Origin of the sequence: Pseudonocardia nantongensis (assembly GCF_046546495.1) — a bacterium.
GTDB classification, from domain to species: domain Bacteria; phylum Actinomycetota; class Actinomycetes; order Mycobacteriales; family Pseudonocardiaceae; genus Pseudonocardia; species Pseudonocardia nantongensis.
In genome coordinates, this window is sequence record NZ_JBKGXT010000004.1 from 170973 (window position 1) to 228643 (window position 57671).

54 protein-coding genes and 2 tRNA genes (2 of these 56 cut by a window edge) are annotated in these 57671 nt (G+C 73.2%); 30 read left to right on the forward strand and 26 right to left on the reverse strand.

The features are described from left to right. Positions 1–880, reverse strand: the 5' end (the start) of a protein-coding gene (leuS, locus tag ACLFMI_RS06365; protein ID WP_410946788.1) for a leucine--tRNA ligase. 1988 nt of this gene lie to the left of the window's left edge; 880 of the gene's 2868 nt are visible here — the first part of the coding sequence; it begins with the start codon at positions 878–880; the stop codon falls past the left edge of the window. A gap of 262 nt (positions 881–1142) precedes the next feature. Here leuS and ACLFMI_RS06370 point away from each other — a divergent pair, with 262 nt between their 5' ends. Next, the gene (locus tag ACLFMI_RS06370; protein WP_410946789.1) at positions 1143–1646 is read left to right on the forward strand and encodes an SdpI family protein; all 504 of its coding nucleotides are present in this window, start codon (positions 1143–1145) and stop codon (positions 1644–1646) included. 58 nt (positions 1647–1704) lie between these two features. Here the strand turns inward: ACLFMI_RS06370 and ACLFMI_RS06375 are convergent, their stop codons facing one another. The 3 genes from ACLFMI_RS06375 to ACLFMI_RS06385 form a co-directional block, all read right to left on the reverse strand. Beyond that, positions 1705–2409 carry a nucleotide disphospho-sugar-binding domain-containing protein gene (locus tag ACLFMI_RS06375; RefSeq protein WP_410946790.1) on the reverse strand — a complete coding sequence of 235 codons (705 nt, stop codon included), beginning with the start codon at positions 2407–2409 and terminating at the stop codon, positions 1705–1707. A gap of 129 nt (positions 2410–2538) precedes the next feature. Continuing rightward, positions 2539–3540, reverse strand: a complete 1002-nt coding sequence (locus tag ACLFMI_RS06380) for an ABC transporter substrate-binding protein (RefSeq protein WP_410946791.1) — start codon at positions 3538–3540, stop codon at positions 2539–2541. Between the two features lie 47 nt (positions 3541–3587). Further along, positions 3588–4184 (reverse strand): YqgE/AlgH family protein, encoded by a 597-nt coding sequence (locus ACLFMI_RS06385; RefSeq protein WP_410946792.1) that lies wholly within the window; start codon positions 4182–4184, stop codon positions 3588–3590. Positions 4185–4228: 44 nt separating this feature from the next. On the opposite strand from ACLFMI_RS06385, the gene ACLFMI_RS06390 reads away from it, so the two are divergent. Then, entirely contained in the window at positions 4229–5650 is a 1422-nt protein-coding gene (locus ACLFMI_RS06390) for an MFS transporter (RefSeq protein WP_410946793.1), read from the forward strand. 38 nt (positions 5651–5688) lie between these two features. Here ACLFMI_RS06390 and ACLFMI_RS06395 read toward each other — a convergent pair whose 3' ends face one another. Further along, on the reverse strand, positions 5689–7212 hold the full coding sequence (locus tag ACLFMI_RS06395; protein ID WP_410946794.1) for a CCA tRNA nucleotidyltransferase: 1524 nt from the start codon (positions 7210–7212) through the stop codon (positions 5689–5691). Positions 7213–7371: 159 nt separating this feature from the next. Between ACLFMI_RS06395 and ACLFMI_RS06400 the strand changes: the two genes are divergently transcribed. The 8 genes from ACLFMI_RS06400 (at position 7372) to ACLFMI_RS06435 (ending at position 16289) form a co-directional block, all read left to right on the forward strand. Then, on the forward strand, positions 7372–7866 hold the full coding sequence (locus tag ACLFMI_RS06400; RefSeq protein ID WP_410946795.1) for an NUDIX hydrolase: 495 nt from the start codon (positions 7372–7374) through the stop codon (positions 7864–7866). Then, entirely contained in the window at positions 7863–10136 is a 2274-nt protein-coding gene (locus ACLFMI_RS06405) for a DUF6049 family protein (protein WP_410946796.1), read from the forward strand. The genes ACLFMI_RS06400 and ACLFMI_RS06405 overlap by 4 nt, the downstream gene beginning before the upstream one ends. 215 nt (positions 10137–10351) lie before the next feature. Continuing rightward, positions 10352–12109, forward strand: coding sequence for a protein kinase family protein (locus ACLFMI_RS06410; RefSeq protein ID WP_410946797.1), 1758 nt, complete (start codon positions 10352–10354; stop codon positions 12107–12109). A 75-nt stretch (positions 12110–12184) separates the two neighbouring features. Beyond that, positions 12185–12709, forward strand: coding sequence for a sigma-70 family RNA polymerase sigma factor (locus ACLFMI_RS06415; protein ID WP_410946798.1), 525 nt, complete (start codon positions 12185–12187; stop codon positions 12707–12709). Beyond that, complete coding sequence (locus ACLFMI_RS06420; RefSeq protein WP_410946799.1) at positions 12706–13314, forward strand: hypothetical protein; 609 nt, start codon at positions 12706–12708, stop codon at positions 13312–13314. The genes ACLFMI_RS06415 and ACLFMI_RS06420 overlap by 4 nt, the downstream gene beginning before the upstream one ends. A gap of 196 nt (positions 13315–13510) precedes the next feature. Continuing rightward, on the forward strand, positions 13511–14515 hold the full coding sequence (trxB, locus tag ACLFMI_RS06425; RefSeq protein WP_410946800.1) for a thioredoxin-disulfide reductase: 1005 nt from the start codon (positions 13511–13513) through the stop codon (positions 14513–14515). A gap of 74 nt (positions 14516–14589) precedes the next feature. After that, on the forward strand, positions 14590–14913 hold the full coding sequence (gene trxA / locus ACLFMI_RS06430; RefSeq protein ID WP_410946801.1) for a thioredoxin: 324 nt from the start codon (positions 14590–14592) through the stop codon (positions 14911–14913). 215 nt (positions 14914–15128) lie between these two features. Then, complete coding sequence (locus ACLFMI_RS06435; protein ID WP_410946802.1) at positions 15129–16289, forward strand: N-acetylmuramoyl-L-alanine amidase; 1161 nt, start codon at positions 15129–15131, stop codon at positions 16287–16289. A gap of 45 nt (positions 16290–16334) precedes the next feature. On the opposite strand, the gene ACLFMI_RS06440 is transcribed toward ACLFMI_RS06435, so the two are convergent. Beyond that, the gene (locus tag ACLFMI_RS06440) at positions 16335–17036 is read right to left on the reverse strand and encodes a GNAT family N-acetyltransferase (RefSeq protein ID WP_410946803.1); all 702 of its coding nucleotides are present in this window, start codon (positions 17034–17036) and stop codon (positions 16335–16337) included. 252 nt (positions 17037–17288) lie between these two features. On the opposite strand from ACLFMI_RS06440, the gene ACLFMI_RS06445 reads away from it, so the two are divergent. Next, positions 17289–18680, forward strand: coding sequence for an aminotransferase-like domain-containing protein (locus ACLFMI_RS06445; RefSeq protein WP_410946804.1), 1392 nt, complete (start codon positions 17289–17291; stop codon positions 18678–18680). A 79-nt stretch (positions 18681–18759) separates the two neighbouring features. Then, a complete protein-coding gene (locus ACLFMI_RS06450; protein ID WP_410946805.1) occupies positions 18760–19707 on the forward strand; it encodes a D-alanine--D-alanine ligase family protein in 948 nt (315 codons plus the stop codon). A gap of 914 nt (positions 19708–20621) precedes the next feature. Here the strand turns inward: ACLFMI_RS06450 and ACLFMI_RS06455 are convergent. The 9 genes from ACLFMI_RS06455 to rpmH all read right to left on the reverse strand — a co-directional run bounded on the left by ACLFMI_RS06455 (position 20622) and on the right by rpmH (position 27490). Continuing rightward, positions 20622–21047 (reverse strand): cupin domain-containing protein, encoded by a 426-nt coding sequence (locus ACLFMI_RS06455; RefSeq protein ID WP_410946806.1) that lies wholly within the window; start codon positions 21045–21047, stop codon positions 20622–20624. Between the two features lie 1029 nt (positions 21048–22076). Beyond that, positions 22077–23072 carry a ParB/RepB/Spo0J family partition protein gene (locus ACLFMI_RS06460; protein ID WP_410946807.1) on the reverse strand — a complete coding sequence of 332 codons (996 nt, stop codon included), beginning with the start codon at positions 23070–23072 and terminating at the stop codon, positions 22077–22079. A gap of 1 nt (position 23073) precedes the next feature. Further along, positions 23074–23976, reverse strand: a complete 903-nt coding sequence (locus ACLFMI_RS06465; RefSeq protein ID WP_410946808.1) for a ParA family protein — start codon at positions 23974–23976, stop codon at positions 23074–23076. An 80-nt stretch (positions 23977–24056) separates the two neighbouring features. Continuing rightward, positions 24057–24743: a 16S rRNA (guanine(527)-N(7))-methyltransferase RsmG gene (gene rsmG / locus ACLFMI_RS06470; RefSeq protein ID WP_410946809.1), complete on the reverse strand. Its 687-nt coding sequence runs from the start codon at positions 24741–24743 to the stop codon at positions 24057–24059. Further along, positions 24740–25270: a Jag family protein gene (locus ACLFMI_RS06475; protein WP_410946810.1), complete on the reverse strand. Its 531-nt coding sequence runs from the start codon at positions 25268–25270 to the stop codon at positions 24740–24742. Before ACLFMI_RS06475 ends, rsmG begins: the two co-directional genes overlap by 4 nt. Positions 25271–25366: 96 nt before the next feature. Further along, a complete protein-coding gene (gene yidC / locus ACLFMI_RS06480; protein WP_410946811.1) occupies positions 25367–26557 on the reverse strand; it encodes a membrane protein insertase YidC in 1191 nt (396 codons plus the stop codon). 50 nt (positions 26558–26607) lie between these two features. Further along, the gene (gene yidD, locus ACLFMI_RS06485) at positions 26608–26949 is read right to left on the reverse strand and encodes a membrane protein insertion efficiency factor YidD (RefSeq protein ID WP_410946812.1); all 342 of its coding nucleotides are present in this window, start codon (positions 26947–26949) and stop codon (positions 26608–26610) included. Next, positions 26946–27323 carry a ribonuclease P protein component gene (gene rnpA, locus ACLFMI_RS06490; protein ID WP_410946813.1) on the reverse strand — a complete coding sequence of 126 codons (378 nt, stop codon included), beginning with the start codon at positions 27321–27323 and terminating at the stop codon, positions 26946–26948. Before rnpA ends, yidD begins: the two co-directional genes overlap by 4 nt. A 29-nt stretch (positions 27324–27352) precedes the next feature. Next, on the reverse strand, positions 27353–27490 hold the full coding sequence (rpmH, locus tag ACLFMI_RS06495) for a 50S ribosomal protein L34 (RefSeq protein ID WP_410946814.1): 138 nt from the start codon (positions 27488–27490) through the stop codon (positions 27353–27355). 492 nt (positions 27491–27982) lie between these two features. Here rpmH and dnaA point away from each other — a divergent pair, with 492 nt between their 5' ends. From dnaA to ACLFMI_RS06550, 11 genes are all read left to right on the forward strand, one after another. Next, the gene (dnaA, locus tag ACLFMI_RS06500; RefSeq protein WP_410946815.1) at positions 27983–29743 is read left to right on the forward strand and encodes a chromosomal replication initiator protein DnaA; all 1761 of its coding nucleotides are present in this window, start codon (positions 27983–27985) and stop codon (positions 29741–29743) included. Positions 29744–30790: 1047 nt separating this feature from the next. Continuing rightward, positions 30791–31957, forward strand: coding sequence for a DNA polymerase III subunit beta (dnaN, locus tag ACLFMI_RS06505; RefSeq protein ID WP_410946816.1), 1167 nt, complete (start codon positions 30791–30793; stop codon positions 31955–31957). 61 nt (positions 31958–32018) lie between these two features. Beyond that, entirely contained in the window at positions 32019–33071 is a 1053-nt protein-coding gene (gnd, locus tag ACLFMI_RS06510) for a phosphogluconate dehydrogenase (NAD(+)-dependent, decarboxylating) (protein ID WP_410946817.1), read from the forward strand. 7 nt (positions 33072–33078) lie between these two features. Then, positions 33079–34293, forward strand: coding sequence for a DNA replication/repair protein RecF (gene recF, locus ACLFMI_RS06515; RefSeq protein ID WP_410946818.1), 1215 nt, complete (start codon positions 33079–33081; stop codon positions 34291–34293). A 66-nt stretch (positions 34294–34359) separates the two neighbouring features. After that, the gene (locus ACLFMI_RS06520; RefSeq protein ID WP_410946819.1) at positions 34360–35106 is read left to right on the forward strand and encodes a DciA family protein; all 747 of its coding nucleotides are present in this window, start codon (positions 34360–34362) and stop codon (positions 35104–35106) included. A gap of 399 nt (positions 35107–35505) precedes the next feature. Next, positions 35506–37566, forward strand: a complete 2061-nt coding sequence (gene gyrB / locus ACLFMI_RS06525) for a DNA topoisomerase (ATP-hydrolyzing) subunit B (RefSeq protein WP_410946820.1) — start codon at positions 35506–35508, stop codon at positions 37564–37566. Positions 37567–37621: 55 nt separating this feature from the next. Then, a complete protein-coding gene (gyrA, locus tag ACLFMI_RS06530) occupies positions 37622–40135 on the forward strand; it encodes a DNA gyrase subunit A (protein ID WP_410946821.1) in 2514 nt (837 codons plus the stop codon). Between the two features lie 94 nt (positions 40136–40229). Continuing rightward, positions 40230–41078, forward strand: a complete 849-nt coding sequence (locus ACLFMI_RS06535; protein WP_410946822.1) for a DUF3566 domain-containing protein — start codon at positions 40230–40232, stop codon at positions 41076–41078. Between the two features lie 68 nt (positions 41079–41146). Next, positions 41147–41220 (forward strand) — tRNA-Ile (locus ACLFMI_RS06540). A 38-nt stretch (positions 41221–41258) separates the two neighbouring features. Continuing rightward, the gene (locus ACLFMI_RS06545) at positions 41259–41369 is read left to right on the forward strand and encodes a DLW-39 family protein (RefSeq protein ID WP_410946823.1); all 111 of its coding nucleotides are present in this window, start codon (positions 41259–41261) and stop codon (positions 41367–41369) included. A gap of 35 nt (positions 41370–41404) precedes the next feature. Then, positions 41405–41480: transfer RNA gene (locus tag ACLFMI_RS06550), tRNA-Ala, on the forward strand. Between the two features lie 57 nt (positions 41481–41537). Here ACLFMI_RS06550 and ACLFMI_RS06555 read toward each other — a convergent pair. After that, a complete protein-coding gene (locus ACLFMI_RS06555; protein ID WP_410946824.1) occupies positions 41538–41969 on the reverse strand; it encodes an SgcJ/EcaC family oxidoreductase in 432 nt (143 codons plus the stop codon). 190 nt (positions 41970–42159) lie between these two features. Between ACLFMI_RS06555 and ACLFMI_RS06560 the strand changes: the two genes are divergently transcribed. Further along, complete coding sequence (locus ACLFMI_RS06560; RefSeq protein WP_410946825.1) at positions 42160–43392, forward strand: DUF418 domain-containing protein; 1233 nt, start codon at positions 42160–42162, stop codon at positions 43390–43392. A 238-nt stretch (positions 43393–43630) separates the two neighbouring features. Here the strand turns inward: ACLFMI_RS06560 and ACLFMI_RS06565 are convergent, their stop codons facing one another. From ACLFMI_RS06565 to ACLFMI_RS06590, 6 genes are read right to left on the reverse strand one after another with little or no spacing between them, the layout of a single operon-like run. Beyond that, positions 43631–44782 carry an acyl-CoA dehydrogenase family protein gene (locus tag ACLFMI_RS06565; RefSeq protein ID WP_410946826.1) on the reverse strand — a complete coding sequence of 384 codons (1152 nt, stop codon included), beginning with the start codon at positions 44780–44782 and terminating at the stop codon, positions 43631–43633. Between the two features lie 13 nt (positions 44783–44795). Further along, the gene (locus tag ACLFMI_RS06570; protein ID WP_410946827.1) at positions 44796–45584 is read right to left on the reverse strand and encodes an enoyl-CoA hydratase/isomerase family protein; all 789 of its coding nucleotides are present in this window, start codon (positions 45582–45584) and stop codon (positions 44796–44798) included. Further along, a complete protein-coding gene (locus ACLFMI_RS06575; RefSeq protein ID WP_410946828.1) occupies positions 45577–47253 on the reverse strand; it encodes a long-chain-fatty-acid--CoA ligase in 1677 nt (558 codons plus the stop codon). Before ACLFMI_RS06575 ends, ACLFMI_RS06570 begins: the two co-directional genes overlap by 8 nt. Positions 47254–47284: 31 nt before the next feature. Then, on the reverse strand, positions 47285–48445 hold the full coding sequence (locus tag ACLFMI_RS06580; RefSeq protein ID WP_410946829.1) for a thiolase family protein: 1161 nt from the start codon (positions 48443–48445) through the stop codon (positions 47285–47287). A gap of 43 nt (positions 48446–48488) precedes the next feature. Beyond that, positions 48489–50012 carry a class I adenylate-forming enzyme family protein gene (locus tag ACLFMI_RS06585; protein ID WP_410946830.1) on the reverse strand — a complete coding sequence of 508 codons (1524 nt, stop codon included), beginning with the start codon at positions 50010–50012 and terminating at the stop codon, positions 48489–48491. After that, the gene (locus ACLFMI_RS06590) at positions 50009–50866 is read right to left on the reverse strand and encodes a CoA transferase (RefSeq protein ID WP_410946831.1); all 858 of its coding nucleotides are present in this window, start codon (positions 50864–50866) and stop codon (positions 50009–50011) included. The genes ACLFMI_RS06585 and ACLFMI_RS06590 overlap by 4 nt, the downstream gene beginning before the upstream one ends. Positions 50867–50998: 132 nt before the next feature. On the opposite strand from ACLFMI_RS06590, the gene ACLFMI_RS06595 reads away from it, so the two are divergent. Next, positions 50999–51616 carry a TetR/AcrR family transcriptional regulator gene (locus tag ACLFMI_RS06595; RefSeq protein ID WP_410946832.1) on the forward strand — a complete coding sequence of 206 codons (618 nt, stop codon included), beginning with the start codon at positions 50999–51001 and terminating at the stop codon, positions 51614–51616. 336 nt (positions 51617–51952) lie between these two features. After that, positions 51953–52279 carry a hypothetical protein gene (locus ACLFMI_RS06600; protein ID WP_410946833.1) on the forward strand — a complete coding sequence of 109 codons (327 nt, stop codon included), beginning with the start codon at positions 51953–51955 and terminating at the stop codon, positions 52277–52279. Here ACLFMI_RS06600 and ACLFMI_RS06605 read toward each other — a convergent pair. Continuing rightward, a complete protein-coding gene (locus tag ACLFMI_RS06605) occupies positions 52200–52712 on the reverse strand; it encodes a PIN-like domain-containing protein (RefSeq protein ID WP_410946834.1) in 513 nt (170 codons plus the stop codon). The two genes, ACLFMI_RS06600 and ACLFMI_RS06605, sit on opposite strands and share 80 nt — an antisense overlap. Positions 52713–52721: 9 nt before the next feature. Further along, entirely contained in the window at positions 52722–53426 is a 705-nt protein-coding gene (locus ACLFMI_RS06610) for a DUF433 domain-containing protein (RefSeq protein WP_410946835.1), read from the reverse strand. 241 nt (positions 53427–53667) lie between these two features. On the opposite strand from ACLFMI_RS06610, the gene ACLFMI_RS06615 reads away from it, so the two are divergent. Both ACLFMI_RS06615 and ACLFMI_RS06620 read left to right on the forward strand, forming a co-directional pair. Further along, positions 53668–54075, forward strand: a complete 408-nt coding sequence (locus ACLFMI_RS06615; protein ID WP_410946836.1) for a YciI family protein — start codon at positions 53668–53670, stop codon at positions 54073–54075. Positions 54076–54083: 8 nt separating this feature from the next. Continuing rightward, positions 54084–55229, forward strand: a complete 1146-nt coding sequence (locus ACLFMI_RS06620; protein WP_410946837.1) for an RNA polymerase sigma factor — start codon at positions 54084–54086, stop codon at positions 55227–55229. Positions 55230–55245: 16 nt separating this feature from the next. Here ACLFMI_RS06620 and ACLFMI_RS06625 read toward each other — a convergent pair whose 3' ends face one another. Further along, positions 55246–55821 (reverse strand): GNAT family N-acetyltransferase, encoded by a 576-nt coding sequence (locus tag ACLFMI_RS06625; protein WP_410946838.1) that lies wholly within the window; start codon positions 55819–55821, stop codon positions 55246–55248. Positions 55822–55948: 127 nt separating this feature from the next. Here ACLFMI_RS06625 and deoC point away from each other — a divergent pair, with 127 nt between their 5' ends. Both deoC and ACLFMI_RS06635 read left to right on the forward strand, forming a co-directional pair. Continuing rightward, positions 55949–56668 (forward strand): deoxyribose-phosphate aldolase, encoded by a 720-nt coding sequence (gene deoC / locus ACLFMI_RS06630; protein WP_410946839.1) that lies wholly within the window; start codon positions 55949–55951, stop codon positions 56666–56668. 143 nt (positions 56669–56811) lie between these two features. After that, complete coding sequence (locus ACLFMI_RS06635) at positions 56812–57651, forward strand: hypothetical protein (protein ID WP_410946840.1); 840 nt, start codon at positions 56812–56814, stop codon at positions 57649–57651. 11 nt (positions 57652–57662) lie between these two features. Here the strand turns inward: ACLFMI_RS06635 and ACLFMI_RS06640 are convergent, their stop codons facing one another. Further along, positions 57663–57671 carry the final stretch of an NAD-dependent succinate-semialdehyde dehydrogenase gene (locus ACLFMI_RS06640; RefSeq protein WP_410946841.1) on the reverse strand. Its footprint extends 1368 nt past the window's final position, so 9 of the gene's 1377 nt are visible here — the last part of the coding sequence; its start codon lies beyond the right edge, outside the window; its stop codon occupies positions 57663–57665.

Genomic DNA, 57671 nt, shown 5'->3' on the forward strand with positions numbered 1-57671 from the left:
TCCGCTGCATCGCCTTGACCGACTCCGGCCACTCGACCCGGTCCAGGTCGTCGGCCAGCCGGTCGGCGTAGGCGGTGATCCGCATCATCCACTGCTTGAGGTTGCGGCGGAAGACGGGGTAGTTGCCGCGCTCGGAGCGCCCTTCGGGGGTGACCTCCTCGTTCGCCAGCACCGTGCCCAGCCCCGGGCACCAGTTCACCGGCGCCTCGGAGATGTAGGCCAGCCGGTGCGAGTCGATCAGCGCGCGGCGCTCGCCCTCGGACAGCCCGGCCCAGGCCCGGCCGTCCGGCGTCGGCCGGGTGCCGTCCTCGAACTGGGCGCGCAGCTCGGCGATCGGGCGGGCACGGTCGGCGTCGGTGTCGTACCAGGCCTCGAAGATCTCCCGGAAGATCCACTGCGTCCAGCGGTAGAAGGGGATGTCGGTGGTGGCCAGCGAGCGGCTCGGATCGTGGCCCAGGCCCAGCTGGCGCAGCTGCTGCCGGTACCGGACGACGTTCGCCTCGGTGGTGGTCCGCGGGTGCGTCCCGGTCTGCACGGCGTACTGCTCGGCCGGCAGGCCGAACGCGTCGAAACCCATCGGGTGCAGCACGTTGTGCCCGGTCATCCGCAGGTAGCGGCCCAGCACGTCGGTCCCGATGAACCCCAGCGGGTGCCCGACGTGCAGTCCCGAGCCGGACGGGTAGGGGAACATGTCCATCAGGTAGAACTTCGGCTTCTCCGAGCCGGGCTCGCCCGGGTTCGCGGCCCGGAAGGTCTGCTCGGCCTCCCAGAAGTCCTGCCACTTGCGCTCGATCCGGCCGGCCATCTCGGCGTCGTACCGGTAGGCCGGGCGGTCGGGACGGTCACCGGTGGCCGGTGTCGCGCTCGTCTCGGTGGTCATGTCCGCTTCACCTCGGAAAACACGTCGTCACGGCCCGTACCCGGGGCCCGGAACACGCTGCGCCCCTCCGCCGTGCCGGCAGGAGGGGTCGTCGCTGCGCCGTCGAAACTCCGCCCTCGGGCGGTTCACCGCGGCGCGGCGCCGGGAAGGCCGTGTTGCCACAGGCCGTGTTGCCAGTGGGGCAGCCGCCGCCGGGCCGTGCACATGTGACCAGGGTAGCCGGGGCGGGCATACCGGCTCAGCCGGGTTCTACCCTGGTCACGTGCCTCCCACGCTGCGCCTGGTGCTCGCCGTCCTGCTCCTGCTGGCCGGACCGGCCCTCGCCGTGCTCGCCCTGCTCGGTGCGACCGGGACGCTGCCGCGCAACCGGTTCGCCGGCGTCCGGACCCCGGCGAGCCTGCGCACCGCCGACGCGTTCGCCCTGGCCAACCGGGTCGCTGCCGGACCGCTGGGGGCCGCGGGCCTGATCGCGCTGGTCGGCGGCGGCGCGCTGCTGGCCACCGGCCGGGGCGGTGCGACGCCGTGGGTGCTGGCGGCCCTCGCCGTCGCCGGGACGGTGGTGATGGCCGGGTTCGGCGGGTCGATGGGCGCCCGCGCGGCCGCGGTCACGATCGCCGAGCAGCAGGCCGCACCGACCTGTGGCGGGGTGTGCGCGGGCTGCGACCTGGTCGCGGGCTGCCGCAACGCCACCGGCACCCAGCCGGGCTCGGCGACCACGGGTTCGACGACCACGGGATCGCGTGACGGGGACGCCACCGCGGACTGACCACCCGCATCGGGCCGCTCACCGGTGGCCGACCCGGACCACCCGCGGACGCGCCGGATCAGCGCAGGGCGGCCTCGATCTCGTCGGCCGCCGCGTGCGCCCCGCCCGCCACCGCGATCTCCCCGGCCATCCACCCGAGCCGCACGGACACCTTCGGATCGTCGGCGACCGCCTCCACCGCGGCCCACAGCTGCTCGGCGGTGACCGTCGCCGGATCGAGCACCCGGCCCAGCCCGCGCCCGGCGATCCGGTCGGCGTTGGCCCGCTGCTCGGCCATCTGCGGGAACGCGACGAGCGGCACCCGGGCCACCAGCCCCTCCGTCGTCCCGCCCTTTCCCGCGTGGATGACGAGAACCCGGGCGTGCCGGAGCACGGTGGGCTGCGGGACCTGCGCATACACCTCGACGTTCGGCGGCAGCGCCCCGATCCCGGCCGGGTCGACGTCCCCGATCGACAGCACCACGTGCCAGGGCCGGTCGCCGGCCGTCGAGACGATCGCGCGGTACGGGTCGGGCCGGTCGTTGCAGGCGCTGCCGAGCGAGACCAGCAGCACCGGACGGCCCCCGGGCGGTGGCGCCCACCCGGCGTCCAGGCTGCGGTCGCCGAGCACCGGACCGACGAACCGGTACCCCTCGAACGTCCCGCCGGGACTGGAACGCTCGCGGGACCGTGACCGGCCGCCGGGTCGCGGTCGCCCCTTCGAGGAAGCCCGCACGTCGCGGATCCCCTGCTTCCGCAGGTAGGAGCCTGATCTCAACATCATGACGAGAAAGGTGGTCCAGCGGGTTCACCGCCGAGTACCGGTTCGTCGACCAGTGTGCGTTGCTGACCAGGTTCGGCCAGACCTCCACCGACGGGACCGCCCAGCGGTGGGCCAGGGCCCGGCCGACGCTCAGTTCCCGGGCGGAGCCTTCTGCACCGCGGCCGACAGCTGCGGGACCAGGCGCTCCAGCGCGTAGGGCACAGACAGGACGGTGTTGTAGGACATCGCGCCGGTGGTGTCGGCGTCCGTGATCACCATCCGGCCGTCGGCCACCACCGGGACCTGCTGCAGCACCGGGTCGGCGTCGACGGCGGCGCGCAGCGCGGGCTGGTCGGCGAGCATGACCAGCACGTCGCCGTCGAGCACGCCGAGGCGTTCCGAGGAGAGCTCGGCGTAGAAGCTCCCGCCGGTCTCGATCTCGGCGACGCCCGCCGGCAGGGTGAACCCGAGCGAGGTCATGAACCGGCCGCGGGCGTCGGCGTCGGTGAAGGCGCCGTACCGGCCGTCGAACGGCAGCACGGCGGTGCCGGTCCGGCCGGCGAACTCCGGGTGCTCGGCCCGCGCCTGCGCGAACGCCGCCTCGGCCTGCGCGACGAGCTGCTCACCCTCCTCCGCCCGGCCGAGCGCGGTGGCGATGGTGCGGGTCTGCTCGGCCAGCGGGACGCCGAACGCGATCGTCCCGGCCGGACGGGCGACCACCGGGGCGATCCGGGACAGCACGTCGTAGGTCGGCTGGTCCAGGCCCGCGCTGACGGCGACGATCAGGTCCGGCCGCAGCGAGGCGATCCGCTCCGGGTTCGGGTCGCCGGTCAGCACGACCGGCGGCTCGCCCTGCACCCGGTCCCGCGCCCACGGACCCAGCCCGCCGGTCTGCTCGTAGGAGCTGAACGCGGACAGCCCGACCGGGGTCACACCGAGGGCGAGCAGCGGGTCGGCGTCGCTCACCCCGAGGGCCACCACCCGGGTCGGTGCGGCCGGGATCGTCGTCGAGCCGTAGGCGTGCTCGACGGTGACCGGGAACGGGCCGCCGCCGGCCGGGGCCGGACCGGGGTCCTCCGGCGCGGACGTGCAGGCGGTGAGCAGCAGCAGCGCGAGCAGGAGCCCGGCCGGAAGGGAGCGACGGAGCGGCACGACCGGACAATAGCCGAGGCTAACCTCAGCGGACCAGGGCGCCGGTGTCAGTTGTGTGCGGGGTCGACAGGGAACGTCGCGAGCAGGGCCAGCGGGGTGCCCTGACGCCGCAGCACCTGCTCCCACAGCCGGTCGTGCGAGGTGGTGAGCAGGTCGTCCGGCAGGCCGGGGACGACGAACCAGTCCCCGCGGGCGATCTCCGCGCCGAGCTGCCCGGCGTCCCACCCCGAGTACCCGGCGAAGATCCGCAGGCCGCGCAGCCGCGGCGCGAGCGGACCGGGATCGGAGTCCAGGTCGACCAGCTGCACCGGCGGACGGACCGGCATCAGCCCGTTCAGCCCGCGCTCGGACTCCCCGGTGCGCAGCGCCGCCAGGCACAGCGCGGTCTGGTTCTCCACCGGCCCGCCGACGAACATCGACCCGGGGTCGCTGGTCAGCCCGGCCCAGCGCGGCAGCACGTCGCGCACGGCAGCCGGGCCCGGCCGGTTCAGCACGACGCCGAGGCTGCCCTGGGGCCGGTGTTCGATCATGTAGATGACCGAACGGGAGAAGTTCGGGTCGCCCAGCCCGGGGGCGGCGACGAGCAGGCTCCCCGGCGTGACCGGGGGGAGAGCGGCGCCTCGCGTGGCGCGGTGTTCCCGCACGACCCCATGTTCGCACCCGCCCCGTGTACGTAGGCTCGGCACCCGTGCGCAGTACCGCCGCCCGTCCGGACGACCGACCGACGGGCGCCTCCCGGCCGCGGTCCGCCGCCGGCCTCGGCGCCGCGGTGGCGCTGCTGCGCAGTGGACCGTTCACCCGGTTGTTCACGGTCCGGCTCTTCGCGCAGTGGGCCGACGGGCTGTTCCAGGCCGCCCTCGGCGGCGCGGTGCTGTTCAACCCGGAGCGGGAAGCCGATCCGCTGGTGGTCGCCTCCGGGCTGGCGGTGCTGCTGCTGCCGTACTCGTTCCTCGGCCCGTTCGCCGGCGCGTTGCTGGACCGCTGGGACCGGCGCCGGGTGCTGGCCGGGGCGAGCGTGCTGCGCGCGCTGCTGGTCGTCGCGGTGGCCGCGGCTGTCGCGGCCGGCACGGCCGGAACGCCGCTGTTCGTGCTCGCCCTGGCCGTGACCGGGGTGAACCGGTTCGTGCTGACCGGGCTGTCCGCGGCGCTGCCGCACGTGGTCCCGGATACCGATCGGCTGGTCCCGTCGAACACGCTGTCGGTCACCGTCGGGGCCGGGATCTCGGCGCTCGGGGCGGGGTGCGCGGTGGCCCTGCGGGCGGTGTTCGGCGACGGCGACGTGGGCTCGGCCGTGACCGTGCTGTTCGCCGCGCTCGGCTCGCTGGCCGCGGCCGGGCTCGCGGCCGGGTTCGGGCGCCGGGCACTGGGCCCGGACCCGCCGCCCGACCGCGGCGCCCCGGCCGCGCCGGTCGACGGCTCCCCGGCCGGACCCCGGGTGTCACAGCCCCGCACGGCACTGCTCCGCGACGTCGCGGGCGGGCTGGCCGCGGGCGCCCGGGCCACCGTCACCACCCCGGCCGTGTGCGCCCCGTTCCTGGGTCTGGTCGCGCACCGGCTGGCGTTCGGAATCAACACGCTGCTGCTGCTCATGCTGTTCCGCTACGTGTTCACCCCGGAGAACGTCCCGGGCGCCGGCGGGCTGCTCGGGGTGGGCATGGTCGCCGGGCTGACCGCCGCCGGTCTGGCGGTGGCCGCGCTGGTCACCCCGCCGCTGGTGCGCCGGGCCGGGACCGTCCGGGCGGTGCGGATCGCTGTGGCCGCAGCAGCGCTCTCCCAGGCCGCGGTCGCGGTGTGGCTGACCCTGCCGACGGTGCTGGTCGGCGCGTTCGCGCTGGGCGTGTTCGGGCAGGTCGTCAAGCTCTGCGCGGACGCCGGCATCCAGGCCGGCGCCGGCGACGCGGTGCGCGGGCGGGTGTTCGCGCTGTTCGACGCCGTGTTCAGCGTCTGCTACGTCGCCGCGGTCACGCTGGCCGCGGTGGCCGGGCCCACCGACGGGCGCTCACCGGCACTGCTCGGCGTCGCGGCCGGGTTGTACGCCGCCGGCCTGCTGGCCCACCTGGTGTACGTCCGTTCCGTACGGACGTCCACCCCGGACCCGAAGCCGGCCTGACGTACGTCTTACACGTTCGTGTAAGACGTACGTTCAGATCAGAGGTTCTCGGCCGCCCAGGCCCGCAGCTCGGCCTCGGCCAGCTCCGGACCGAGCGGACCTTCCTCCATCCGCAGGGCCAACAGGTACTTGTAGGCCTTCCCGACGGCCGGGCCGGGCCCGATCCCGAGCAGCTCCATGATCGCGTTGCCGTCCAGGTCCGGACGGATCGCGTCGAGCTCCTCCTGCCTGCGGAGCTCGGCGATCCGGTCCTCGAGGCCGTCGTAGTTGCGCTGCAGCGCCGCGGCCCGGCGCCGGTTGCGGGTGGTGCAGTCCGAGCGGACCAGCCGGTGCAGCCGGTCCAGCAGCGGCCCGGCGTCGGTCACGTAGCGACGCACCGCCGAGTCGGTCCACTCGCCCTTGCCGTAGCCGTGGAACCGCAGGTGCAGGTAGACGAGCTGGGTGACGTCGTCGATCAGCGCCTTCGGGTACTTCAGGGCGCGCAGCCGCTTGCGGGTCATCTTCGCCCCGACGACCTCGTGGTGGTGGAAACTGACCCGCCCGTCCGGCTCCTTGCGCCGGGTCGCCGGTTTGCCGATGTCGTGCAGCAGCGCGGCCAGCCGCAGCGTGAGGTCCGGGCCGTCGGTCTCCCGCTCGATCGCCTGCTCCATGACGACCAGCGAGTGCGTGTAGACGTCCTTGTGCTGCATGTGCTCGTCGGTCTCCAGCTGCATCGCCGGGACCTCGGGCACCACCTGTCCGGCCAGGCCGGTGTCGCAGAGCAGCTCCACCGCGCGGCGCGGGTACGTGCCCAGCACCAGCTTCGAGAACTCGGCCTGCACCCGCTCGGCAGTGATCCGGGACAGCTCGCCGGCCATCGCGGTCATCGCGGCCGCGACCCGCTCGGCCGGGGTGAAGCCGAGCTGGGAGACGAACCGGGCGGCCCGCAGCATCCGCAGCGGGTCGTCGGAGAACGACCGCTCCGGCACGTCCGGGGTGTCCAGGACGCCCTGGGCGAGCGCGGCCAGGCCGCCGTGCGGGTCGACGAACCGGCGCTCGTCGCCGGTCAGCTCGACGGCCATCGCGTTGACCGTGAAGTCCCGGCGGACCAGGTCGCCGCCGATGTCGTCGCCGAAACGCACCTCGGGGTTGCGGGACGCGCCGTCGTAGGTGTCGGCGCGGAACGTCGTCACCTCGAGGATCCGGTCGCCGCGCCGCAGCCCGACGGTGCCGAACGCGATACCCGTGTCCCAGACCGCGTCGGCCCAGCCGCGGACCGCCGCCAGGATCTGCTCCGGTCGGGCGTCGGTGGTGAAGTCGAGATCACCGGGCTCCCGGTCGGAGCCGCCGGAACCGCGCAGCAACGCGTCCCGGACGCTGCCGCCGACCAGGTAGAGGCGGTGCCCGCGAGCGGCGAACCGGGCCGCGAGCTCGTCGGCGACGTCCGGCACGTCGAGCATCTGGACCACGGCGTTCTCCTGGGAGCGTTGCAGCTCGTCCGGGTCCGGCCCGGGGGCGGCGCGCCGGGATGCCGGCGGGGTCGACTGGCGGGTCGTCTGCGAGGTCACGGACGGCGAGGACACGACCGGCCAGTCTAGGCAACACGCCGGGACCCGGCCGCAGGTCGGGTCGTTCCCGCGTCCGGGCGCGGCCTGCGGCACCCCGTCGTCGGGCGGGTGAGATGACGGTCCCGGACGGCTCGTCGGTCCCCCGAGCGGCCTGCTCCTCGTTACCATCGCCACATGTCCACCTCCCGCGGCCGCTCCGGGGGGCGCCGCGCGGGACGGTCCGCGGATCGGCGCCGCCGCCTGCGCACGGTGGACGAGACCTCGGCCGGCGGGCTGGTCGTGCACCCCGGGACGGGGGCCGCGGCGCTGATCGGACGGCTGGACCGGCGCGACCGGCTGCTGTGGTCGCTGCCCAAGGGGCACATCGAGGCCGGTGAGACGGCCGAGCAGGCGGCGGTGCGCGAGGTCCAGGAGGAGACCGGCATCATCGGTGAGGTGCTGGCACCCCTGGGCACCATCGACTTCTGGTTCGTCGCCGAGGACCGCCGGGTGCACAAGACCGTGCACCACTACCTGATGCGGGCTCTCGGCGGCGAGCTCTCCGACGAGGACATCGAGGTGTCCGAGGTCGCCTGGGTGCCGCTCGACGAGCTCGAGGGCCGGCTCGCCTACGCCGATGAGCGCCGGCTGATCCGGCACGCGGCGAACCTGCTGGAGGAGACGGCGTGAATCGGATCGCGGCCCTGGTCGCGATCGTGCTGCTGGCCCTGCTCACGGTCCCGGCATCGGCGCTCGCCGCACCCTCGGCCCCGGCGGCGGCGCCGGCCCGGTCCGAGCAGCCGGCCGCACCGGTCCGCCTGGACGTCGACGCGATGTCCCCCCGAGCGGTCACCGCGACCGGGCCGGGCGAGCTGGTCGTGTCCGGGACGATCACCAACACCGGCACCGCGCCGCTGGACCGGCTCTCCGTGCGGGTCCAGCGCGGCCCGGCGCTGAGCGGGGAGCCGGGCCTGCGCACCGCGCTGGACGGGGAGGCGGGCACCGACGACGTCACGCCGCCGTTCGCCGACCTCGGCGGGCTCGCCCCCGGCGCGTCGGTGCCCTTCCGGTACGCGGTCGCGCTCACCGGGGACCCGGGCTCCTCGCTGGCCCTGCCCGGCCCGGGTACCTACCCGATCCTGGTGAACCTCAACGGCTCCACCGGCGGGGACCCGTCCCGGCTGGCCGCGGTCCGCACCCTGCTCCCGGTGTCGTCGCTGCCCGGCGCACCGGGCCCGTCACCGCAGGCGGCCCCGGCGACGATGCTCTACCCGATCACCGACGTGCCCCGCCGGATACCGCCGGTCCCGGGGCAGACACCCGTCCTCACCGACGACGAGCTGGCCGACTCGTTCGCCCCCGGCGGCCGGCTGCGCGGCCTGGTCGAGGCGCTGGACACCCGTGCTCCGGCCGGGTCGCCCGCCCGTGCCGCGGTCTGCCTGGCGATCGACCCCGAGCTGGTCGCGACCGCCGCCGCCATGCGGAACGGCTACGAGGTGACCGCGCCGGACGGGACGACCACCCCGGGCCGCGGTGCGGAGGCGGCCGGGCAGTGGCTGACCGCGCTCACCGCGGCGGCCCGCGGCACCTGCGTGCTCGCCCTCCCGCCCTCCGACGCCGACCTGGTCGCGCTGGTCCGCGGCGGTCAGGCGGAGCTGGCCCGGCTCACCCTGGAACAGGGCCGCACCGCGCTGGTCGACGAGCTCGGCACCCCGGTGCTCCCCGACACCGTCTGGCCGGTCGGCGGCGTGCTGGACGAGCCGACGCTCGCCGCGCTCGGCGGCGGGACCCGGCTGGTGCTCTCCGCGGACGGCGTCGGCGGAGTCGGCGGCCGGACGTCGGGGGCCGTCCGGGTGACCGACGAAGCGGGCGGGCGGGCCGCCGACCGGGCGCTGCTCGCCGACCCGCTGCTGACCGAGGCCGCGGCCGGGCCGGACGGGGTCGAGCTGCAGGGCGGCGGCCCCGGCGCGCTGGCCGGCCAGGACCTCGCCGGGGCGCTGGCGTTCCGGGCCGCCGGGTCCGCCCCGGAGCCGGTGGTGGTGGCGCCACCGCACGGCTGGTCGGCCGACGGGGAGGCCGCCGCGGGGGTGCTGTCCGCGCTCGCCGCCCTGATCGGCGACGGCCGGCTGACCCCGGCCGGCCTGCCCGCGTTCGCCGCGGAGCCGGTCCCCGGGGACGAGGAGGCGGCGCGGCTGTTCTACCCGGTGCAGGCCGGCGGCGCCGAGATCCCCGGCTCGGTGATCGCGACGATCGGCGACCAGGTCCGGTCGATCGAGAGCCTCCGCGGCGCCGCGGAGGGCCGTACCGGCGTCGGGGCCGGCCCGGCGGAGGTGTTCGACCCGCTGGTCCGCGGCACGCTGCGTTCCGCGGCCGCCGCGTGGCGCGGCGACCCGGCCCGGGCCGAGCGGGAGGCCGCGATCGTCACCGAACGGATCCAGGGGATCCGCGGATCGGTCCGGGTGCTGGAGCCGCCGAGCCCGTACTCGCTGGGCACCAGCGACGCCCCGCTGCTGATCACCGTGGCGAACGGGCTGCCGGTGACGATGAACGTGCGCGTGGTGCTCTCCAGCACCACCGGGTTGCGGGTGGCCCCGATCCCGGTGCAGGCCGTCCCGCCGCTGGGCCGGGTACAGGTCCGTGTGAGCGCCCAGGTCACCCGGTCGGGGCAGTTCAGCGTCGGCGCGGGACTGCGCACCCCGGACGGCGCCACGCTCGGCCCGGACACCCGGCTGCGGGTCCGCTCCACCGTCTACGGCACGGTCACCGTCTGGCTGACCGCGATCGCCGGCGCGGTGCTGGTGGTGCTGGTGGTGCGGCGGATCCTGCGCCGGACGCGGTCCGGCGGGTCGGGTCCGGGAGGTCCGCCGGCTGGCTCCGGGGAGTCCTCGGCGTCGCCGCCCGACCCCGTTCCGCCCACGACGCCGGCCGGGCGCGGGACCGGACCGCCACCGACGCGGTGACCGGTTCGGCCGCGCTCGGCCAGCCCAGATGACCGCTCGCCGCAGGCGTTCGACATTCGGGCGATGGAGGGCGGCTCGTCATGAACCTTTCCGTACCACCGGCCGAACACATCACGTGTGGGGTCGACGAGACCGTTTCGTGCTCGGCCCCGACCACCGGAGTGTCGTAGGCTGAGGTCGGACGCGACATCAGCCGTCGGGGGAGGGCGAGGCCGTTGAACGGGCAGACCGACCAGCGAGCTGCCCGTACCGACGCCCAGCAGACGCCCGTGCCCGAGGATCCGGCCACCGATCACACCCGGGACACCGGGGACGACGCGGCCGGTGCCGCCCCCCGCGAGCGGCCGTCACCCGTCCGGCGCACCGAGGAGCAGGCCACCGCAAAGGTTCCGGCCCAGTCCCACGCGACCGGCCGCATCCCGGCCGCCCGGGACGCCGTCGGAACCAGCGCCGGCTCCCCACTGACCGACCGCTACGTGCTCCGCCAGCGGATCGGCGCCGACCCGTCGGCCGGGGCCGAGTTCTGGCGGGCCGAGGACACCGTGCTGCGCCGGCCGGTCGGCGTCACGCTGTTGCGCCGGCTGCCCGCCGACGACCGTTCGGACGACCCGGAGGGCACCGCCCGAGCCGGCGAGATGATCGTCCGGGCGCTGCGGTCGGGGTGCTTCGAGCACGCCGGCAGCGCCCGGCTGCTCGACGTGCTCGCCCCCGGGACGCACGGGCTGCCCGCCGACGTGCTCGGCGCGGCCGTCGCCGAGTGGGTGCCGGGGCGCTCGCTGGCCGAGGCCGTCGCCGACGGACCGGTCCGCTCGCACCGCGCCGCCAAGGCCGTCGAGACCCTCGCCGCAGCGGCCACCGAGGCCCACCAGCAGGGTCTGGTGCTGGGTTGCGACCACCCGCAGCGGGTCCGGATCACGCCGGACGGGCGCGCGCTGCTCGCGTTCCTGCTGCCCCGGCCGTCGGTGAGCGCCGCCGACGACGTCCGCGGGCTCGGCGGGATCCTCTACTGCCTGCTCACCCGGCGCTGGCCGCTGTCGGTCGCCGACGCCGCGCGGGCCGGGCTGGTCGCCGCCGACCGCACCCCGGCCGGCCGGCTGCGGGCCCCGTCGGCGCTGCGCCCGGGCGTCCCGCTGGAGCTGGACACGCTGTGCTCCGGGGCGCTCGGCCAGGACGAGGGGATCGGCCGGGTACACACCGCCGCGGCGATGCACCGGATGCTCACCGACGTCGTCGCGGAGGACGCCGACCAGGCGTTCTTCCCGCCGGTGCGGGACGGCGCGCCGTCCGACCCGGACGACGTCTGGCAGGACTCGGATCGGGTGCCGGACACCCGCGACGACCCGAACCGCCGGCGCAACCTGCGGATCGGGCTGTCCGTGCTCGGGGTCGGCGTGCTGCTCGTGCTCGGCTACCTGGGCATCCAGGTGGGTGCCCTGTTCGGGGCCGGCTCCGGCGGACCACCGGTCGTCGTGAACCCGCCGGTCGCGTCCGCGCCCGCCACGCCGGCGCCACCGCCAGCCCAGGCCGCCTCCACCGCGCTCACGCCGTCGACGGTGTCGGTGTTCGACCCGACCGGGGACGGCGACAACGCCTCGGACGTCGGCCAGGTCCTCGACGGGAACCCGGCGACGGCCTGGCGCACCCAGCAGTACTACCAGCCGTTCCCGGCCCTCAAGGAGGGCGTCGGGATCATGGCCTCGTTCGACGGGGTGCAGCCGATCAGCCGGTTGACCGTCGAGTCGGCCACCCCGGGAACCGTGGTCGAGGTCCGCTCGGCCCCGACCGCGGACGCGCCGCTGGAGCGGACCGACACGATCACCACCGTGACCCTGCGCGGGGGCGAGACCGTGATCCCGCTGGACGGTGCCCCGCCCACCGGTCACGTGCTGCTCTGGATCACCTCGCTCGGCGGGGGCGGGTCGGACAACGCCAGCCAGATCGGCGAGATCTCGTTTGAGCGCGCCATCCAGTAGCTCCCCGGTTCGCGATCGCGACCGGAGCCCGCCGAGCGGGCCCGGCCCGGGGCGCGCGGTTCCTACCGTGCGCGGGTGACCACGGTCGATCCGAGCCCGCGGCCGCCGGCCGGGCCGGACCTGGACGCGGTGTTCCGCCGGCACGCCGACCGGATGTGGTCGGTCGCGCTGCGGATCCTCGGCGACCCGGCCGAGGCCGAGGATGCCGTGCAGGAGGCGTTCCTCGCCGCGCTGCGCTCACCGGGCTTCCGCGGGGACGCTGCGGCGGGGACCTGGCTGCACCGGATCCTGGTCAACGGGTGCCTCGACCGGATCCGCTCCGCCGCCCGCCGCCGGGGCAGGGCCCCGGTCGCGTTCCCGGCGGTGGCCGGGCCGGACCCGGCCGCCCGGCTCCCGGACCGGATCGCGGTGCAGGACGCGCTGAACGACCTCCCGCCGGACCAGCGGGCCGCGGTCGTCCTGGTGGATGTGCTGGCCTGTCCGGTCGACGAGGCCGCCGCGATCCTCGGGGTGCCGGCCGGGACCGTGAAGAGCCGGTGCGCCCGGGGCCGGCTACGGCTGACCTCGCTGCTCGGCCACCTGCGGGAGGAGTCCCGATGACACCCGAGGAGACCGCCGGTCCGGATCCGGGCCGCCCCGACCCCGGCACCGGGCCGGTGCGCGCGGCGCTGGCGGCGCTCGGACCCGCCCGGATGCCCGACGACGTCGCCGCCCGGATCCGCGCCCGGCTCACCGACGAGATCGGTGCCGGACCCCCGCCGGACCCGCTTCCGGCGACCGGTCCGGCCCGGGCCCGCCGCCGTCCCGGCCGGCCCGTCCGCGCCGGGCTCTCCCTGCTGGCCACGGCGGCCGCCGCCGTTCTCGTCGCAGTGCCGCTCACCGGTGGCGACCGGGCTTCCGACCCGGTGCCGGTTCGGACGACCGGCCCGCTCGCCGACGAGCTGCGCGCCGCGGCCGGCGACGCCGGGGAGCCTGCGGGTCCGCTGGCCGACCCGGTCCGGCGGCACGCCTGCCTGACCGCCGCCGGCGTCACCGACCCCGGCGCCCCGCTCGTCGCGGGCCGCCGCCACCCGGTCGCCGGGCGTCCCGGGGTGCTGCTGGTGCTCGGCACGCCGGTAGCCGGCCGGTTCCGGATCGTCGTCGTGAACCCGGAGTGCGGACCGGACGGCGGCCTCCTCCTCGCGGACCTGCCCGCCGGTTCCTGATCCTCCCGGCACCGCGGAACCGATCCGCGGGTGACCGGGGCCGCGCCCGCCGCGGCCCCGGGGCGGGGAATGCCGCTGGCTAGGATCGCGTTCGAGCAGTACGACAGCCACCATGCGGGTCCGGCCGGCCCGGCCGGACCCCGCAGGCCCGTGATCGTGCGTCCCGCAGCGGGCGCTCCAGGAGGGATCGGTACCCGTGACCACCGAGCACACGGTGCACAACCTGATCATCATCGGGTCCGGGCCGGCCGGCTACACCGCTGCGGTGTACGCCGCGCGGGCCCAACTCGCCCCGCTCGTGTTCGAGGGCAGCCAGTTCGGCGGCGCCCTGATGACCACGACCGACGTGGAGAACTACCCGGGTTTCGTCGACGGCATCATGGGCCCCGAGCTCATGGAGCAGATGCGCGGCCAGGCCAAGCGCTTCGGCGCCGACCTGCGCGCCCAGGACGTCGACGAGGTGCGCCTCGACGGCGAGGTCAAGGAGGTGCGGGTCGGCAAGGAGACCTTCCGGGCCCGCGCGGTGATCCTGGCGATGGGTGCCGAGCCGCGCTACCTGCACGTCCCCGGCGAGCAGGAGCTGCTCGGCCGCGGGGTGAGCTCGTGTGCCACCTGCGACGGGTTCTTCTTCCGCGACCAGAACATCGCGGTGATCGGCGGCGGGGACTCGGCGATGGAGGAGGCCACGTTCCTCACCCGGTTCGCCGAGACCGTCACGGTGATCCACCGCCGGGACGAGTTCCGCGCCTCGAAGATCATGCTCGAGCGCGCGCAGGACGACCCGAAGATGCGCTGGCGGACCAATGCCGAGGTCACCGAGGTGACCGGCGAGGGCTCGGTCAAGCAGCTGCAGGTCCGGGACACCGTCACCGGGGAGACCGACTCGCTCGACGTCACCGGGATGTTCGTCGCGATCGGCCACGACCCGCGCAGCGAGCTGATCCGCGGGCAGGTCACGACCGACGCCGAGGGGTACGTGCAGGTCGCCGGGCGCAGCACCTGGACCGACGTCCCGGGTGTGTTCGCCTGTGGCGACCTGGTCGACCACACCTACCGGCAGGCGGTCACCGCCGCCGGTTCCGGCTGCTCGGCCGCGATCGACGCGGAGCGCTGGCTGGCCGGCCGGCCGGTCAGCCCCGAGCTGGCCGGCGGCGGTTACGGCGACGCGCCCGTCGAGGACGTCGCGCAGGCCGCACACTAGGTCCGCTCACCAGGTCTACGCGGCCCGCGAACTGCCCCGCCGGCGAACTCTTCCCGACGAACAAGGAGACAGCCATGGCCAACACGATCGACACCTCCACCGGTTCCTTCGACCAGGACGTCCTGCAGAGCGACAGGGCCGTCCTGGTGGACTTCTGGGCCACCTGGTGCGGCCCGTGCAAGATGGTCGCCCCGGTTCTCGACGAGATCGCCGGTGAGAACCCGGACAAGCTCACCGTCGCCAAGCTCGACATCGACGCGAACCCCGAGGTGGCCCGCGACTACCAGGTCATGTCGGTCCCGACCATGATCTTGTTCTCCGGCGGCAAGCCGGTGAAGCAGATCGTCGGTGCCAAGCCGAAGGCCGCGCTGCTGGCCGACCTGGCCGAGCACATCTGAGTTCCCGCTCCACTTCCGGTGCCCCGGGTAGCGCACCGGGATCACGCTGCGTGTCCCGGTTGATCACAGCCGGGACACGCGCGTGTACGCCCCGCTGCACTCCCTGCGGCCCCGGGCAGGGCACAATGGTTCCCGCCCGGCCGCCGAGGGAACTCCGGCGGAGGCAACCGACCGCAGGCCCCACAGGGGTGCCGCCGAATGCGAGCGAGGGGTGCATGCAGCTGCTCCGGCGCGGGGACTCGGGTCCTGCCGTGCGAGAAGTCCGGAACCGGCTGCAGCAGCTCGGGCTGCTGGCCGAGACGCCGGACGGGAAGCACCTCCAGCAGTCCTTCGACGTCGACGTCGACCAGGCGGTGCGAAGCTTCCAGCAGGGTCGCGGCCTGATCACCGACGGCATCGTCGGACCGGACACGGCTCGCGCGCTGCGCGAGGCCGGGTGGTCGCTGGGTGACCGGATGCTGTCCTTCACGCTGTCCACCCCGACCACCGGGGACGACGTCGGGATGCTGCAGGAACGGCTGCTCGAGCTCGGCTACAACCCGGGCCGCCCGAGCGGGCTGTTCGACGAGCAGACCGAGCAGGCGCTGGTGCGCTTCCAGCGCGACTACGGCATGACCCCGGACGGCGTCTGCGGCCCGGAGACGCTGCGCGCGCTGCGCCAGCTCGGCCGCAAGGTCACCGGCGGCCGCCCGCACCTGCTGCGCGAGCAGGAGCTGCTGCGCCGGTCCGGTCCGCGGATGCGCGGCAAGCGGATCGTCATCGACCCGGGGCACGGGGGGACCGACCGCGGCGTCGAGGTCGCCGGCGTCACCGAGGCCGACCTGATGTGGGATCTCGCGCGCCGGCTGGTGGGCCGGATGTCCGCGACCGGCATGGAGGCGCTGCTGTCCCGCCCCGAGGACGGCAACCCGCCGGACGCCGAGCGCGCCCAGTTCGCGAACGACGTCGGTGCCGACCTGGTCGTCTCGCTGCACACCGACGCCAGTTTCAGCCCGCACGCGCAGGGACTGGCGACGTACTACTTCGGCAACGGCTCCGGCGCCACGTCGAACGTGGGCGAGGCCCTCGCCGGGCTGATCCAGCGCGAGCTCCTGACCCGCACCCCGATGCTCGACTGCCGCAGCCAGACCTGCACCTGGGAGCTGGTCCGCCGCACCCGGATGCCCGCGGTCCGGATCGAGACCGGCTACCTGACCCACCTCGGGGACCGGGGCAAGCTGCTCGACCCCGGGTTCCGGGACGTCGTCGCCGAGGGGATCCTGGTCGCCGTCAAGCGGCTGTACCTGCTGGGCCAGGACGACCAGCCCACCGGCACCTTCACCTTCAGCGACGTGCTCGCCCGTGAGTACGCCCGGGACCAGATGCGGGCAGTCTGAGGCCCAAGACCCGGAGCCACGCCCACGCGTCGATCAGCGGCCCGCTCAGGGCGCCCTGAGATCGTCCGAGGCGTCCACGCGCTCCGGGCGCGTCAGCCGGCCCGTCCGGGCCGGCGTCCGCGTCTCGACCGGTGTGAGGGACTGCATCGGAATCGTCACCGTGTTGAACAGCTGTTCGAGCGCGGCCTCGACGTCCGACTTCCACTCCAGACCGGACCGGAGCTCCATCCGCAGCCGCGGCCAGCGGTGGTGCGGTCGGACGGTCTTGAACCCGACCGAACGCAGGAAGTCGGCAGGAACCACGCAGTCCGCCTCGGTTCCGGGCCGCGCGTCGCCGAACGCCTCGATCGCCCGTACCCCCCGCCGGGTCAGGTCCTTCACGACCGCCTGGGCGAGGGCACGACCCAGACCTTCACCGGAGAACTCGGGCAGCACCTGCATGGTCGTCAGCAGCACGGCGTCCGCGCTCACCGGGCCGGTCGGCAGCTCGGTGGCGCGGGGGACCGACGCCGGCGGGGCGAACAGCACGTACCCGGCCGGGGCGCCGCCGACGTAGACGACACGCCCGCACGAGCCCCACTCCAGCAGGACCTCGGAGAGCCACGCCTCCTTCTCCAGGTCGGTCGTGCCGTAGTCGTCGGCCTGCTCGGCGAGGCGGGGCGACAGCTCCCAGTAGACGCAGTTCCGGCAACGCTTCGGCAGATCGCCCAGATTGTCCAGATTGAGCGCGGCCACATGCCAGGACACGGAACAAACCTCCGGCTGTCGTCGGCGCGCGGGAGTCGCGCTCGTGCGCGGAACGGCCGGCCCGGGCGTCCCCAGCGCCGGCGGAACGGCCCGTGGCCACGTTCCGCCTGTCGTCGAGGGTAGGCACACACGTGCGTCCCCGTCACCTGCGAACCGGTCACCGGTAGGTCGGTCACGACGAAGGGCAGGCCGATCACCCGTCGCGGTTACACTCGCGTCGTCGCAACGACCTCACCGAACGGGAGCACGCCGATGGCCTCGCCCGACCGACCGCAGCAGCCCGACGCCCGCCGCACCGCGGCCGCGGCGGCCGCAGCGGCAGGGGAGGACCAGCAGCTCGAGGCCGCGACGCAGGGCGGGCCGCCGGCCCTGCTCCCCCCGACGGAGCGGTTCGCCGCCCGCACGGCCGGGATGACGGCGTCGGAGATCCGGGCGCTGTTCGCCGTGGCGAGCCGGCCGGAGGTCGTCTCGCTGGCCGGTGGGATGCCGAACCTGGCCGCGCTGCCGCTGCAGTCGCTGGCGGCCGAGGTCGCCGACCTGGTCGGCACCGACGGCACGGCCGCGCTGCAGTACGGCTCCGCGCAGGGGGTCCCGCAGCTGCGTGAGCAGATCTGCGACGTGATGCGGGAGGAGGGCATCGAGGGCGACCCGAACGACGTCGTGGTGACGGTCGGCTCGCAGATGGCCCTCGACCTGCTGACCCGGATCTTCGTGGACCCGGACGACGTGGTGCTGGCCGAAGGACCGTCCTATGTGGGCGCACTGGGCAGCTTCGCCGCGTACCAGGCCCGGGTCGTGCACGTCGCGATGGACGAGCACGGACTGGTCCCGGACCTGCTGCACGAGGCGCTCGAGTCGCTGGCCCGGCAGGGGACCACCCCGAAGTTCCTCTACACGATCCCCAACTTCCACAACCCGGCCGGCGCGACGCTGGCCGTGCAGCGGCGACCGCAGATCCTCGAGCTGTGCCGCCGGTACGGCGTCATGGTCATCGAGGACAACCCGTACGGGCTGCTCGGGTTCTCCGGCGAGGCCTACCCGGCGCTGCGGTCCTACGACCCGGACGTCATCTACCTGGGGTCGTTCTCGAAGACCTTCGCCTCCGGGCTGCGGGTCGGCTGGGCGCTGGTGCCGCCGCTGGTGCGGGACCGGCTGGTGCTGGCTGCGGAGTCGGCGACGCTGTGCCCGCCGACGTTCACGCAGATGATGGTGTCCCGGTACCTGTCGCACCATGACTGGCGCAGCCAGGTCAAGACGTTCAGCGAGAACTACCGGGAGCGCCGGGACGCGATGCTCACCGCGCTGGAGACCTACCTGCCGGAGGGCTGCAGCTGGAACGTGCCGGACGGCGGCTTCTTCGTCTGGCTGACGGTGCCCGAGGGCGTGGACACGAAGGCGATGCTGCCGCGGGCGGTCACGGCACGGGTGGCCTACGCGTCCGGGACCGGCTTCTACGCCGACGGTTTCGGCTCCCGGCAGCTGCGGCTCTCGTTCTGCTTCCCGACGCCGGAGCGGATCACCGAGGGGGTGCGGCGGCTGGCGGCGGTGCTGGAGGCGGAGCTGGACGTGGTCCGCACGTTCGGCACGGCGGCCCGCTCCGAGCTGCCGCGGGGCCCGCAGACCCCCTCGCCGGACACCACCTGAACGAGGTTTCACGTGAAACGCCCCGGGTCGTACGGCCCGGGGCGTTCGGCGTCCGAGGGGCATGTCGCAGAATGCCCGGGTGAGCGATCGAACGGTGGCCGTACTGGCCGGAGGCCTGTCCCACGAGCGTGAGGTGTCCCTGCGGTCCGGGCGGCGGCTCGCCGGCTCGCTACGGGCGGTCGGCGTGGACGTGCGCGAGTGGGACGTCGATGCCGCGTTGCTGGAGCGACTGCACAGCGACCGGCCGGACGTCGTCGCCGTCGCGTTGCACGGCGGTGAGGGGGAGAACGGGGCGGTGCAGCAGGTGCTGGAGCTGCTCGACGTGCCGTTCGTCGGGACGCCGTCCGGTGCCTGCCGGCGGGCGTGGGACAAGCCCAGTGTGAAGGCGGAGCTGGTGCGGGCGGGGCTGCGCACCCCGGACTGGGTCGCGTTGCCGCACTCGACGTTCCGCGAGCTCGGTGCCCGGGGTGTGCTGGACGCGATCGTCCGCCGGCTCGGCCTGCCCCTGGTCCTCAAGCCGGATCAGGGCGGGTCGGCGCTCGGCGTCCAGGTGGTCCGGGCCGCTGAGGATCTGCCGGCGGCGATGGTCAGCAGCTTCGCCTACGCCGAGACCGTCCTCGCCGAACGTTTCGTCGCCGGTACCGAGGTCGCGGTGTCGGTGGTGCACGACGGCGACGAGCCGCGCGCGCTGCCACCGGTCGAGGTCGAGGTGCCGTCCGGCTTCTACGACTACACCTCCCGCTACACCCCGGGCGCCGCGACGTTCCACTGCCCGGCCCGGCTGCCGGAGGCGACCCTGGTCCAGCTGGGGGAGACCGCCCTGACCGCGCACCGGCTGCTCGGAATGCGGGACGTCTCCCGGACGGATGCCATCGTCGACGCCGACGGCGGCGTGCACGTGCTGGAGATGAACGTGTCCCCGGGATTGACCGACACCTCGCTGCTGCCGACGGCGGTGACCGCGGACGGTTCCGATCTCGCGACCGTCTACCAGGCGCTCGTGGAGCGGGCCGCGGAACGCGGTTGATCCCCGGTGCGGGTTTCACGTGAAACCCGCACCGAGCGGTCGAACCCGGCGCGGGGCAGGCGGCATGCCACGGGCTCCACCGCGCACGGGAGTCTCGCTCGTGTCCGAGCTCCGGCCAGGGAGCGGCACCGGCCCCTCCTCGGTCAGCGTGCGAGACCGGCCGGGCGCCACTCTGCCGCCCCCTCCGGGCTCCGGCGGCCCGGCACCGACCCGAGCCCCTGCCGGGCCGACCCACACATCGGCACCACCGTCGGACGGCCGGGCCGTCCAGTTCCGTACCGCACGCGGCTGCACCGTGCCGCGCGCGGAACCTTCCGTCCTCGCCGCCGAGCGGGCACTCCTCGACCGGCCGGGGAGCCGTTCGCCCGCCGGCACACGGTCACGACCGCGCACTCCGCATGCGTGGTGACGGCAGCAGCCGCGCCGCCCCATCGATCGGGCTCGATGCGGGCGGCGAGTAGCCCATCGACACGGCCGGGAGCCCTGAGCCGACGGGCCCGCTTCGGCGGCCAGGGGTCCCTGGTCCGGAGCATCCGAGGGGTCGTTCAGCCGGCTCCCTGGCCGACCCGCCACCTGTCGGCGCCACCCGCGGCGCGTTCGGACACGACGCGCGAGCCAGCGAGGGGTGCGGGCCGAGCAGCGGCGTGCCCCCGGCCCGTCCGTGGGCGGGGCCGCTACCGGACGCAGGCCGGTCGGGGTGAAACCGGTCCACGACCGTCGCCTCACCTACCAGGCGTCGGTTTCACGTGAAACGCCTCCACGGGCGTCGCTCTACCTACCGGGCCCTGGTTCCACGTGAAACCTCGACCGGAACGCTGGGGCGCGCAGCCCCCGCCGAACAGGCGACCGCAACTCCCCGGGCACCCCCGCCGGACGGTGTGGCGGCCCGACAGGCCGCCCCGGGGGAGGAGGGGTTAAGAGACCGTGTCGCCGGCCGGGTGCTCGGCGAACCACTCGACGATGCCGGACATGTGCTGCTCGAAATCTCCGGGACGGGAGAAGTTCAGGACGCCGGCCCGCACATCGCCGCGATTCTCGAAGTCGTGGGTGACGCCGCCAGGGATGGCCACGAACGCGCCCTTCGACGCGGCGACCCAGCGGTCACCGACGAGCACCGACATCGTGCCGTCCAGGACGTAGAAGACGTCGTCCTCGGGGTGCACGTGTGCCCCCGGCCCGGTGGTGTGCGGATCCAGCCACCACTCAGAGATCGAGTATTCGCCGCCCGTCTCCGTCCCGTCCGCCTTGAACACCGCGAGGATCCGGCCCATCTCGTAGCGCCGGCCGTCGTCGGGTCCGAGCACCACTGGCGGTCGATCCGCACGGTTCTCGTCGCTCATCGGAGCCCTCCTCGTCCCGGTTCCTGTCGCCGAGAGTAGGACGCCGCCGGCACGGCGTCGTGGACGAAAGGGAATCGTGCCGGGTGCCGCGCGCCGGCCCTGCGGGGTCGGGGGGCACCCGCGATCACTCGGAGTCCGCCCGGTCGGCCCTCCGTCCCGTCGTGCCGAACTACGGGAGGCCGGCCCCGCGCAGCTCCGGACGAGACCGACCAGCCTCATCCGAGTTCCGGCGGAGCGCTGAGCCGCGGCGACGACGTGGTTCCACGTGAAACATGCACGCCCGCCCGGTGCGTCGGTGGGCGACGCCGCCGCATCACGACGCGGCAGCCCGTCCGCGTCCGGCCCGAAGTCCGGCACCTTCCGACGGCATACCCGGCCGCGATCGGCGACGCACCTCAGCCCCGTGTCCCTGCCGCCGGCGCGGGGGAGCGGGTGCGCGAGGCACCCGCTCGGCCGCGCCTTCACCACCGGTACCGGGCCGGACGGCCCCGCACGAACCGAGCCACTACGCCCGCCGACGACTCGCCCCCGCACTGCGCCCGCCCGGCCGGCGCCGCTCGGATACGACGCGTCACGCACGGTTCGCGCCCGCGCACCACGGACACCACCCGTCGTCATGGTCAACGGCGTCGATGGCGGTCGCAGGGGGCGCCGCGCCGGCACGGGCAGCCCGCTCGTTGCGCCGGCTCTCACGAGTGGCCCCGATCGTCGTGACCGTCGGCGGACCGTTGAGGTGTGCAGGCCGGTCGACCCTGCGGCGCGTTAGGTGACGATCGTACTTAATCGAGAAAGTCAGCGGATTCCACGCCTGAGAGCCGCTGTGTGACATGCGAGGGCGTCCGCGGGTGGTCGCACCCACCATCGCATCCGACAGCCCGCCCACGGACGTCTCAACGCGCCCTCAGATCGCCGTCACCGTCGCCACATCCCGGATCGACCCCGAGTTCCGCGGAGGGTCCATCACCCCGGGACCGGCAGCGGCCGCCGCCCGGAGGGCGACGGCCGCGGGGGAGTGACGACCGGCCAGGACTACTCCTGCTCCCGGGCGCCCATCATCCCGGCGATCCGCTCGAGATCCTCGACCGAACCGAACTCGACGACGATCCGACCCTTCCGCTGGCCCATCTCGACCTTGACCCGGGTGTCGAAGGTGTCGGCCAGCCGGTCGGCGTACTCGGTGAACTCGGGGCGCTGCTCCGCGCGCCGGCGGGGCTTCCGCTCCCGGGCCGGCTCCTCCTGGCGGGCCAGCACGACGGCCTCCTCGGTCGCGCGCACCGACAGGCCCTCGGCGACGATCCGGGTCGCCAGGTCCTCCTGCGCGCCGGCGTCCTCCACACCGAGCAGCGCGCGGGCGTGACCGGCACTCAGCACCCCGGCCGCCACCCGGCGCTGCACGGTCACCGGGAGCCTCAGCAGCCGGATCATGTTCGTGACGACCGGACGGCTGCGTCCGAGCCGATCGGCGAGCTCGTGGTGGGTCACCCCGAACTCGGCGAGCAGCTGCTCGTAGGCGGCCGCCTCCTCCAGCGGGTTGAGCTGGACGCGGTGGATGTTCTCCAGCAACGCGTCCCGGAGCATCACGTCGTCGCCCGTGTGCCGGACGATCGCCGGGATGGACTCCAGACCGGCCCGCTGCGCCGCCCGCCAGCGGCGCTCGCCCATGATCAGCTCGTAGTCACGGCCGGTCCGCCGGACGACGATCGGCTGCAACAACCCGAACTCGCGGATCGAGTGCTCCAGCTCGGCGAGCTGCTCCTCGTCGAACTGGGTCCGCGGCTGCTGCGGGTTCGGCACGATCCGGGCGACCGGGACCTCCCGGTACTCGGCCCCGCCGTCGACGACCGCGGTCTCCGGGGCCTCCCCGCCCTCCCGGGGCAGCGCCGGTGCCGGCCGGTGCAACGGCGCGCCGGCACTGCTCAGGCGGGTCGGCTCGCCGCCCTGCTCGGCCTGCTCGGCCTGCTCGGCCGGAGCGGTCGGGATCAGCGCGGCGAGCCCCCGGCCGAGGCCACCCTTGCGCTCCGCCACCTCAGCGCCCATCCGTGCCGGCGGGCCGGTAGGCCCCGGTCGCACCGTGCTCGGCGATCTCCCGGGCGGCGTCGACGTAACTCATCGCGCCGCGCGAACCGGGGTCGTAGGCCAGCACGGTCTGGCTGTAGCCGGGCGCCTCGGACACCTTGACGCTGCGCGGGATCACCGTCCGCAGCACCGTCGGGCCGAAGTGCTGGCGCACCTCGGAGGTGACCTGGTCGGCCAGCTTGGTCCGGCCGTCGTACATGGTCAGCAGGATCGTGGACACGTGCAGCGCCGTGTTCAGGTGCGAGCGCACCAGATCGATGTTGGAGAGCAGCTGGCCCAGCCCCTCCAGCGCGTAGTACTCGCACTGGATCGGGATCAGCACCTCGGACGCCGCGACCAGCGCGTTCACCGTCAGCAGGCCCAGCGAGGGCGGGCAGTCGATGAGCACGTAGTCGACGTCGAGCCGGGCGAGGGCCTCGTCGTTCAGCGCCTGGGACAGCCGGGACTCCCGGGCCACCATGCTGACGAGCTCGATCTCGGCGCCGGCCAGGTCGATGGTGGCGGGTACGCACAGCAGGTCCGGCGACGCGGTGCTCTCGACGGCGGCCTCGTCCAGCCCGATCTCGCCGAGCATCACCTCGTACACCGACGACGTCCCGGTCCGGTGCTCGACGCCGAGCGCGGTACTGGCGTTGCCCTGCGGGTCCAGGTCGATGACGAGCACCCGGAGCCCGTGCATGGCCAGCGCGCCGGCGAGGTTGACCGTGCTCGTCGTCTTGCCGACGCCGCCCTTCTGGTTCGCGACGGTCAGGACGCGGCGCGTCTCCGGCCGGGGCATGCCGTGCTTCTCCGGGTGTCGGAGCCGGGCGGCCCGCTCGGCCTCGTCCGCTATGGGGGTCCAACCGAGACTCACGCGCGGCCCTCTCTGCGTCGGTCCGTCTGGAGTCGCCGACCCGGGAGATGTTTCACGTGGAACAGTCGACTCGGTGTCCATCATCGCCGTTCCCTCCTCCGGTTGCGTCGGGGCGCGCCGATGCGCGAGATCTCGACCACGGTGCTGGGCGGATCGACCACACCGTCGCCGCACGTACGGATCCGGGCGGGACCGCCCCCGAGTGCCCGGACCGCGTCGGTATCGCGCGCGATCTCGTCCGGGGCGGACGCGCCCTTCAGTACCAGCATCGCACCACCGGTCCGCAGCAGTGGCAGGCAGAGCCCCGCGAGGCGGGCCAGCGGTCCGACGGCGCGGGCGGTGACCACGTCGGCGCCCTCCCATCGTCGCTGCACGGCGTTCTCCTCGGCCCGGCCGCGCTCGACCGCCACGGACAGACCCAGGTCGGCGACGACCTCGTCGAGCCAGTCCACCCGTCGGGCCAGCGGCTCCACGAGGACGATCTGCAGATCCGGCCGGGCCAGCGCCAACGGTATCCCGGGCAGTCCGGCTCCCGAACCCACGTCCACGACCTTCGCCCCGGACGGGACGATCTCGCCGAGCACGGCGCAGTTGAGCACGTGCCGGTCCCAGAGCCGCTCGCGTTCCCGCGGCCCGATCAGCCCGCGCTCGATCCCGGAGGTGGCCAGGTGCTCGACGAAGCGGACCGCCGACGGCAGCCGCTCGCCGAACACCCGCTCGGCGACCTCGGGGACGGGGGGCGCGGACCCGGATCCGGTGCTGCTCACTTCTTGTGCACGACGACCTGACGCCGCGGCTCCTCGCCCTCGCTCTCGCTGACGACGCCCTTCACGCTCGCCACGGCGTCGTGCACGACCTTGCGCTCGAACGGGGTCATCGGCCGCAGCCGGGCCGACTCGCCGGACCTCTTGACCTCCTGCGCGGTCTCCAGGCCGAGGTCGGTCAGCTCGTCGCGCCGACGCTTGCGCCAGCCGGCGACGTCGAGCATCAGCCGGGACCGGCTGCCGAGCTGCTGCTGCACCGCGAGACGGGCCAGCTCCTGCAGACTCTCCAGCACCGCGCCCTTGTCGCCGACCAGCTTCTCCAGGTCGGTGTCGCCCTCGGCGCCCTCGATGCTGACGACGGCCCGGCCGCCCTCGACGTCGAGGTCGATGTCGCCGTCGTAGTCCAGGACGTCGAGCAGGCGCTCCAGGTAGTCGCCGGCGACGTCGCCCTCCTGGATCAGCTGGTCCTCACCGGACGGCTTCTCCTGGACGTCGGCACCCTCGGCGGGGTCCTGTGCAGTGGTGGGCACGGAGTTCTCCTCTCGACTCGATCAGGCAGGTCCGCAACGCCGGGCCCGCACGGCGGTCGGGGTGTCCGCCGGGGCCGTCGCGGCGTGCGCGTTCTGTCAGCGGCGCTTGCCGCGCTTGGACTTCGTGCCCTGCGGGCGGCGCTGCACCGGCTTGGCGCCCGGCTTCTTGGCACCGTTCCCGGCGCCGCCGTTGCGCTTGTTCCCGGATCCCCCGGAGCGGGCCGATCCGTTCGTGCCCGACCCGTGCGTGCCCGATCCGTTCGTCGAGCCGCCGGAGGTCGCCGCGCCCGCGCTCGTCCCCGCCGTCGTCCCCGTGCTGCCGGCCTCGTCGGCGGACGCGCCGTCCGAGCCCGCGGCGTCGGTCCCGACGGGCTCGTCGGCGATCTCGCGGACCTCCTTCTCGGCGTCCTTGGTGTTCTTGCGGACCGGCTTCTGGCCCGGGCGCGGGGCGAGGCTCTTGGCGGCCTCCGCGGCCTGCTCCTGCTTGTCCGACTCCTCGGCGTCGATCCGCTTGTAGACGACGTACTGCTGGCCGAGGGTCCACAGGTTGTTCGCGACCCAGTAGAAGAGGACCGCCAGCGGCAGGAACGGTGCACCGACGACGACGCCGATCGGGAACACGTAGAGCATCAGCTTCTGCATGATCTCGGCCTGCGGGTTCGCGGGCGCCGTGCCGGCCGCGATCTGCGCCTGCTGGCGGGCGACCGAGTGCCGCGCGGTGACGTGCGTGAAGACACCGGCCATGATCATCAGTGGGATCATGACGACCCACTGCGAGACGATGTTCCCGCCGAGATCCGCGACCGAGGCGGTGTTCTGCAACGGGTAGATCGCGGAGCCGAGCTTCGCGCCGAACAGGCTCGAGTCGACGAACGAGGCGTTCTCGGCGGCGTTGAAGAAGTAGTTCTCGGTCTTGCCCGGCTTGAACTCCCGCAGCACGTGGAACAGGCCGATGAACACCGGGATCTGCACCAGGATCGGCAGGCAGCCCATCAGCGGGTTGGCGCCGTTCTGCTGCTGGAGCTTCTGCATCTCCGTGGCGAGCTTCTGCCGGTCGTTCGCGTACTTCTTCCGGAGCTTCTGCATCTCCGGGGCCATCTCCTGCATCTTGCGCATGGAGCGGACCTGCGTGACGAACGGCTTGTAGAGGATCACTCGCAGGGTGAAGACCAGGAAGACGACCGACAGCGCCCAGGCGAAGCCGTTGTCCTCGCCCAGCACGAAGCCGAACACCTTGTGCCAGACCCACATGATGAAGCTGACGGGGTAGTAGATGAAGTCCAGCACGGGTGCGTTGCTCCTCGGAGTCTCGGACGTGGCGGCGGGTGCCGGTGGTCCTAGAGGCCTTCGGTTCGGGTCGGTTCGGTGGACGCCGGATCCGGTGGAGCGGATCTCGCCCGGTCACGGCGCCGCGGTGGGACCGGATCCGCACCGCCAGGGTGCCACGGTCCGCACCGCAACAGTCGCCAGACGGTGAGCCCGGTTCCCCGGATCAGGCCGTGCACGGCGTAGGCGTCGACGGCGTAGGCACTGCAGCTCGGGTGGAACCGGCAGGTGGGCGGCAGCGCCGGGGAGATCCAGTGCTGGTACCAGCGGACGGCGGCGATCGCCGCCCGCGGACCGGGGGAGCGGTGCGCGGTCGCGTCCGGCGGCAGGTCGTCCGGCGCGGGGCCGGTCATCGCGTGCCGTCCCGGGGACGGCGAGGACGACGCGCGGCGCCCAGCGCCGAGTCGAGGTCACGTCCGAGCTCGGCGGAGGAGGCGCCGGCCGCGGGCGGCAGCGCACGGACGACGAGCGCGGAGCCGGGCGGCAGGCCGTCCAGCCGGTCCGCGACCAGGTGCCGCAGCCGGCGGCTCACCCGGTGCCGGACGACGGCGTTGCCGACGGCCTTGCTCACGACGAAACCCGCCCGCGGCGAAGCGTGCTCGGGCACGCCGCCGGGGCGGGTCGGATCCAGGTGCACCACCAGACTCGTACGACCGGCGCGGCGTCCGCGCTTGATCGTCGAGGCGAACTCGGGCCGGCGGGTGAGCCGGGCGTGGGCCGGCAACACGGCGCGGGCCGGTGGGGTGGCCGGCCGGATCAGGCCGAGAGGTTGCCGCGCCCCTTGCGGCGGCGCGCGGCGAGGATCCCGCGGCCGGCGCGGGTGCGCATGCGCAGCCGGAAACCGTGCGTCTTGGCCCGGCGGCGGTTGTTCGGCTGGAAAGTACGCTTGCTCACGGTCGGCTCTCCTGGTCGGCGTCTCGCAGGCACCCTGCAACGCCGAGTATCTGCGGTCTACGGTTCCTGCACGGGGTTGCGCGGGACACCGGTCGTCCCGGACCGACCGGTACGACCCCGGGATCCGGACGTCGGGACGGGCGCGACACGCTCGTTCCGACCAGTGTCCAGTCCGTAAGGCTACGCAGCGGCTTTTCGGAGGGTCAAACCGCCCCCGGCGGCGCCCGGTCCGCCCGGGAGCCGCCCCGGCTGCTAGCGTGCCGTTCCTCTCGGGCCGTCACGGCCGCACCCGCCCGATCCGAGACGTTCACCAGGTGTCCGCACCCGGCCGCCCCGCCGCGAGCCGGGCGTAGCCGCGTGCGTACCTTTACGCACAAGTGTGGACAAAGCTGGGGATACCCAGCGTGTTCGGTCCGTGCGGGACGGGTGACCCTCCATCGGGGGTCCGGGGCAGGCGGCGATCATGGCGGCCGAGGCGAGGGGGAAGCGCTGATGACCGACCAGCCGGGCGACCTCGGCCAGGTCTGGAACCGGGTCATCGCCGACCTCTCGGGCGCCTCGGCCGAGTCCGGTACCCCCGCGCTGTCCCCGCAGCAGCGGGCCTTCCTCCGCCTGACCCGCCCGCTCGGCCTGCTGGACGGCACCGCGTTGCTGGCCGCGCCGAGCGAGTTCGCGAAGGACGCCATCGAACGCATCCTGCGCCGCCCGATCAGCGACGCGCTGGGGCGCCACCTCGGTGTGTCGGTCAACCTCGCCGTCGTCGTCGACGCCTCGGCGGCCTCCGGCGGTACCGAGGTCCCCGACCCGCCCGGATTCGGGCTGCCGCGTACCGGCCTCTCGGCGATCGGGGTCACCGCAGGCGACAGCGCCCGGGACACCGGCGACGGCCGGACGGATCTCTCGTCCCCGGTCACGTCGAACGGCGGTCCCGCGACCGGTGACCCGGCCGATGCCGGCACGACCGGCCACCGGAGCGGCTCGGACGGCGCGGCCGCCGACGGCGAGCCCGCCGGTGACGACGGCGTCCCCGCCGACGCGATCGCCGACACCGGGCCCCCGGACGGCGCGGAGCCGCCCGCTACCCGCGGCTACGAGCCGCCGCCGGCATCCACCGGGGGGTGGGCACCGCAGCCGGAGAGCCCCGCCCGCGACACCGGCGGCACCAGCTGGCCCGCCTACACCGCTCCGCAGGCCGGCGACCCGGTCGCGCCGCGGTCGCAGACCCGGCTCAACGAGCGCTACACCTTCGACACCTTCGTCATCGGGGCGTCGAACCGGTTCAGCCACGCGGCCGCGGTCGCGGTCTCCGAGGCACCGGCGCGGGCGTACAACCCGTTGTTCATCTGGGGCGAGTCCGGGCTGGGCAAGACGCACCTGCTGCACGCGGTCGGGCACTACGCCCAGCGGCTGTTCCCCGGCATGCGGGTCCGGTACGTCAGTACCGAGGAGTTCACGAACGACTTCATCAACTCGCTGCGCGACGACCGCAAGGTCGCCTTCCAGCGCCGCTACCGCGACGTCGACGTGCTGCTGGTCGACGACATCCAGTTCCTGGAGGGGAAGGAGGGGACCCAGGAGGAGTTCTTCCACACCTTCAACACCCTCCACAACGCGAACAAGCAGATCGTCGTCTCCTCCGACCGGCCGCCGAAGCGCCTCGAGACGCTCGAGGACCGGATGCGCACCCGGTTCGAGTGGGGCCTGATCACCGATATCCAGCCGCCGGAGCTGGAGACCCGGATCGCGATCCTCCGGAAGAAGGCCGCGCAGGACCGGCTCGCCGTCCCCGGTGAGGTGCTGGAGTTCATCGCGGAGCGGATCGAGCGCAACATCCGCGAGCTCGAGGGCGCGCTGATCCGCGTCACCGCGTTCGCGTCACTGAACCGGCAGGCCGTCGACACCCAGCTCGCCGAGATCGTGCTGCGCGACCTCATCCCGGACTCGGCCGCCTCCGAGATCACCGCCCCGACGATCATGGCCGTCACCGCCGAGTTCTTCGGCGTCACGCTCGACGACCTGTCCGGCCCCGGGAAGACCAAGGCGCTCGCCCAGGCCCGGCAGATCGCGATGTACCTGTGCCGCGAGCTGACCGACCTCTCGCTGCCGCGGATCGGCCAGACCTTCGGCGGCCGGGACCACACGACCGTCATGCACGCGGACAAGAAGATCCGCAACGAGATCTCGCTCCGCCGGAAGACCTTCGAGCAGGTGCAGGAGCTGACCGCGCGGATCAAGCTGCGCGCCCGGCACTGACCCACCGCCGCTGTGATCCACAGCCGCTGTGATCCGCTACCGCGCTGAGCCGCCACCGCACGCCCGCCGATCCACAGCACCGGAGACGGTCCGGCGACCGCTCCGACCTGCAGGGCACCGGTCACCGGCCGCACCGGCCGGCCCTGCGATGCACCCACACGAACATCACCGCTGAGAGCGCTTCTGCCGCCCGTTCGGGACCGGCCGAGGGGGTCGAGGACCCCCGGTCCGGCGCCCGCTCCGGCCCCAGATCCGGGCGACCGGCATCCCGGAACGATCTCCTTCGGGGCCGGCGCGGCGTCACCGGCGTGTCGCTCCCGAGAGCCCCGCCCACCGTCCGGTATCGGAGCGCTCGGCGCATTCCGGTGAAATCCGTGATCGACTTCGCCGCTCCGGCCGTCACTCTGCGTCGAGATCGGTGTGACGCGTGGGGCCGGTGTGGGTGGATCACGGCCGTCCGCCGCCCCCGTCGACGCCGTCGCGCCATCACCCTCGGTCCACGATCCACCACGTTTCCACCCACACCTGGGGACAACTCTGTGGATGACTCCCGCGGAGCCCGTGGACGGATCGCCGTGGATCGGTGGACAACTCGGCCGTCACCCCGGGATGGATCGGGGACGGATGGCGGGACAGCTCGCCGGTCCACCGCTCCACGGACCTGTCAACCGATGCCCCCACGGACACGTCCCCAGTCGACGCGGCCAGCTGACCAGCACAGATCGACGTCATCCACACCGTGCACAGCACTTACTACTACGACGGTTGTTCTCTCTTCAGTACTTCTTCTTCAAGAACGAGTGTGTGGAGCGGACACGGACGGGTCCCCGGACACCGTCACGACCGGGCACACGCAGTCGCCCGCTCCCGCCGGGTGACGGGGCCGGGGCGGCGTGGAAACTGTCGGTCGGAGGCTCTACCGTGAGCCTCCCGGCGAGTCCGGGTCCCGGCTCCGGGACTCCAGGACCCGCTCTGCTCCACCGCCGTCCCGCCGGGGCGTCCGGCCCGAACGGCCGGCGTGATCGGCGCTACCGGGGAAGGTCCTTGATGAAGTTCCGGGTCGAACGCGACGTCCTTGCGGACGCAGCCGCCTGGGTGGCACGCAGCCTTCCGGCGCGCCCACCCGTGCCCGTCCTCGGCGGAGTACTGATCCAGTCCGGCGGCGCCGACGGGGCCGACGGCGCCGCCGAACGGCTGACCGTCTCCGGCTTCGACTACGAGACCTCCGCCCGCGTCGAGCTGGATGCGACCGTCGGCGAACCCGGCCGGATGTTGGTCTCCGGCCGGCTGCTCGCCGACATCACCCGGGCGCTGCCCTCGAAGCCCGTCGACCTGGTGGTGGACGGAGCCCGCGCCACGATCAACTGCGGGAACAGTCGGTTCAGCCTCCCGACCATGCCGGTCGAGGACTACCCGCAGCTGCCGGAGATGCCGCAGAAGGCCGGCAGCGTCGCGGCCGACGCGCTCGCCGCCGCCGTGGCCCAGGTCGCGGTCGCCTCAGGCCGGGACGACACGCTGCCGATGCTCACCGGGATCCGGGTCGAGATCGAGGGGCCCCAGCTGACCCTCGCCGCCACCGACCGGTTCCGGCTCGCCGTCCGCGAGCTCGAGTGGTCCCCGGAGGACCCGTCGATCTCGACCGCGGTGCTGATCCCGGCGAAGACGCTCGCCGAGGTGGCCAAGACCCTGGCCGGGTCGGGCACCGTCGAGATCGCGCTGTCGGCCGGGGACGGGATGCTGGGCCTGACCGGCGGCGGACGCCGTTCCACCAGCCGCCTGCTCGACGCCGAGTTCCCCCGGTTCCGCCAGCTGATCCCGGCCGAGCACACCACCGCCGCCGAGCTCGACGTCGCCGGTCTGGTCGAGGCGATCAAGCGGGTGTCGCTGGTCGCGGACCGGGTGGCCCAGATCCGGCTGGAGTTCGGCGAGGACGGGCTGCGGCTGGCCGCCGGCGGCGACGACGTCGGGTCGGCCGAGGAGGAGCTGCCCTGCGCGCTGGACGGCAACCCGCTGACCATCGCGTTCAACCCCGGCTACCTGCTCGACGCGCTGGGTGCCCTGCACACGGACCGGGCGCAGCTGACCTTCACCACGCCGAACCGGCCGGCCCTGGTCCGCCCGGTCCCGCCGCCCGCCACCGACGACGCCGAGGCCCCGTCCCCGGAGCAGTCCGGGTACCTGCACCTGCTGATGCCGGTTCGGCTGCCCGGCTGAGCGCCGCAGCCCGCACCCCACCGGGCGGGACCGGAGCCGGACGGGAAGACTCGGCCCCGGCGTGATCGACGGCGGTCCCCGCCCCGGGCGGGGAGACCGGCCGCGGACACGCGGCACGAGCAGTGACCACAGCGCAGGACAGGGGGCCAGCACGGTGCAGATCGGACTGATCGGCCTGGGCCGCATGGGCGGCAACATGCGGGAACGGCTGCGCGCCGCCGGGCACGAGGTCGTCGGCTACGACCCGCGCCCCGAGATCAGCGACGTCGGCTCGCTGCAGGAGCTCGTCTCCGCGGTGCCGTCACCGCGGACGATCTGGGTGATGGTGCCCTCCGGTGAACCGACCCGGAACACCGTCGCCACCCTGGCGACCGTTCTCGGCGAGGGCGACCTGGTCATCGACGGTGGCAACTCCCGCTACACCGACGACCGGCCGAACGCCGCGCTGCTCGAGGCGCACGGCATCGGCTACGTCGACTGCGGGGTGTCCGGCGGGGTCTGGGGCCGCGACAACGGCTACGGCCTGATGGCCGGTGGCGAGCGGGTGCACATCGAGCAGGCCATGCCGGTCTTCGACGCGCTCCGGCCGGACGGGCCCCGCGAGGAGGGCTTCGCGCACGCCGGCCCGGTCGGTGCCGGGCACTTCTCGAAGATGGTCCACAACGGCATCGAGTACGGCCTGATGCAGGCCTACGCCGAGGGCTTCGAGCTGATGCAGGCCAGCGAGCTGGTCACCGACGTACCGGCCGTGATCCAGGCCTGGTCGCGCGGCACCGTCGTCCGGTCCTGGCTGCTGGACCTGCTGGTCGACGCTCTGAAGGAGGACCCGGCGCTGGACTCGCTCGAGGGCTGGGTCGACGACTCCGGCGAGGGCCGGTGGACGATCGAGGAGGCCATCGACCACGCGGTTCCGCTGCCGGTGATCTCCGCGGCGCTGTTCGCCCGGTTCTCGTCCCGGCAGGACGAGTCCCCGGCCATGAAGGCGGTGGCCGCGCTGCGCGCGCAGTTCGGCGGGCACGCGGTGAAGTCCGTGTCCGGTTCCGGTCCGGCCGGAGCACCCGGCGACAAGGCGGGTCCCGCCCCGGGTACCGGGGCGTCCCGGCCGGGAGGCTGACCGGCCGGTGTACCTGAAGCGGTTCTCGGTCACCGACTTCCGGTCCTGGCCGTCGGCCGAGCTGGAGCTCGAGCCCGGCGTCACCGTGCTGGTCGGGGCGAACGGAGCGGGCAAGACCAACCTGGTGGAGGGCGTCGGCTACCTGGCCTCGCTCGGCTCGCACCGGGTGTCCTCGGACGCCCCGCTGATCCGGCGCGGCGCGGAGCAGGCCCTGCTGCGCGGCGAGGTGCACCACCACGGCCGGATGCTCGGCGTCGAACTCGAGATCAACTCCGGGCGGCCGAACCGGGCCAGGGTGAACCGCTCGCCGGTCTCCCGCCCGCGCGACGTGCTGGGCATCCTGCGCAGCGTGCTGTTCGCCCCGGAGGACCTGGCACTCGTCCGGGGCGACCCGTCCGAACGACGTCGCTTCCTCGACGATCTGCTGGTCGCCCGGTTCCCGCGGTTCGCCGGCATCCGGGCCGACTACGACAAGGTGCTCCGCCAGCGCTCCGCGCTGCTCAAGACGGCCAAACCCGCGCTGCGCTCCGGGAGGGGCCGTACCCGGCGCCCGGAGCCGTCCGGCGACACGCAGGCGCGGGACGACCTCCCGGACGACCTGGCCACCCTGGAGATCTGGGACGGGCACCTGGCTCGGACCGGCGCCGCGCTGCTCGCCGGGCGGCGCGAGCTGGTGGTGGCGCTCGCGCCGTACGCGCGCGAGGCGTTCGGCCAGATCGCGCCGTCGTCGGACCCGATCGACCTGGACTACCGGTCCAGCGTGGGGGCCACCGGCGTGGCCGAGCTGCCCGCGACGACCGCCGAGCTGGAGGAGCTGCTGCTGACCCGGCTGGCCGAGGCCCGCTCGCAGGAGGTCGAGCGCGGGGTGTGCCTTGTCGGCCCGCACCGCGACGACCTGGACCTCGCGCTCGGCGACGGGCCGGCGAAGGGCTACGCCAGCCACGGTGAGTCCTGGGCGTTCGCGCTGGCACTGCGGCTGGCGTCCTACCGGCTGCTGCACGCCGACGACGTCGAGCCGGTGCTGGTGCTCGACGACGTGTTCGCCGAGCTCGACTCGTCCCGCCGCCGGGCGCTGGCCGGGCTCGTCGCCGGGGCCGAACAGGTCCTGGTCACCGCCGCGGTGGCCGAGGACGTCCCGCCAGAACTGGACGGGATCCACTACGACGTCGGCGAGGGCCGCGCGGTCCGCGTGGGCGGTGCCCGGATCGGGGAGATCGGGTGAGCACCGGTGCCGTGCGACGCCGCCGAGCAGGTCTCGGACGCGTCACGACGACCTGGGGACAAGACTGTGGATACTGTGGATAACCCGGGATCGGCGGGGGACGGACGCCGCCGGAACACGCAGAACGCCCGGACACGGCGTTCCGGGCGTCGCTCGGGTGCGGCCGCCCCTGGGGACGGCCGTCCCGCCGAGCCCGATCACGGCCCGGTCACGGGCGGCGGTGCGCGCGGCGGGGACCCGTCGCCCCGGGACGGCGGTCCGCCCGGGGAGCAGGGCGACCTGCTCGACGGCGAGCGGTCCGGTCTGCGCGGCGCCGACCTCGCCCGGGATGCGCTGCGGGCCGCCCGGGAGACGTCGGCCCGCAAGGCCGAGGAGCGGGCCGAGGAGCAGCGGCCGAAGCTGCGGGTCGTCTCCGGCAAGGGGCGCCGGCGTCGCTGGTCCGGCTCCGGGCCGGACGACCGGGACCCGCAGCCGTTCGGCCGGATCGTGTCCCGGGTGTCGATGGACCGGGGCTGGTCGTCCCGGCTGACCGACGCGACCGTGCTGGGCCGCTGGCCGCAGCTGGTCGGTTCGGACGTCGCCGACCACTGCACGCCGATCTCGCTGCGCGACGGCGAGCTGACCCTGCAGGCCGAGTCGACCGCGTGGGCCACCCAGCTGCGGACGCTGCAACGGCAGCTGCTGACCCGGCTCGCGGCCGCGGTCGGCCCGGACGTGGTGCGCCGGATCCGGGTGGTCGGCCCGAGCGGGCCGAGCTGGCGGCACGGGCCGCGACACGTCCGGGGGCGGGGCCCCCGCGACACCTACGGCTGAACCCCCGGCTGCGCTGCGTGGATCCGGTACTGCGTGGATCCGGTGCTGCGTGGGATCCGGTGCAGGGACGCCGGCAGCACGGGGCGCTGCTCGCGCGCGGGTGGGGGACCGGCCGGGCGCCCCGGATCGCTCTCGGTCGCGGTGAGCGCGCGATGAGGGGTCGCCCCACCGCTCGACTCCCGTTCGGCACATCCGATCCCGGGTGGGGAGCCGTTCGCCCGTCTGTGGCGATTCTGGGCGGGTCCTGACCGCCTTTCCGTCGGTGCCTACGGGTAGACTTGCAAGGGTGTTCCCGGGTGGCTCCCCCGCAGCGAAGGTTGCGGTGCCTGAGCGCCCGGTCGGTGGAACCGGCCCCGGCGGCGCCGGGCCGACTCACGTGGCGAGGAGAACCAGCAGCTCGTGGCTCAGGACAAGTCAGCGCAGAAGAACGCCTACGGCGCGTCGTCCATCACGGTCCTCAAGGGCCTGGAGGCGGTCCGCAAGCGGCCCGGCATGTACATCGGCTCCACCGGCGAGCGGGGCCTGCACCACCTGATCTGGGAGGTGGTGGACAACTCCGTCGACGAGGCGATGGCCGGCCATGCGACCCGGGTCGAGGTCGTCCTGCAGGCCGACGGCGGCGTCCGGGTCACCGACGACGGCCGCGGCATCCCGGTCGAGATGCACCCGGTGGAGAAGAAGCCGACCCTCGAGGTCGTCCTCACCAGTCTGCACGCGGGCGGCAAGTTCGACGACAAGTCCTACGCTGTGTCCGGCGGGCTGCACGGCGTCGGCGTCTCGGTGGTGAACGCGCTGTCCACCGAGCTGGACGTCGAGGTCCACCGGGACGGCAAGATCTGGACCCAGCGCTACGAGTACTCCAAGCCGGGCGAGCTGGTCGAGGCCGGTACCTCGAAGAAGACCGGCAGCACGATCACCTACTGGGCCGACCCGAAGATCTTCGAGTCGACCGAGTACACGCTGGAGACGATCCGTCGCCGGCTGCAGGAGCAGACGTTCCTGAACAAGGGCCTGACCATGGTCCTGCGCGACGAGCGCAATCCGGAGAGCCCGTCCGGTGTCCCCTCGACCGACACGATCGACGTCGACGGCAACCCGGTCGAGGCCGCCCCCGTGCCCGACGCCGACACCGAGCCGGACGCCGAGGGGTACGTCGGCAAGGTCAAGGAGTACGTCTTCCACTACCCGAACGGGCTCGAGGACTTCGTCGCGCACCTGAACAAGTCCAAGGACCCGATCCACCGCAAGATCGTCGCCTATACCGGCGACGGCCCCGGCCACCAGGTCGAGGTCGCCATGCAGTGGAACTCCGGCTACACCGAGTCCGTCTACACCTTCGCGAACACGATCAACACGCACGAGGGTGGCACGCACGAGGAGGGCTTCCGGCACGCGCTGACCGCGACCGTCAACCGGTATGCCCGCGACAAGAAGCTGATCAAGGAGAAGGACCCGGCGCTGTCCGGGGATGACATCCGCGAGGGTCTCGCCGCGATCGTCTCGGTCAAGATCGCCGAGCCGCAGTTCGAGGGTCAGACCAAGACCAAGCTGGGCAACACCGAGGTCAAGTCGTTCGTCCAGCGGATCAGCAACGAGTGGCTGGCCGACTGGTTCGAGCGCAACCCGACCGAGGCGAAGACGATCGTCAACAAGGCGGTCTCCTCGGCGCAGGCCCGGCTCGCCGCGCGCCGGGCCCGCGAGCTGGTCCGGCGCAAGAGCGCAGGCGACATCGGCGGCCTGCCGGGCAAGCTGTCCGACTGCCGGTCCCGGGATCCGGAGAGCTGCGAGCTCTACATCGTGGAGGGCGACTCGGCCGGCGGTTCGGCGAAGGCCGGCCGCGACTCGATGCACCAGGCGATCCTGCCGATCCGCGGAAAGATCATCAACGTCGAGAAGGCCCGGATCGACCGCGTCCTGAAGAACACCGAGGTCCAGTCGATCATCACGGCGCTGGGCACCGGCATCCACGACGACTTCGACCTGTCGAAGCTCCGATACCACAAGCTGGTGCTGATGGCCGACGCCGACGTCGACGGCCAGCACATCCGGACCCTGCTGCTCACGCTGCTGTTCCGGTTCATGCGGCCGATGATCGAGAACGGGCACGTCTTCCTGGCCCAGCCGCCGCTGTACAAGCTCAAGTGGAGCGGCCGCGGCGTCCCGCCGGAGTACGCCTACTCCGACCGCGAGCGGGACGGGCTGATCGAGGCCGGCCGCGCGGCCGGCAAGAAGCTCCCGAAGGACCAGGGCGTCCAGCGCTACAAGGGTCTCGGCGAGATGGACGCCAAGGAGCTGTGGGAGACGACGATGGACCCGTCGCACCGGCTGCTCTGGCAGGTCAGCCTGGACGACGCGGCGACCGCCGACGAGCTGTTCTCGGTGCTCATGGGCGAGGACGTGGAGTCCCGCCGGTCGTTCATCACCCGCAACGCCAAGGACGTGCGCTTCCTGGACGTGTGACCCGTCCGTACGTCTGTTCCATACGCACGTCTGACATCCACGAGGGGATAGCTCCGTGACGGACACGATCGACCCCGACGTCCCCACCGCGGGCGGCGGCGAGGGTGGTGGCGGCCGGGTCGAACCGGTCGACATCCAGCAGGAGATGCAGCGCTCCTACATCGACTACGCGATGAGCGTGATCGTCGGGCGGGCGCTGCCGCTGGTCGAGGACGGGCTCAAGCCGGTGCACCGCCGGGTCCTGTACTCGATGGGCGAGAACGGGTTCCGCCCCGAACGCTCGTACGTCAAGTGCGCCCGCGTCGTCGGTGACGTGATGGGTAACTACCACCCGCACGGCGACTCGGCGATCTACGACGCGCTGGTCCGGCTGGCCCAGCCGTGGTCGATGCGCTACCCGCTGATCGACGGCCAGGGCAACTTCGGCTCCCGCGGCAACGACCCCGCCGCGGCGATGCGCTACACCGAGTGCAAGCTGTCCCCGCTGGCCATGGCCATGCTGGCGGACATCGAGGAAGACACCGTCGACTTCCTCGAGAACTACGACGGCAAGACCCAGGAACCGGTCGTCCTGCCGTCCCGGGTGCCGAACCTGCTGATCAACGGCAGCTCCGGCATCGCCGTCGGGATGGCGACCAACATCCCGCCGCACAACCTGCGCGAGGTCGGCGACGGCGTCACCTGGTGCCTGGAGAACCCCGATGCCTCGGACGACGAGCTGCTCGAGGCCCTGATGGCCCGGATCAAGGGCCCGGACTTCCCGACGCACGGTCTGATCGTCGGGCGGGACGGCATCGAGTCGGCCTACCGGACCGGCCGCGGCTCGGTCCGGATGCGCGCCGTCGTCGAGGTGGAGGAGGACACCAAGGGGCGGACCACGCTGGTGGTCACCGAGCTGCCCTACATGGTGAACCCGGACAACCTCATCGAGTCGATCGCCCTGATGGTGCGGGACGGCAAGATCGCCGGGATCTCCGAGATCGTCGACGAGTCGTCGGACCGGATCGGCATGCGGATCGTGATCACGCTGAAGCGGGACGCGGTCGCCAAGGTCGTGCAGAACAACCTGTACAAGCACACCCAGCTGCAGCACAGCTTCGGCGTGAACATGCTGTCCATCGTCGACGGCGTGCCGCGCACGCTGCGGCTCGACCAGATGGTCCGGCACTACGTCCGGCACCAGATCGACGTCGTCGTCCGGCGGACCCGGTACCGGCTGCGCAAGGCCGAGGAACGGGCCCACATCCTGCGCGGTCTGGTCAAGGCGCTGGACGCGCTGGACGAGGTCATCGCCCTGATCCGGGCCTCGGAGACGGTCGACGTCGCCCGGGCCGGTCTGATCGACCTGCTCACGATCGACGAGATCCAGGCCCAGGCGATCCTGGACATGCAGCTGCGCCGGCTCGCCGCCCTGGAACGCCAGAAGATCATCGACGAGCTGGCCGAGATCGAGGAGTACATCGCCGACCTGCAGGACATCCTGGCGCGGCCCGAGCGGCAGCGGCAGATCGTCCGCGACGAGCTCAACGAGATCGTCGAGAAGCACGGCGACGGCAGGCGGACCCGGCTGATCGGGGACGACGGCGAGGTCACCGACGAGGACCTGATCGCGGTCGAGGACGTCGTCGTCACGATCACCCGCACCGGTTACGCGAAGCGCACGAAGACCGACCTGTACCGCGCGCAGAAGCGCGGCGGGAAGGGCGTGCAGGGCGCGCAGCTGAAGCAGGACGACATCGTCAACCACTTCTTCGTCTGCTCCACGCACGACTGGATGCTGTTCTTCACCAACCGCGGGCGGGTCTACCGGCTCAAGGCCTACGAGCTGCCCGAGGCGAACCGGACGGCGCGCGGGCAGCACCTGGCGAACCTCTTGGCGCTGCAGCCGGACGAGGAGATCGCCCAGGTCATGCAGATCAAGGACTACCAGGCACGGCCGTACCTCGTGCTGGCGACGAAGAACGGCCTGGTGAAGAAGTCCCGGCTGACCGACTTCGACTCCAACCGCACCGGTGGCCTGATCGGCATCAACCTGCGCGACGACGACGAGCTGGTCGGCGCCGTGCTCTGCTCGGCGGACGACGACCTGCTGCTCGTCTCCGCGGAGGGCCAGTCGATCCGGTTCACAGCGACCGACGACGCGCTGCGGCCGATGGGCCGGGCGACGTCGGGTGTGCTGGGCATGCGGTTCAACTCGGGTGACCGGCTGCTCGCACTCGGCGTGATCCGGTCCGGCACCTTCCTGCTGGTGGCGACCGCGGGTGGGTACGGCAAGCGGACTCCGATCGAGGACTACCCGGTGCAGGGTCGCGGCGGGAAGGGAGTGTTGACCCTCCAGTACGACCGCCGGCGTGGCACGCTGGTCGGTGCACTCATCGTCGGGATCGACGACGAGCTGTACGCGATCACCTCCAACGGTGGGGTCATCCGGACCTCCGCCCGGGAGGTCCGCAAGGCCGGACGGCAGACGAAGGGGGTCCGCCTGATGAACCTGGGCGAGAACTCGACGCTGCTGGCGGTCGCCCGCAACGCCGAGGAGACCGAGGAGGACCCGGGCCAGCAGGCGTAGGTCGGTGGCGGCCGGCCCCGGGGCCGGCCGCCTCGACCCGCCGCCCGGGTACGTCCGCACCGAGAGCGCCGACCAGCGAGGAGAGCTCCAGCTCGTGAGCACCGACGACCGCACCCCGTCACCGGGCGAGGGCCGCACCGTCGCCACCGACGCCGACCGGGCGGGGCCGGCGGCCGAGGAGTCGGCGCGCCCGACCACGCCGAGCCCGACGCCGCGCGCCGGATCCAACGGCGCGGCCGAGTCGCCCGGGACCGTTGAGGCAGAGGCAGAGGGAACTCCCGAGGCCGCCGCCGCGCCGGCCGAGGAGCCTGCGCCGTCGGACCCGTCGGGTGCGTCCCCACCGCCGTGGCGTCGGGTGCCGGACAGCGCGGGCGGGTCGGGGGAGTCGGACGAGCGTCCGTCCGTCGCCGATTCGCTGCTGAGCGAGGCGCCGACCGCGTTCCTCACCGCACCCGGCGCAGCCGGGGCAGGTTCCGGCACCGGTACCGCGACGGCGGTGCGCGAACAGGACGAGCGGTCGGCGGGGAGCACCTCCGCCACCGGCGGTTCGGAGACCCCGCGCGCCGCGGTCCGCAACCGGCCGCCGCGCCAGGCGCTGCTCCAGCTCAAGCGGCTGGACCCGTGGTCGGTGCTGAAGATGGCGCTCGCGCTGGCCGTGGTGTTGTTCCTGGTGTGGATGGTCGCCGCCGGTGTGCTGTACGGCGTGCTCGGCGGCATGGGCGTCTGGGACCGGCTGAACGGGACTTACGCCGACCTGGTCACCGGCCAGCAGGCGACCGGTGGGACGCTGATCAGCGCCTGGCGGGTGTTCGGCGTGGCCGCCGTCGTCGGGGCGATCAACAGCCTGCTGTTCGCCGTCGCGATGACGATCGTGGCGTTCGTGTACAACGTGACCGCCGACCTGGTCGGTGGGGTCGAGGTCACGCTCTCCGAGCGGGACTGAGGGTGCTCCGCACGCCGCCCCCCTCGGAACGCGGTGGTCGGCGTGCGGTAGTCTCCTCGTTGTCGCAAGGGCCTATAGCTCAGTTGGTTAGAGCGCATCGCTGATAACGATGAGGTCGCTGGTTCAAATCCAGCTAGGCCCACCCTTCTGCCCTCCGAAGTTCTCGTGAGGAGACCGTCGATGAAGAAGCTGCTCGCCCTGGTCCTGGTGGCCGGTGCCGCCTACGTCGGCTGGTCGAAGGTCCGGGGCGTCGGCTCCGACGACCTGTGGCACGAGGCCACCACCCGCTGAGCCCCGCCCGGGTACCCTGCACGGAGACCCACTCGGGGGACGTAGCTCAATTGGCAGAGCACCGCCTTTGCAAGGCGGGGGTTAGGGGTTCGATTCCCCTCGTCTCCACCAGCAGGAACACACCTCCCCACCCCTCGCCCTGAGCCATGCTGAAGCCGGCTTGTTGCACTACTGCGGTGGAGGAGTTGCGGCGTTCTGTCGGGCGACCACCCACCATCGGTCTTTCTCCCGGGTGAGGATGTAGAGCGCAACCATCGCCGGGGCACCGGTAGCGCGACGTCCGTTCTCGACTGCCCATGCGTGCTTGTGGGCAACAGCGACATCGGGTCGGATGAAGATCAGGCCGGCCAGCTCGTACTCGGCGATCTCGTCACGTAGTGGGCCCTGCAGGCCGAGGCGGCTCACCGCGAGTGCCGCGTCCCGGTTGGTCGTCCGGGAGCCGACCACGTTCACCGTCGAGGCGTTCATCGCGAGCTGTCCGGTCAGTAGCTCTGCGTCATTGGTGTTGGAACCACGTTCGATGTCGGAGATCAGGGCCGCGATGGCGGCGCGGTCCTCGGTGTGGTCGATGCTGAGATCTTCAACGTTGGGGACGTCCATGCTCAGACCATCCAAACTGAACCTAACTTCAGGTCAAGACTGTCGAGGTGTGGCCCGCTTCCAGTGGGTTGACCGGATGGCGTCCCAGCTCAGGTTGCGGCATGTGCCCACGGCCCGTGACGTCGTCCTTGACCGTGCCGCAGCGGCACGGTGTCCGATCGGGACGTCCACGTTCGAGAGGAGACGTCCCGTGTCCGCCGAGATCCACCCGCCACCGCCGATCCCCAGTCGTGGTCCCGCACTGCCTGCGTCGCCGACGCCGATTTCCGAGCGCGCCCTCGCCCCGGACCTCGCACGGGGGTTGATGCTGCTGCTCATCGCGCTCGCGCATGTGCCGTGGTTCCTGTGGACCTCTGACGTCGGTTCGACGCTGCTGCACCCGGCCGACGGCAGCCTGGTCGACCGGATCGCGCAGGCCGTGACGATCGTGGCCGTCGACGGGCGGGCCTGGACGCTGTTCGGGTTCCTGTTCGCCTACGGCATCGGGCAGCTCAGTGCCCGCCGGATCGCCGTCGGCAGCTCCGGTCACGATGTCGGCCGGCTCCTGCGCAGGCGTCACTGGTGGCTGCTCGCGTTCGGGCTCGTCCACGCCGCGTTGCTGTGGCAGGGCGACATCCTCGCCACCTACGGGCTGCTCGGCCTGCTGCTCGTGCCACTGTTCCTGCACCGCACCGACCGCACGCTGATGGTCTGGATCGGTGTGCTGCTCGGCATCGCGGCCCTCGGCAACGTGCTCGTCGCCGCGCTCTCCCAGCTGGTGCCCGCGCCGGCCGGAGCGATGGGCATGCAGCAGCAGGCGATCGCCGAGCCGACCTACCTCACCTCGGTGGTGCTGCGCCTCGTGCTGTGGGCGCCGAGCCCGTTCTCGTCGTTGTTCGGACTGGTGATGCCTGCCGCGTTCCTGCTCGGGATCCTCGCCGCCCGGCACCGCGTGCTCGAGGAACCCGGGCGGCACCTGCCGCTGCTGCGGTGGACCGCCACGCTCGGCCTCGCGTTCGGCTGGGGTGCCGGCACGGTGCAGGCACTGATCCACCTCGGCGTGCTCGTCGTGCCGAACCCGTCGGCGTTCGTGTCGCTGCATCTCTACACCGGGATCTTCGCCGGTCTGGGCTACGCCGCACTGTTCGGGCTGCTCGCGCACCGGGTGACCGTGCGAGGTGGGACGCCGCCGCTCCCGGTCCGCGCGTTCGTCGCCCTGGGCCGCCGGTCGCTGTCCGGATACCTGGCGCAGTTTCTGGTGTTCGGACCGGTGCTGGCCGCGTGGGGGCTCGGTCTCGGCGCGTACCTGTCGAGCTGGTCGGCGGTGCTCATCGGGGTCGGGGTATGGAGCGCGACGGTCGTCGTGGCGTACCGGATGGATGTCGCCGAGATGCGCGGGCCGGCGGAGGTGTTGCTGCGGCGCCTGACCTACCGGCGAACCTGAACGGTCGGTACACGCCGCTGCCGCGGAGCACCGCGCCGATGGTGCGGAACACCCGGGTGACCCGTGGGGCGTGGGTCGTGGGCCATCGTGAACAGCGGGCCGGCGGCCTCGTTGTGCGTGGCCGGTGCGGCGAGGCGGGCCTCGGAGTCGACGCTCCCGAGGGCGGCGCGCCGCCGGTCGTTGTCGCCGCGGGCACCTTCGTCGGCGAGGACGCTCAACCAGTACTGCACGCGACGCCTCAGAAGGACCTGGCCACGAGCTCCTTCATGATCTCGTTGGCGCCGCCGTAGATCTTCTGCACGCGGGCCGAGGTGAACATGCGCGCGATCGGGTACTCATTCATGTAGCCGTACCCGCCGAACAGCTGCAGGCAGCGGTCGACGACCTTGTTCTGCACGTCGGTGCAGAAGAACTTCGCCATCGACGCCGACGCGGCGTCCAGCTCTCCCGCCATGTGGCGGGGGATGAACCCGTCGACCATGCTGCGGGCGGCCGTCGCGTCGGCGGCGCACTCGGCGAGCACGAAGCGGGTGTTCTGGAAGCTCATCAGGTTCTGCCCGAACGCCTCCCGCTCCTTCACGTACGCGATCGTCTCGCGGACGGCCGCGGTGGCGGCCGCGGCGCCGGCCACCGCGATGATCAGCCGTTCCTGGGGCAGTTGCTGCATCAGTTGCGCGAAGCCGCGTCCCTCCGCGCCGAGCAGGTTGCCCGCCGGGACCCGCATGCCGGAGAAGAACAGCTCCCGGGTGTCCTGGCCGTGCTGGCCGATCTTGTCCAGCACGCGTCCGCGCTCGAAGCCCGCCAGGCCCTCGGTCTCGGCGACGATGAGGGACAGACCCTTGCCGCCCTCGTCGTCCCCGGTGCGGGCGACGATGACCAGCAGGTCGCAGTGGGTGCCGTTGGAGATGAAGGTCTTGGCACCGTCGATCACGTAGTCCTCGCCGTCGCGGCGGGCGCGGGTGCGGACGCTCTGCAGGTCCGAGCCGGTTCCGGGTTCGGTCATGGCGATCGCGGCGACGAGGTCACCCGAGGCCATGCCGGGCAGCCAGCGCTGCTTCTGCTCCTCGGTACCGAACGCGTTGATGTAGTGCGCGACGATCGTGCTGTGGACCATGTTGGCCCAGGCGTCGTCACCGACGCGGGCCTGTTCCTCGGCGATGACGGCCTCGTGGGCGAACGTCGCGCCGCCGCCGCCGTACTCCTCGGGGATGCTGATGCAGAGCAGCCCGGCCCGGCCGGCGGCCCGCCAGAACTCGCGGTCGACCATGTGCGCCGCCGCCCAGCGCTCCTGGTTCGGCACGACCTCCTTCGCGATGAAGGTACGGGCGAGCCCGCGCAGGTCGTCGAGCTCCTGGGTGGCCCAGGTGGCGCGGTAGTCGTCGAGAATCATCGGATGCTCCCTCTCATCGGCCGGTGAAGGCTGGTGTGCGGCCCGCGGTGAAGGCGGACAGCCCCTCGCGGGCGTCGTCGGTGCCGAGCGCGCGCAGGAAGTGGTGGCGTTCGGTCGCCAGCCCCTCCCGCAGCGGCTGGTCGTGGGCCCGGCGGGCGGCGTCCGCGGCGAGTGCCACGGCTCGCGGTGCGTTGCCGGCGATGCGGCGGGCCAGCCCGATCGCGGCCGGGACGACCTCGTCGTCGTCGACCACGTCGGCGACCAGCCCGGCGTCGCAGGCCCATGCGGCGTCGACCGGGTCGCCGGACAGCAGCATGCGCATCGCCTTGGACTTGCCGACCGCGTGCACGAGTCGCTGCGTGCCACCGGCCCCGGGGATGACTCCGAGCGTGACCTCGGGGACGGCGAACCGGGCGGAACGGCCGGCGATCGCGATGTCGCAGGCCAGCGCCAGCTCGCACCCGCCGCCGTAGGCGATACCGCGCACGGCCGCGACCGTCGGTGTCGGGTAGTCGGTGAGGACGTCGAAGAGCCGGTCGAACGGCAGCTCGTCGGTCGGCGCCGCGCCGATCATGGCCGGGACCTCGGCGATGTCGGCGCCGGCGCAGAACGCCGGGCCGGCGCCGGTGAGGACCACGACGCGCACGTCGGGGTCGGCGGCCGCGTCGGTGAGCCGGCCGGTCAGCTCGGTGACCAGGTCGCGGCCGAGCGCGTTGTAGGACCCGGCGTGCTCCAGCGTGAGCAGTGCGACCGGGCCGTGCCGCTCGGTGGAGACCAGGGTCCGGGTGGGCCGCTCAGTCATCGGTACCGCCGTAGTGACCGGCCCACGTCGCGCGGATGGTCTTCTTGTCGGCCTTGCCGACGCTGGTGCGGGGGATCTCGCTGACCGTGGTGAAGGACTCCGGCAGCTGCCAGGACGCGAACGCCGGCGACAGGTGCGCATGCAGGTCCGCGAGCGTCACCTCGTGGCCGGGGGTCGGGACGATGAGCACGAACGGTCGCTCCTGCCACTTGGGGTGCGGCAGCCCGACGACCGCCGCCTGGGCGACGGCGGGGTGGCCGGCCAGGAGGTTCTCCATGTCGATGGAGGAGATCCACTCGCCGCCGCTCTTGATCACGTCCTTGAGCCGGTCGGTGACCTTGAGGTAGCCGTCCGGGTCGATCGTGCCGACGTCGCCGCTGCGCCACCAGCCGCCCGTGAAACGGTCGTCGGCGTCGGCCATGTTGTGGTAGCGCGTGGTGATCCACGGGCCGCGCACGCAGATCTCGCCCTGGGCGACGCCGTCGTGCGGGACGTCCTCGCCGGCCGCGTCGACGAGCCGGACGTCGACCAGGGTGGCGGGGAGCCCCTGCTTGCGCTTGAGCTCGAGCAGGTCGTCACCGGACAGGCGGGCGCGCACGCCCGGTTTGTACCGGTTCATGGTGACCAGCGGCGTGGTCTCGGTCGCGCCGTAGGCGTGCACGATCTCCGCGCCGGTCAGCTCGGCGAAGCCGCGCATCAGCGACAGCGGCGGCTCGGTCGCGCCCGACATCATCCGCAGCCGCCCCAGATCGGGCTTGTCCTCGAGCGAGCGGATGTAGTCCAGCATCGGCCCGAAGATCGCGGGAGCACCGTTGGTGACGGTCACATCCTCGGCGATCAGCGCGTCGGTCAGCGGCTTGGTGTCCTCGGCCGTGTACCGGCCCGGCAGGACGATCTTGTTGGCGGTCAGGGTGGCCGCCTGCGGCAGACCCCAGGCCTGCCCGTGGAACATCGGCGTGATCAGCATCGTGCAGTCGTCGAGGGTCATGCCGATGTTCGTGGCGAGCGAGAAGGAGTGCAGGCAGATCGCGCGGTGCGAGTAGTAGACGCCCTTCGGCCTGCCGGTGGTGCCGGTCGTGTAGCAGGCGCTGTAGGCGGAGCGTTCGTCGATCTCCGGCCAGTCGATCCGGGGGGCCGCGGCAGCGACGAGGTCCTCGTAGTGGTGCACGTTCGGCAGCGTCGTGCTGATCCGGTCGAGCGGCTTGTCCGTCAGCACGACCCACGCCGTGACGTCGGGCAGCATCGGGGCCACGGCCTCGGCGACCGACAGCAGCGTCTCGTCCACACAGACGATCGAGGTCCCGCTGTCGGAGACGACGAAGGAGAGGTCCTCGGGCCCCAGGCGCAGGTTGAGCTGCACCATCACCGACCCGAGACCGGGGATCGCCCAGTAGAGCTCGTAGTGGCGGCGGCTGTTCCAGTCGAGGATGCCGACCCGGGTGGCCGGGCCGGCACCGAGGCCGGCCAGGGCGTTCGCCCCGCGCACGATGCGGTCGTAGGCGTCGGCGTAGGTGTAGCGGCCCCAGCCGCCGTCCGGGAGGCGGTGGACGATCTCGCGGTCGCCGTGGGTCCGGGCGGCGTGCCGGATCAGAGTGGTGGTGTTGAGCTGGACGTCGTCGCCCATCGTGGACGGGTGTCCGGTCACGACGGGGCGGGTGGGTGCCGGCACGCGGGACTCCTTCGTCGGTGCGCGGGTGGGGTCAGGGAAGGCGTTCGATGACGGTCGCGTTGGCCATGCCGGCGGCTTCGCAGACGGTGAGCAGGCCGTAGCGGGCCTCGCGGCGCTCCAGCTCGTCGAGGAGCTGGGTGAGCAGGCGTCCGCCGGTCGAGCCGAGCGGATGGCCGATCGCGATCGAGCCGCCGTTCACGTTGAGCTGGTCGTCCGGGTAGCCGAACTCGTCGCGCCAGAGCATCGGGACGGGCGCGAACGCCTCGTTGACCTCGACCAGGTCGATGTCACCGATCGTCAGCCCGGCCCGGTCGAGCGCGGCGCGGGTGGCGCCGAGGATCGCGGTGAACTGCAGTACCGGGTCGTCGGCGGCGACCGCCATCGACACGATCCGTGCCCGCGCCCGCAGGCCGGCCGCCTCCGCGTACGACCGGTCGGCGACGAGCAGCGCGGCGGCGCCGTCGCTGATCTGGGACGAGTTCGCGGCGGTGATCGCGCCCGCCGGGTCGAAGACCGGCGTCAACGTGGCCATCCGCCGCCGGTCGGGCGCGGCGCGGATGCCCTCGTCGCGGGTCATCGGGCCGTCGACGCCCTCGAGCGGCACGAGCTGCGCCGCGAAGTGCCCGGCGTCGGTCGCCGCGGCGGCCCGCTGGTGGCTGCGGACGGCGAAGTCGTCGAGCTGGTCGCGGGTGTAGCCCCACTTGGCGACGACCAGCTCGGCGGACGGGCCCTGGGCGGGCAGGTTGCCCTCGAACCGGGCGAGCGCCCGCTCGCCGTACCACTCGCCCCGCGGCCCGCTCGGGTCGAACAGCGGGCCGAGGTCGACCCGCGACATCGACTCGACACCGGCGCCGATCGCGACGTCGTACTCGCCGGAGCGCACGCCCTGCGCCGCGAAATGGACCGACTGCTGACCGGAGCCGCACTGGCGGTCCAGGGTGGTGCCGGGCAGACCGATCGGCAGCCCGGCGCCGAGCAGCGCGGTGCGGGCGACGTTGCCGGTCTGCTCGCCGCGTTGCAGGGCGCAGCCCACGATCACGTCGGCCAGCGAGTCCGGGGCCACGCCGGTGCGGTCGACGAGGTGGGTGAGGGTGTGCGCGAGCAGGTCGACCGGGTGCCAGTCGCGCAGCTGCCCGCCGCGCTTGCCGACCGGGGTGCGGACGGCATCGACGATCACGGCTTCTCGGGTCATGCGGCGTCTCCTGTGGAGCGGGTGCGGGAATCCTGTGCGCGCCTCAGTCATCCAGGGCCGCCCGGAGCCGGTGCTTGAGGATCTTGCCGGACGGGTTGCGCGGGACGGCGCCGATCGTGAGCTCCCGCGGGAGCTTGTAACCGCTGAGATGCGTGCGGCCGTACTCGCGCAGCTCGTCGAGCGTGAGCGTGGCTCCCGGCGTGAGGTCGACGACGGCGACGACGATCTCGCCGTACTCCTCGCTCCGGCGCCCGACGACGGCCAGGTCGCCGACCGCGGGGTGCGCGGCGAGGACGCCCTCCACCTCCGCGGAGTAGACGTTCGCCCCGCCGGTGATGATGAGGTCCTTCAGGCGGTCGACGAGGGTGATGTAGCCGTCCTCGTCGATCCGGGCGAGGTCGCCGGTGTGGACCCATCCGTCGCGGACGGTCTCGGCGGTCGCCTCCGGCTTGCGCCAGTAGCCCTTCATCATCGACTCGCCGCGCATGATCATCTCGCCGACGGTGCCCGGCTCGACGTCGTTCCCGCTCGGGTCGACGATCCGCACCTCGGTGTTGGGCACCGCGACCCGACCGCTGGCCTCCGGGCGCGCGACGACGTCGTCGTGGTGCAGCAGGATGCCGCCCGGGCCGCCCTCGGTCTGGCCGCACGCCTGCACGATCCAGGCGTCGGGCAGCGCTGCGACCAGGGCCTCGGCGGTGCGGGCGGGCATCGGTGCGGCGCCGTAGAGGCAGATCCGCAGGCGTGAGAGGTCGCGATCGGCGAGATCCGGCAGCCGCAGCAGGTGGGTGTACATCGTCGGGACGCCGAAGAAGAACGTGATCCGCTCGCGGGCGAGGGTGTCGGCCACCGTGGCCGGTTCGAACGCCGGGAGGATCACGTGGGTCGCCCCGAGCATCACCCCGTTCAGCAGCAGCATGTTGAGGCTCGCCGAGTGGTACAGCGGGGCGACGTGCAGCATCCGCTCGCCGTCCCGCAGGCCCATGCCGATGCTGGAGTTGATCCCGACCCACAGCACCCGGCGGTGGTCGAACAGCGCCCCCTTGGGCCGCTCGGTGGTCCCGGACGTGTAGATGATCAGAGCGTCGTCGTCCTCGGAGACCTCGACGTGGGCGGGCCGGGCGGCGTGGTCCCGGGCAGCGGCGCGGACGTCCTCGTATCCCTCGACGGTGCCCAGCGCCAGCGGCTCCGCCTCGCCCGCCCGGTCGGGCAGCGCGTGCCACGCCCGGACGCCGTCGGCGACCTCGGGGCCGAACAGCAGGAGCCGGGCCCCGGTGTCGGTGACCAGGTAGTCGATCTCCGTCGGTGCCGAGCGCGGGTTGATCGGCACCACGATCGCGCCCAGGCGGAGTCCGGCGTAGACGGCGATGACGAACGCGTCGCTGTTGCCGGCCAGCAGGAGCATGCGGTCGCCCTGCACGAGGCCACGGCCGGCCAGCTCGGCCGCCAGCCCGTCCACCTCGCGGTCCAGCTCGGCGTAGGTGAGCGCCACGTCGCCGAACTGCACGGCGACCCGGTCGGGACAGCGGCGGGCGGTGCGGGCGAGGACGCCGGGAAGGCTGGTCATCGCATCTCCTGGAGGGTGTCGTCGACGGTGGGCCCGACCGCGACGATCGGGATGTCGAGCTCGTTGCCGAGCTCCTGCCAGCGCTTGCTGTCCGCCGTGGCGAACCGCGCGGCGAGCTCGGCACGGGTGTGTCCGACGGCGTCGGCCAGCCGCGCGACGAAGTGCGGCTCGACCGCGCCGACGGCGACGTGACCGTCGCTCGTCGGGTAGATCCCGTACCCGGGGCTCGCCCCGCCGAGCACGTCGCCGGGCCCGGTCAGCCCGTGCCGCACCCCGGCGGCCGCGTCCCGGGCGACCCGGTCGAGCACGACCAGCTCGTGCACCGCGTCCCCGCTGCGGTCGCGCCCGCGCAGACCGGCGACGGCGGCGAGGGCCGCCCGTTCCCCGCCGAGGAGGTCCGCGACCGGGACCGTCGGGACGGCCGGCGGCTGCAGCGTGCCGTGCGCGGCCTGGTAGGTCAGGTCGTGCCCGGCCTCGCCGGCGCGCTCGCCGTCGTAGCCGACGATCTCGACGTGCACCTGCCGGTGACGGCGCACGCTCCCGCGCAGGCCCAGCCGGTCCAGTGCCGCCGGGCGCATCGCGGTGAGCAGGACGTCGGCCGTCGCGAGCCGCTCCTCGAGCCGCTCGCGGTCCGCGGCATCGCGCAGGTCGAGGGTCACGACCTCCTGCCGGGCGGTCAGCTCGCGATACCAACCGGGCGCCGCGACGTGCAACGCGTCCCCGGCCGGTGGCTCCACCTTGACGACGTCGGCGCCGAGGTCGGCGAGCCGTGCCGCGGCCACCGGGCCCGGGACGTTCACCGCCAGCGACACCACGCGCACGCCGTCCAGCGGCGCAGCCGACCCTCGGTCCACGTCGTCTCCCATCCTCGAGGAGGACTGTACATGCGTACAGTAACTTGCATTGAGCGTATAGTTCGCGACGTGATCGACACAAGGGCGGGGTCGTACGATGCGTGCCGTGACGGTGCAGGCCCGGTCGGCGACATGAGCGAGCGATCGCGGCCGCGCCGGACCGAGGACCTCACGGCCCGGGCACGGATCCGGCACGCCGCGCTGGAGCTGTTCGCGGAGCGCGGGGTGGCGGGCACGCCGATGCGCGCCGTCGCGGCCCGGGTGGGGGTCACGGTCGGGCTGATCGTCCACCACTTCGGCACGAAGGAGGCGCTGCGTGAGGCGGTCGAGCTCGACATCGTCGACCGGTTCGCCGACGCGATCCTGTCCGCGCCGGCGGAGGGCTCGGGCGCGGATGTGGCCGCGGCCCGCGACCGCGCCGTGGCCGCCATGCTCGCCCAGAGCCCGGCCGTCGTGGACTACCTGCGGCGCGCGGTCCTGGACCCGCACGGCGAACGCGGCGACCTGGTCAGCAAGCTCAGCGCGTTGACCGCGGACCAGGTGGGCGAGCTGCGCCGCCGTGGCCTCGCCTCAGCGCGCAGCACGATCGGCGAGCAGGTCCTGACGATCATGATCAGGCAGCTGGGGCAGGTGTTCCTGCAGCCGCTCGCCGACCGGATCGTCGACGAGTTCGGCGTGGGCTCCGACGCATCGTCGCCTCGGATCGTCGTGCGTCTGGACGGCCGCCGCGATGTGTCGACCGACGACTGACCGCAAAGGACGCCGACGCGCTCGACTGGACCCGGTTGCCGGCTCCGTCCACGTGAGCTCCGAAACGAGATCGCCGCAGGGGTCTGTCACCGCTACGGTCACCACGCCTGACCGACCGAACGGCCCCTGGAGTTGGTAGCCGTGACCATTCTGCCCCGATCGGCCCCGCCGATCACACGTCATCCCGGAACTGCGCGACCGACGTGAGGCAGCACATCAGTCATGGATCTACCCCGTGCGGTAAGGGCGAAATGCTGTGCACCTGGGCCCGAGTCCTCGGCTACACGGGGCTGGGGGTCGACGTCAGCAGCAGCTTCATCGCCGACACCGACACCCGTGCTCGCGAACTGGGTGTCGAATCGCGAGTGGCCTTCCGGCACGACGACGCCGCCGGCTTCGTTCACGACTCGGAAGTCGAGCGAGCCCGCAGCCGATGCACGCGTCGTCGACGAAATCATCGTGAACAAGGACTGCCCCGCGATCAACGCAGAGAAGGAAGCAGCGCACGAGGCGTTCGCGGAACAGACCTGGATGGACGGTGAGTGCATCGGGTACGGCTGCTCCCCGGAGCAGGACGCGGAGATCAATGCCGGCGAAGCTGCCGCGCAGGAGGAATACTGGGCGCGGTGCGCGAACACACCGCCCGGCGTCGACGGTTGTTAGCTCGACCGCGCAGTAGAGGTCGCACCACGGAGCGGTCGAAGATCTTCGCCCCGGCCCGGTTGACGCCGGCGAGCCAAGGGCCGGGCTCGTGCTCGACGAGGGCTTCGACGTCGTCCCACCAGCGCAGCCACAATCGAAGCTGTTCGAAGAGGGTGAGTTGACCACCGGCCGTCTGGAAACACGCTCGTACGCCGTGGTCGAGAAGCGCCTTCCGTTCGAGTGGTCGACTGCGGATCTTCTTGTCTCGGGTGAGGACGACGAGGCCGTGCTGCCCGACAACAGGCAGCCAGTCCTGGTCAGGGGTGCCGGCGGAGACCGGGCTGTCCGGTCCTCCGGGCCAGGTGACATCGCCGCGCACGTGGTGGAGTGCCTGGGCGATGCCGATGGAGTTCTCGTCGAAGAACCAGCGTGGTGGCTGCGCGCGTGCGGGCACGTCCGGGAGTCAGGCGGCGCGGCCGGTGTCGCCGTGGTGTCGCTCGAACTCGACGACGCGCTGGAGGGCCGCGGTCGTGATCGAGTAGATCTCGGCGACCCGTTCCGGTTCCTCACCGGCTGCGACGAGCTCGGCGACCACCTCGGTGCGGACGCCGATCTCCGGGATCGTCGGTTCGCCGAATCCTCGATGCGGGTCGAGGACGACGGGTGCCTCCCGGCCCAGAGGGAAGAGCCGCTCGGCCACATCGCTCACGTCGTTGAACTCGACCTTGTCGAGGAAAGCCAGGGCGGGAGACGACGGGGTCAGCGATCCGTCGCGGCCGAGGATCACGATGCTCAGGTCCGGGGCGAGCCCCACGAACTGCTGCGCTGCCAGGGCGAGCTCGCGGCCGGTCGTATACGGCTTGAGCGTCGCCAAGGGATACTGGACGTCGAGTCGCTCGCGGAGGAAGCCGATGACCGGGCGAAGGTACTGCAGTGAGACGTGTGTGGCCCGGTACTCGCGTAGGTAGCCGGCCTCGATGAACTCGCCCCAGGTCACTGTGTCCGAGCCGGTGGGGCGTTCTCGGATGACCGGTGCGTAGACCTTCCCCTGACGTTCGTAGCCGTCGATCCAGCGACGGATCCCGTCGGTGCGCAGTCCCAGTAGCCGCGCGGCCTGGCTCATGCCGTAGACCGGGCGGTCGAGCAACTCGTTTCCGGCTGCGGACACAGGGCAAGTGTGCCCTACTCGAACGCGCGCCGTGCGGGCATCTGTGGTGGCCGGAGCGGTCCGACCGCGCGCTCTGCCGGGAGCGTCGTCGTTGTTCCGCGCCGGCCGGAACCAGGGCCGGTGACGAGCGACGTGCGATGGTTCGGAAAATTCTTCGCCGGTGATGTCGAGAACCCGTGACGGGCTCCGTCCCCAGGGTGAATGCGGCCAAGATGGGCCGCACCACACCGAGGAGACCACGATGGCCAAGTACCTGCTGCTCAAGCACTACCGCGGCGCCCCGGCTGCGGTGAACGACGTGCCGATGGACCAGTGGACGCCGGAGGAGATCTCCGCCCACGTCCAGTTCATGAACGACTTCGCGTCCCGGCTCGAAGGCACCGGTGAGTTCGTCGACGGTCAGGCGCTCGCCCCCGAGGGGACGTTCGTCCGGTACGACGGCGAGGGGCGCCCGCCGGTCACCGACGGCCCGTTCGCGGAGACCAAGGACCTCATCGCCGGTTGGATGGTCATCGACGTCGACAGCTACGAGCGGGCCGTCGAGCTGGCCGGGGAGCTGTCCGCCGCACCGGGCGCGGGCGGCGACCCGATCCACGAGTGGCTCGAGGTGCGCCCGTTCCTGACCGCGCCGCCCACGGTCACGGAGTGACCTCTCCGGTGGACGAGGTTCTGCTCCGGAACCTCACGCCGAGCGTGCTCGGGATCCTCGTCCGTCGCGGAGCCGACTTCGTAGCGGCCGAGGATGCCGTGCAGGACGCGCTGGTCGAAGCGGTCCGCGTCTGGCCGTCCGAGCCGCCGCGGGACCCGAAGGGCTGGCTGGTCACCGTGGCCTGGCGCCGGTTCCTCGACGCGACGCGGGCGGACACCGCCCGTCGCCGTCGCGAGGACATCCTCGACGAGGACCCGGCGCCCGGCCCCGTGTCCACGGTGGACGACACGCTCCAGCTCTACTTCCTGTGTGCGCACCCGTCGCTGACGCCGTCGTCGGCGGTCGCGCTCACCCTGCGCGCCGTCGGCGGGCTGACCACCCGGCAGATCGCCCGGGCCTACCTGGTTCCCGAGGCGACCATGGCCCAGCGGATCAGCCGGGCCAAGCGCACCGTCGCGGCGGTGCGCCTGGACCGGCCCGGCGACGTCGGGACCGTGCTGCGCGTCCTCTACCTCGTCTTCAACGAGGGGTACTCCGGTGACGTCGACCTCGCCGCCGAGGCCATCCGGCTCACCCGGCGGCTCGCGACCGCGATCGACCACCCGGAGGTGGCCGGGCTGCTCGCCCTCATGCTGCTCCACCACGCCCGGCGCGCCGCCCGCACCGCGCCCGACGGCAGCCTGGTGCCGCTCGCCCAGCAGGACCGAACCCGGTGGGACACCGGGTCGATCGCCGAGGGCGTCGAGATCCTGCAGGCGGCGCTGGCCCGTGACCGGCTGGGCGAGTTCCAGGCCCAGGCCGCCATCGCGGCCCTGCACGCCGACGCGCCCGCCGCCGAGGAGACCGACTGGGTGCAGATCGTCGAGTGGTACGACGAGCTGGCGCGTCTGATCGACAGCCCGATCGTCCGGCTCAACCGTGCGGTGGCGCTCGGCGAGGCCGACGGACCGCGCGCCGGCCTGGCGGCGCTCGCGGCGCTGGACGACGCGCTGCCCCGCCATGCCGCGGTGGCCGCCTACCTCCACGAGCGGGACGGCGACCTGGCGACGGCGGCACGGCTGTACGCCGAGGCGGCCCGGAAGGCTCCCGACCTCGCCGAGCGCGATCACCTGACGCGACAAGCCGCCCGGCTCAACGCGCGACACCGTCGCTGATCGGTCGCGCTGGTCCTCAGGAGGGCCGGTCGGTGTCGGGCAGCTCCGGCGCCGTCGGCTCCACGAGGAGATCACCCGGGCGGACGCGGTAGACCTGCAGGGTGCGGTCGTAGTACTTGTCGGTCTCACCGACCCACTGCATCCCCAACCTGCGCGCGGTCGCGATCGCCCGGGTGTTGCGTGGCAGGGCCACCGCGAACAGCTCCTCGGCCCCGTTCTCGAACGCCCAGTGGATGAGTTCGGCGGCCGCCTCCCGGGCGTAGCCGTGCCCCCACGCGTCCGGGCGCAGCTGGAAGCTGACCTCCAGGTCGTCCTGGTACGGCGGCAGCAACCGGATCGCCAGGCCACCCACCACGACGCCGTCGGAGCGGCGCTCGATCGCCCACCGTCCGCGCGGCGGCTCCAGGTTGACCTGTGCCTCGGCCCAGGCCACCAGTACCGCTCGCATCGCGTCCGCGTCGCCGACGTGGTCGGTGGCCGGGGTCAGCCACCCGGTCACGTCCGCGACCCCGTAGGTCGCCAACGCGTCCTCGGTGTCGAGGATCGTCCACGGCCGGACAAGCAACCGGCCCGTCTCGAGCCGAACATCCATCGCGCCACAGTACCGCCGCGCACGGCCCCCGGTCGCGTCCAGAAGGTGCACCGTGCGGGCGCGCGTAGCCTCGCGATGGTCAGCTGCCGTCGCGGGGGACGATCCTCCGCCGCCCCGGAGGGCCGCCGTGAACCGTCCGCTCACCGCAACCGAGATCGCCGGGATGATCGACCACGCGATCCTCCGCCCCGAGCTCACCCGGTCCGATGTGGATGTTGAGCTGGACGTCGCCGCCCGGTACCGGGTCTTCAGCGTCTGCGTGCGTCCGAGCGACGTCGCGCACGCGGTCGCCCGCCTGGCCGGCACCGGCGTCGCGGTCGGCACCGTGATCGGCTTCCCGCACGGCACGACCAGCACCCGGGCCAAGGTCGCCGAGGCCGGGCAGGCGCTGGCCGACGGCGCCGCCGAGCTGGACATGGTGCTCAATGTGGGACGCCTGCGCAGCGGCCTGTTCGACGAGGTCGAGGACGACGTCCGGGCGGTCGTCGAGGCCGCGGGGGAGCACGTCGTGAAGGTCATCCTGGAGACGGCGCTGCTCTCCGACGACGAGATCGTCGCCGGTTGCGCGGCCGCGGAACGGGCCGGCGCGGCGTTCGTGAAGACCTCCACCGGTTTCGCCGGCGGTGGTGCGACGCCGGGGCACGTCGCGCTGATGCGGCGCGGTGTCGGCCCTGCGGTGCAGGTCAAGGCCTCCGGCGGGGTCCGGGACCTGGATACGGTACTGACGTTCCATTCCGCCGGGGTGACCCGGTTCGGTACCAGCGGCACGGCCACGATCCTGGACGACGCCGCTGCCCGGGACCGCGGCGACGGCGCGGCGGCCCGGATCGACACGACGTCGTACTGACTCCCGACCGACCGCCCCCGCCGGTACGTCACCGCCCGGGAGCGCCGTGCATCTGCGAAGCTGGGCCGGTCCGGGCCGCGACGACACCTGCGAGGGAACCGATGGCCGAGTCGCCGCTGCCACACCCGTGGACGCCGGCGGGGGTGACCGGAACGGTGCTCGGCGCGGCGATCGGGACCGTCGGCGCCGCCGTCGAGATCGGCCGCCGGTTGCCGGGCTGGCTCGCCGGAGCGCCGCACGCGGTGCAGGCGCTGCCCGTCGTGGCGGGCGAGCTGGCCGCCCTCCCGCGCCGGATCGCCGGTGTGGAGACCACCCTCACCGGTCTCGCCCCGGTGCTCGACGGCGTGTTGGGCCGGGTGCTCGAGCTCGCCGACGACCCGGAGATCGTCGACCGGGTGGACCGGCTGAGCACCGCCGTGATCGACCTGGCCGGAGCGGCCGAGCCGCTGCGCGCCCTGGCCGAGGCCGGGGCGCATCTCGACGAGCTGGCCGGTGCGGTGCCCGCCGTGCGGGAACTCGCCGCCGCCCGCGCCGACCTGGCCCGGCTGGCCGAGGCCGTCGGCCCGCTGAGCGAACTGGCCCGGACCTCGGACGACCTGGCCACGCTGGCGGGCGCCGTGGAACCGCTGCGGGAGCTGGCGCGCTCGCGCGCCGACCTGGCGTCGCTGGCCGGTGCGGTCGGCGGCGACGGCCCGCTGCAGCGGATCGCGGCGGCGGTGTCCGATCCGGCCGTCGAGGACGGCGAGGCCGGACCCCGGCTCGCCGCGCTGGACGCCAACCTGGCCCAGGCGGCCGAGCAGCTCGGTGCCGTCGCGCCCGACCTGCAGTCGGTGGCCGCCCGGATCGACGCCCTGGACCGGCAGATCGGGGTGCTGGCCGACGCGCTCGCCCCGCTGCAGGGCACCACCGAGCGGATCGGCCGGATCGTCGACCGGCTCCCGGACCGGTCACGCCGGCTCGTCACCCGCCCCACCGAGAGTTGACGGTCACGGGCTCACTGGAT

What these genes read in the sequence shown, in the direction of transcription:
- ACLFMI_RS06375 (WP_410946790.1), bottom strand. Translation starts at nt 2,409, where the DNA reads ATGATGTTGAGATCAGGCTCCTACCTGCGGAAGCAGGGGATCCGCGAC.
- ACLFMI_RS06400 (WP_410946795.1), top strand. Translation starts at nt 7,372, where the DNA reads ATGTCCACCTCCCGCGGCCGCTCCGGGGGGCGCCGCGCGGGACGGTCC.
- ACLFMI_RS06420 (WP_410946799.1), top strand. Translation starts at nt 12,706, where the DNA reads ATGACACCCGAGGAGACCGCCGGTCCGGATCCGGGCCGCCCCGACCCC.
- trxA (WP_410946801.1), top strand. Translation starts at nt 14,590, where the DNA reads ATGGCCAACACGATCGACACCTCCACCGGTTCCTTCGACCAGGACGTC.
- ACLFMI_RS06435 (WP_410946802.1), top strand. Translation starts at nt 15,129, where the DNA reads ATGCAGCTGCTCCGGCGCGGGGACTCGGGTCCTGCCGTGCGAGAAGTC.
- ACLFMI_RS06445 (WP_410946804.1), top strand. Translation starts at nt 17,289, where the DNA reads ATGGCCTCGCCCGACCGACCGCAGCAGCCCGACGCCCGCCGCACCGCG.
- ACLFMI_RS06455 (WP_410946806.1), bottom strand. Translation starts at nt 21,047, where the DNA reads ATGAGCGACGAGAACCGTGCGGATCGACCGCCAGTGGTGCTCGGACCC.
- yidD (WP_410946812.1), bottom strand. Translation starts at nt 26,949, where the DNA reads ATGACCGGCCCCGCGCCGGACGACCTGCCGCCGGACGCGACCGCGCAC.
- dnaA (WP_410946815.1), top strand. Translation starts at nt 27,983, where the DNA reads ATGACCGACCAGCCGGGCGACCTCGGCCAGGTCTGGAACCGGGTCATC.
- dnaN (WP_410946816.1), top strand. Translation starts at nt 30,791, where the DNA reads ATGAAGTTCCGGGTCGAACGCGACGTCCTTGCGGACGCAGCCGCCTGG.
- ACLFMI_RS06545 (WP_410946823.1), top strand. Translation starts at nt 41,259, where the DNA reads ATGAAGAAGCTGCTCGCCCTGGTCCTGGTGGCCGGTGCCGCCTACGTC.
- ACLFMI_RS06555 (WP_410946824.1), bottom strand. Translation starts at nt 41,969, where the DNA reads ATGGACGTCCCCAACGTTGAAGATCTCAGCATCGACCACACCGAGGAC.
- ACLFMI_RS06565 (WP_410946826.1), bottom strand. Translation starts at nt 44,782, where the DNA reads ATGATTCTCGACGACTACCGCGCCACCTGGGCCACCCAGGAGCTCGAC.
- ACLFMI_RS06570 (WP_410946827.1), bottom strand. Translation starts at nt 45,584, where the DNA reads ATGACTGAGCGGCCCACCCGGACCCTGGTCTCCACCGAGCGGCACGGC.
- ACLFMI_RS06580 (WP_410946829.1), bottom strand. Translation starts at nt 48,445, where the DNA reads ATGACCCGAGAAGCCGTGATCGTCGATGCCGTCCGCACCCCGGTCGGC.
- ACLFMI_RS06585 (WP_410946830.1), bottom strand. Translation starts at nt 50,012, where the DNA reads ATGACCAGCCTTCCCGGCGTCCTCGCCCGCACCGCCCGCCGCTGTCCC.
- ACLFMI_RS06595 (WP_410946832.1), top strand. Translation starts at nt 50,999, where the DNA reads ATGAGCGAGCGATCGCGGCCGCGCCGGACCGAGGACCTCACGGCCCGG.
- ACLFMI_RS06615 (WP_410946836.1), top strand. Translation starts at nt 53,668, where the DNA reads ATGGCCAAGTACCTGCTGCTCAAGCACTACCGCGGCGCCCCGGCTGCG.
- ACLFMI_RS06625 (WP_410946838.1), bottom strand. Translation starts at nt 55,821, where the DNA reads ATGGATGTTCGGCTCGAGACGGGCCGGTTGCTTGTCCGGCCGTGGACG.